This is a genomic window from Paenarthrobacter aurescens, from assembly GCF_041549525.1.
Classification (GTDB): domain Bacteria; phylum Actinomycetota; class Actinomycetes; order Actinomycetales; family Micrococcaceae; genus Arthrobacter; species Arthrobacter aurescens.
Window position 1 is genome coordinate 1483504 of the sequence record NZ_CP157456.1, and the last position, 56159, is coordinate 1539662.

A 56159-nucleotide genomic window follows, 5' to 3' on the forward strand; every position below is an offset into this window, starting at 1 on the left:
TGTGCAGCAGGCAATCGAGGATGCCCGTGGCGCGGTGACAGCTCCCGTTTCCGGGGAACTCCTGGATGCCGAGCAGTTCACGTTCCTCGGCACCGGATGGACCATTGGACTGGCCCACGAGGCAGGGTTGAAGATGCGCGAAGCCGTGCAGGGGTGGACCGAGTCCTACCCGGCCAAGGAATACCGTCACGGCCCCATTTCCATCGCTGCTCCCGGCCGTGTCACCTGGCTGTTCGGCACCCAGCCTGAAGGCTTGGACACTGACATGGCCGTCACTGGTGCCCTCTACATCCACACGGAAAAGCACCCGTTGGCCGAGCTCGCCCGGGTCCACAAAGTCACGCTGGAGCGCGCACGCGTCCGTGGCTTGAATCCGGACCTGCCCCGCAACCTGACGCGCTCCGTTATTCTCGACGCCTCCGCCTAGGCTCCGGTCATGGTTCTTGGAGCCGCCCAATCCGCGGTCCTCTCCTTCGACGTCGGCGGGACAGACATCAAAGCCGGTGTGGTGGATGCCAGCGGTACCGTCCTGGGTATGCGCCGGGTCCCCACGCCTTTGGACCCGGCGCGGCCCGGCGAAGCGGTGCTGGACAGGCTCGCCGAACTCAAAGCCGAATTGGCCTCCGAGTTTCCCCAGGCCCCCGCACAGGCAGCGGGGATCATCGTCCCCGGGATTGTGGACTCCGCGGCCGGCGTGGGCGTCTATTCCGCCAACCTTGGATGGCGTAACTTTCCGTTCACCGCCGAGGCTGAAAAGCGGCTGGGCATCCCGGTGGCTTTCGATCACGATGTCCGCTCCGCCGCAGCTGTGGAGCACCACTTTGGCGCGTCCAAAGAGTTCAGTGACGTTGTGGTGATGGTGGTGGGCACCGGCATTGCCGCGGCTGTATTCTCCGGCGGCAAAGCAGTCACCGCCGGCGGCTTCGCCGGAGAACTGGGCCACGCCCAGGTTCCGGATCCCGACGCCGGCCCAGGCTCAACAGGCTCAACCATTTTGGAAGCAGTGGGCTCAGCCGGAGCCATTGCCAAGCGGTACCACCGTGCCTCAGGAGTGAGCGTGGACGGTGCACGCGGCGTACTCCTGCGGGCCGGTGAAGGCGATGCCATCGCATCCCGGATCTGGGCTGATGCCCTTGATGCTCTTGCGTTCACCATCTGCCAATGCGTGAACATCATCGGAACAGAAGCAGTGGTGTTGGGCGGAGGTCTCGCTGAAGCAGGAGATGATCTCCTCGAACCCTTACGTAAAAGGGTGGACAGGATCCTGGACTTCCAACGCAGGCCCCAACTCATCCGTGCCCAGCTGGGACAGGACGCCGGCCTGCTGGGCGCGGCCCTGAACGCCCGGGCACTCCTGGAAGGCACACCATGAAGCGAGCCAACGTGAACCGCATCATCACCGTCACTGCCAATCCGGCGATCGACATGACGTACACAGTCCATGGCATCACCGAGGGCTCAAGCCACCGCGTGCCCACGCCCCTGAGCCGTGCCGGCGGCAAGGGCATCAACGTAGCCCGCGTCACCCATCAACTGGGCTATCCCGTCCTGGCCATCGCGCCCACAGGCGGCGCGGCAGGGCAAACCCTCGCGGCCGAACTGTGGACCAGCGGCGTGCCGCACACCCTGGTGGGAGTGGCAGCCGAGACCAGGCGCAGCATCGCCCTGGTGGACACTGTTGCCGGTGAGACATCCATCTTCAACGAAGAAGGCCAGGCACTTTTGCCGGACGATTGGCGCTCCCTCCGGATCGCCATAGTTGAGGCCGTGAGCGGAAACCGGAACCTGCCCGCCTCCGTTCTGGTCGGTTCGGGCAGCCTTCCGCCCGGAGCGCCCGCAGACTTCTACCCCGAACTGGTGCGCCTGGCCCACGACGCCGGCATCCCGGCCATCATTGACACCTCCGGTCCCGGGATCATCGCCGCGGCGAAAGCCGGAGCCGACATCCTCAAACCGAACCATCACGAGCTTGCGGAGGCCACGGGGGAGTCCAGCCTTGAAGCTGCCGCCCTGGCTCTCATTGACATGGGTGCCCGGACAGTCCTCGTCAGCGCGGGCGCGGAGGGCATGCTTGCCTTCGACCACGCCGCTCCCGGCGGCTACTGGAGTGCACGCCTGCCCGAAGCCCTTAGCGGCAACCCCACCGGGGCGGGCGACGCCGGTGTGGCAGCTGCCGCCGTCGCCCTCGCCGAAGGCATCACTGAGCCGCGGGAAATTCTTCGCCGGGCCACCGCATGGTCCGCCGCGGCCGTGCTCATGCCCGCCGCAGGGGAAATTTCGCCCCGGTACCAGGAACTTCAGGACCACTTGATCCTGACATGGAAGGAGACCCGGTGACACTGGTCAACACACGCGAACTCATGGAGCGGGCCGCTGCCGCCGGCACGGGCCAGGGCGCATTCAACATCATCCACATAGAGACGGCTGAAGGCCTGGTGGCAGGGGCGGAAGCAGCCGGCGTTCCTCTGATCCTGCAAATTTCCGAGAACTGCGCCAAGTACCATGGCGGACTCGAGCCCATCGCAGCAGCAGCCCTGGGAATCGCCCGCTCCGCCGCTGTTCCCGTTGCCCTTCACCTGGACCACGCAGAATCCGAAGACCTCGCACTGGCTGCTGTGGACCTTGGCTTCGGATCGGTCATGTATGACGGCGCACATCTGCCATATGAGTCCAATGTGGAAGTCACTGAACGGGTTGCCAAATACGCCCATGAACGCGGCGTTTACGTGGAGGCCGAGCTCGGAAAAGTCGGAGGCAAGGACGGAGCCCACGCCCCGGGCGTCAGAACGGACCCCGCTGAGGCCAAGGCCTTCGTTGCGGCAACAGGCGTGGACGCGCTCGCCGTGGCGGTTGGCTCGTCCCATGCCATGACAGAACGCAGTGCGGCCCTGGACCTGCAGCTGATTACCGGGCTGAAGACCGCAGTGGGAAAACCATTGGTCCTTCACGGCTCCTCGGGTGTCTCAGATGACATGCTCATAGCCGCTATCCGGGCGGGTATGACTAAGATCAACGTATCCACACATTTGAACGGGTTCTTTACCCGCGCCGTCCGTGAGTACCTCGATGCCAACCCTGCAGTGGTGGATTCCCGGAAATACATCAAGGCCGGCCGGGATGCCCTTGTGCTGGAGTCCGCACGTATGCTGACGCTGTTCGCCAAAGCGAATTAGCGCCGAAACCCGCGAAAGGCTCGTCATGACCCGCACCGATCGGCTGACCGCCATACTCGACCTCCTGGCCGAGTCCGGCCATGTGGAAGTCGAGGACATCGTGACACGCCTGGGCGTTTCCCCTGCCACGGCCCGCAGGGATCTTGACAGCCTGGCCAAGCAGCGGTTGCTGAGCCGGACCCGCGGTGGTGCCACCACCGGGTCAGTAGCCTATGACCTTCCCGGCCGCTACAACCGTGACGATCACGCCGGGGCCAAGCAGGAGATTGCCTTGGCCGCCTCGGCACTGATCCGGCCCGGGGCAGTCATTGGCCTCAGCGGAGGGACAACCAACACCGCGCTCGCGCAGTTGCTGTCCACCCGCGAGGACCTTAATGCACCCTCAAACCGGCCCACCCTTACCGTGGTGACCAACGCGATCAACATCGCCTCGCAGCTGGCGGTCCGGCCAAACATCAAAATCATGGTCACCGGCGGGATCCTCAACCCGCGCTCGTACGAGCTTGTGGGTCCCTACACGGACGTCATCATGCAAAAAGTTGCCTTGGACATCGCCTTCATTGGGGTCAACGGTGTGGATCCTGATCTTGGCCCCACCATTACCGATGAAGGCGAAGCAATGGTTAACACCGTGATGGCGCGCCGGGCCACGGAATCATACGTTGTGGCTGACTCCTCCAAAGTGGGACGCCGCTCCTTCGCCGCAATGGCGGGCTACGATTTCAGGCACCTCATTACCGACTCCGGCATCAGTGCAGATCATAAAGCCGCCTTCGAAGCCAAGGGAACCGAAGTCATCGTCGCGCCTGCCAGCTGATAGGGCCCGGACAGGGAGAAGCTAGAAACGCATCCTTGGGGCGTGCAGCACGGAGTCGTCCACTTCCCTGGGTACCCACTGGCTGAACGGTATATCCAGGCTGTACTGGTCGTCGTCGTTCTTTATCAGTGTGCGAAGCTCTGCGTTTTCCGGGTTGTTCAGCGACTCGAAGTACTCCACCGTCCAGTGGAACCAACGCATGCAGAACAGGCGCATGGTCAGCCCGTGCGTCACCAGGAGTGTGTTTGGTACATAGCTGGGCTTTTGCCAATGCCGGTAGAGCGTTTCCATGAAGGATGACACCCGGTCATAGACATCCGAGCCGGACTCACCCTCACGGAAGCGATAGAAAAAGTGGCCGTAGAGGTTGCGCAGCTCCTTCTGGTCCTCGATCTCCCCGGCAATTTGGAAGTTTGCCCAGTCCTGTTCGCGAAGCCGGGGCTCCTCTATCACCCTCTCCACCAGGGATCCAAGGTTCATGGCCTCGAGGGTCTGGTAGGCCCGGAGATAGGGGGAGACGTACACGCACACTTGCTCGCCGTCGAGCCTGCGGCGCAGCTTCTCCCCGGCAAGCCTCGCTTCCTCCACACCGCGTTCGGTCAAGGGGATCCGGTAGTCCGGCACGCGGTTGTAGATGGTGGTGTCGGCATTCGCGGCAGACTGTCCATGCCGGATCATGAAGATTCTCTCAGGGGCGCCCATCCCACCAAGCATAGGGCGCTGCCGCTGCTGGTCCGGCAAGGTGTGCGGTTCACGGCAAAGTGGCAGGGAGTAAGGGCAAGATAGGTACATGTTCCTTGCTTCCCGCCGACGGCTGCGAGCCGAAGTACTTATTGTGCTGGGCCTGTCCCTGGGCCAGTCGGCCGTCTACTCCGTGGTGCAGTTGCTGGACAAGATGTCGCGGGCACCGTTGGCTGATGCCACATCAACGCTGAACAGGTCCCAAAGCACGCGCGAGTATTTTGATCTCACTTACCAGCTTCTGGACATTGTGTTCGCCCTGGTGCCCGTGGCGCTGGTGTTCTACTTCCTGTCCACCCATGTGCCCGCGTCCAAGGAGGGAAGCGGCGGCTCGGCATTCGCCCGGCTCGGTTTCAACTTTGCCCGGCCCGGCAAGGACCTTCTCCAAGGCCTCGGTCTGGCAGCGGCCATAGGCATCCCTTCGTTGGGACTGTACGCCGCCGGCCGCGCCTTGGGGATTACCACGGCCATTGTGCCCAGCGGCCTGGACGCCTACTGGTGGACGGTGCCGGTGCTGATCCTCTCGGCCATGCGCCACGCGATCGTCGAGGAAGTGATCGTGGTGGGCTACCTCATGGACCGGTTCGGAAAGTTCGGGTGGAGTGTCCCGGCAGCCATTGTGGTCAGCGCCCTCCTGCGGGGAAGCTACCACCTGTACCAAGGATTCGGCCCGTTCATAGGGAACGTGGTCATGGGTTTGGTGTTCGCATGGATCTACACAAAAACCAAACGCGTGATGCCCCTGGTGATTGCCCACGCACTATTGGACATTGTGGCGTTCGTAGGATTCAGCCTGTTCGGCAAGGCCATAGGCCTTGGATAGGGGCGCTTAAAAGTATTCGGCCGCCATCGGTGGGTGACGTCATTGGCACCCGCTGATGGCGGCCGAAGCTATGCCCGGAGCTCAGTCCGGAGGGAGGGAACTTCTCAGATGGTGACGGCTCCGGAAGCGGTTTCGAACGTTACAGACATGATGCCGGGCGTGCCGTGCGGCGCCATCCACTGGACTGCCACGTCCTCAAGCGGCTTCTCCACGGGCTCACCCAACCACTCGGTGACGCGCTCAGCCGAGCCTGCAATGGTGAGGCTGGACATCTTGACGTCGCTTTCGTAAATCCTGGACGGGTGCAGTGAGGGGTCGCCCTCCCACTTGAGCAGGTAGGGCACCTGGGGATCGGCGATCAGGCCGAGGATGCCAATCTGCTGCCACACCAATTCGCGGCCGTCGGGGAACTTGCGGTTGCCCGGGACAGCGGCGCGGCCGAGGCGGTCTTCGAAGGGGGCGAGGTCGTCAACGGCGACGCACCAGCCCATCCATCCACCGCCGGCAGCCGAGCGTGCACGGACTGCCTGGCCAAAGGGTGCTTTGTCAGAAGCGGGGTGGTCCAGGACTTCCACCACTTCCAGGTACTTGTTATCCGCAAGGGGAATGATCATGTTCCGGGTGCCAAAGCGCGGGTGCACTCCGCCCCGGACAGCGTCCACTCCCAGTGCCGCGGAAATTCGTTCGGTGGTGGCCAAAAGGCCATCTCGTTCACAGGCGTAAGAGACGTGATCCATGCGCATGGCTTCATCTTGGCACTTTGTGATCAGGGTCTCAGCTAAGTCAAGCCTAACCAACATAGGATGTGCGCAACCATCTCCGCTGGACGTCATGGAAGGACGCTGGGAGACCGAAAGATTCCACCGGCGTCATAAAGCTGTCCCGGCGTCCGGACTGTTCTTAGACTGGCCCCAGCTCAGCTGCTCCACAGCAATTCCAAGGTCACGCTCATTGCGTGCCAAACCCATGCGTCACGAACAGGAGAACTCCATGTCCCAAGGATGGTCTTTCGAAACCCGCCAGATCCACGCCGGTCAGGAGCCTGACTCAGCCACCGGGGCCCGCTCGCTCCCGATCTACCAGACCACGTCCTTCGTGTTCCCCAGCGCCGAGAGTGCAGCCAACCGCTTTGCCCTGGCCGAACTCGCTCCCATTTACACGCGGATCGGCAACCCCACCCAGGATGCCGTGGAGCAGCGGGTCGCCAGCCTTGAGGGCGGTCTGGGTGCTCTCCTGCTCAGCTCCGGACAGGCAGCTGAGACGTTCGCCATCCTGAACATCGCCGAAGCCGGTGATCACATCGTGGCCAGCCCCAGCCTCTACGGCGGAACCTACAACCTGCTGGCCCACACCCTGAAGAAGTTCGGCATCTCCGTCACCTTCGTTCAAGATCCGGACAATCTGGAGCAGTGGCGTGACGCCGTACAGCCGAACACTAAATTGTTCTTCGGCGAAGTTGTTTCCAATCCCCGCCAGGACGTGCTGGACATCGAGGGCATCGCCCGCACGGCCCACCAGGCCGGCGTGCCCCTGATCGTGGACAACACGCTTTCAACGCCGTACCTGATCCGCCCCATTGAATGGGGTGCTGACATTGTGGTCCACTCCGCAACCAAGTATCTGGGTGGTCACGGCTCGGCAATCGCAGGAGTGATTGTGGACTCCGGCAACTTCGATTTCGGCAAGGATCCGGAGCGTTTCCCCGGCTTCAACACCCCGGACCCCAGCTACAACGGGCTGGTGTATGCGCGCGACCTGGGCAAGGACGGTGCCCTGGGCGCCAACCTCTCCTATATCCTCAAGGCCCGCGTTCAGTTGCTCCGGGATCTCGGCTCTGCTGTCTCGCCCTTCAATGCCTTCCTCATTGCCCAAGGCCTGGAAACCCTGAGCCTGCGTGTGGAACGTCATGTTGCCAACGCCACCAAGGTGGCTGAATGGCTGGAAAGCCACGACGACGTCGAATCGGTCGCCTACGCCGGCCTGCCCTCGAGCCCCTGGTATGACCGTGGCCGGAAGTACGGACCCAAGGGCACAGGCGCAATCGTTGCCTTCAACATCAAGGGCGGCGTGGAAGCCGGTAAGCGTTTTGTGGACGGCCTCGAGCTGCACTCGCACGTTGCCAACATAGGCGACGTCCGCTCACTGGTGATCCACCCGGCCTCCACCACCCACAGCCAGTTGACGGTGGAACAGCAGCTGGCTGCAGGCGTCAACCCCGGCTTGGTGCGTTTGTCCGTGGGCATTGAGCACGTCGACGACATCATTGCCGACCTCGAAGCCGGATTCCGGGCCGCAAAGGGCGCCTGACGTCCAGAGCTCCCTGCACTGTCCAGGCTGCCGCCCGTGCCGACGATTATTCGCCGGGCGGCAGCCCTGAGAGCCCGTCCATGAATGATGAGGCCCAAAACCGTCACACTGTTGTCACATTCTTCGCCATAACCACCCTGCGTTTCCTAGACTCTTGGTATTAGGTCATGAGTGCCAGCAAAAAGCCCCGGCTTGCTGGCCGGCAACCCTCCTCCGCGGTGGGGTGCCCCGGGTGAAGACCTGGCCTGTTCGCACGCAAGGCGACGGGCAAGCGCGAGGTTAAGGTGTCAAAGGAATGACCATTACTGCTACAGCCCTCCCAAAATCCGGAGAAGAAGACGGAACCGTCAAGTACGTTGGCATAGGACCGCTGGAACTTGAAGCCGGTGGTTTCCTCCCGGACGTGGTGCTTGCTTACGAGACGTGGGGGAAGCTGAACGCTGATGCTTCCAACGCGGTGCTGATCCAGCACGCACTTACCGGCAGCACCCATGTAGCGCGCGGCGCGACGGACGAAGAAGGCTGGTGGGAGCAGCTGGTTGGGCCCGGTGCCACGATCGACACCAACAAGTACTTCGTGATCTCCATCAACATCGTGGGCGGCTGTTACGGCAGCACCGGCCCATCATCAGAAGCGCCGGACGGACGCCCGTGGGGCTCACGTTTCCCGCTGGTCACCCTGCGCGACAGCACTGAGGCTGAGTCGCGCCTCGCTGACGCACTGGGAATCGAGGCCTGGCACGCAGTCCTGGGAGGGTCCATGGGCGGCGCGCGCGCCCTTGAATGGGCTGTGACGTTCCCGGACAGGGTCAAACGCTGCGCAGTGATTTCGGTGGGCGCCTACAGCACGGCCGAACAAATCGCTTTCGCCCAGGCCCAAACCCTGGCCATCAGGCAGGACCCCAACTTCAACAACGGCGATTACTACGGTGGTACTGCGCCGGAGCACGGCTTGGCGTTGGCCCGGCGCATCGCCCACATCACCTACCGCTCGGCGTTGGAGCTGGACTTACGCTTCGGCAGGGAAGCCCAGCATCAGGAAAGCCCTTTGGCTGCTGCCGTTTTGGGGGAGCGGGGCCGATACCAAGTTGAAAGCTACCTGGACCATCAGGGAAACAAACTGGTCCGCCGTTTTGATGCCAACAGTTACATCGCCATCACCGAGGCCCTTATGTCCCACGACGTCGCCAGGAACCGCGGCTCGTTGGAGACAGCCCTGTCCCTCGCCACGGCGGAGTTCTTTGTGGCGGCAGTGGACACGGACAGGCTCTACTTCCCGGCGCAGTCACGGGAACTTGCTGCTGCGCTCCCCGGCGAAGTGCCGGTTCATGTCATTGAGGCGCCCATCGGCCATGACGGCTTCCTCACCGAAATCGGCCAGCTGTCAGCACAGCTTCGCGAAGCGTTTTTCGCCTGAACCGGCAACTCAGCCGTTCATGATCTCGCCGCGCTGCCGCATGTAGTCCTCCATGGCGATCTCGCCGTTGCTGAACTTCGCGTCCAGCTCGGCGAGCTTGCGCGCACGGAAGCCCTGCGGCTCCGAACCGTACGTTGCGGGAAACGTGCTGGGGGATGACGGGCTCGACGGCGGCCCGGACTGCGGTGCGTCATCCGCGGGGCGGATGGTGCTCGGCCCGGACGGATAGCCCGGGTAGTTCTGCGGCGGATACTGCTGTCCTGGGTGCTGCTGCGGCGGGTACTGCTGCTGCGGGTAGCCTGGGCCGGGCAGATTCTGCGGGGGATACCCTGGGGCGCGAAAGTCTCCGTGTTGGATCCGGCGCGCCCGGGAGCGGTTATACATGCGGATTCCGAGTGGAATCAGCCACGAGCAGACGATGATCCAGAAGATCAGATTGTTCACGGTGCAGGCCTCCTAGGTCTCACCCCAGCTTAGTCCTGTGCCCTTGGACCGTTCCCGCCACGTCGCACCAGTGTGGTGTTCATGCCCAGGAACCGGCCGTACCGGTCCACCTCGGCTTCCAAGGCTGCTTGCTCTGCCGCGGTGGCCGGACGGTTCATCCGGACGTCCAGCTGGCAGGCCCCGCCGGAGAATCCGTGACGCCACCATCCGGCCAACCTGCCATCCAGCAGGACCACGTGCATGGGGCCGTTGTCCTCGGGGAAGTACGGTGCTGTCCCACCGAGGAAGTGCCGTGATTGCGAGTAGCCCATCACGTATTCGTCGTAGCACTGGATGAGGTCGATTCGGGGTAGCGCAGCGTCCTCAGCCACTGAAGGGTCTTCGGTAGCGTCCCCGCTGGCCAGCGGTTCTACTTCTTCAGCTGCCAGGTAATAAGGAAGCCCATCAAGCTCAAGGGTGCCCAGGGCTCCGGGAGAGAGGTCCTGTGCCACCTGGATTCCACGCTTCACGTCCTTCATGGTCAGCCCGGACCACACCGCACAGTCCTTCACGGTTGCAGGGCCGCGGCTGCTGAAGTATCGCAGTGCCAGTTGCCCCAGTGCCTGTTCACGATCCTCTCCGGCCAACGGTGTGGGAAGGAAACCGGGAACGCGCTCCTCGAACAGGGCATAGGTCTGTTTCAGGGCGCCGCCGGAGGATCGGACGGGGGAGCCGCTCACCAGGACACGGCTGATTTCGGCATGCATGAGGTGGTAGATGAAGCCCAATCCCTTACTGGGGAAGCCCGCTTCTTCCAGAACCTGGGCCAGTTCCTCGCGTGTCTTGTGGGCCCCGTCCGCCACCGCCGCAGCCAGGATTTGGCCGCTCCTTGCAGCAGCGTCCTCATCAATTCCGGTTTGGCGATACATCCCTTTGTTGCCTTGGTGCAGGCGGTCTGCGGATAATCCCATCAGCCAGCCGAGGTCCTCCCGGTGCACAAAGTGCCAGGTGGGGCGCAGGATGTGTGTCCGCAGAATGGTTCCATCAGCTACGGCCTGCTCAACATCCGAGGCCGTGACCATGGAGGAAGGATGGGGGGAGCTTCTTTGCGAGAGCGTCCACCGCGCATAGGGGAATTCCTGTGATTGGACGGCCAGGAGGTTGCGGACCGCATCCGCGGGGTTGTCGGCGTAGGGGGCGCGCAATTGTTGGCGCCGGAGTCGTGTCCGCCGGATACTCTCCGCGCCTGCTGGGGGGATGGTCACGTCAGCGGCGTGGCAACACGCTGCCGGAGGAGCCAAAGACAGGTCCCGGCGTCGGGCGTTTCGGTGTGATGCCGTCACCGGAGGATTGGTGCCGAAGCCGGCGGATCACCCACGGGACAAAGTACTCACGTGCCCAGACCAGGTCCGAGGACCTCGCCTCACGCCAGGTGCGGGGCGGGAGGGCTTTGGGTACAAGGGGCTCAAGTGTGTGGCGAACGTTCAGCGCCTCCAGCACCATCATGGCGATGGTGTGGTGCCCCAGCGGCGAGAAATGCAGGCGGTCCACGTCCCACATCTGGTAGTCCGCCAGCTGCCGCAGGGACCACATGTCCGCGATGACGGCGTCGTGCCGTGCGGCCACTGTCCGGAGGTTCTCGTTGTAGATAGCCACCTTGCCGCGGATGCGTCCCAACACCGATGATGCCGTGTCAGGACCATTGAAAAGCACCACGGTGGCACCACCTGAGCTCAACTCCGCAACTGCGGCATCAAGCTTTTCGGCCAACAGATCAGGATCGCCGCCGGGGCGGATGAGGTCATTGCCGCCGGCTGAAATGGACACGAGGTCCGGTTGGAGATCCAGGCAGGGTCCCACCTGTTCATCGATGATCTGCTGCAGCAGCCTGCCCCGGATGGCGAGGTTTGCGTAGGCGAAGTCCTCCTGGCCCCGGCCCAGTTCTTCGGCAACGCGATCCGCCCAACCGCGGTTGCCGCCGGGGTTGCGGGGCTCGGGATCGCCGATGCCCTCGGTGAAGGAGTCACCCAAAGCCACATAGCGGGTCCATGGGTGCTTCTGGATGGACTCGAGGGGCTCCGGGGCGGGCTCGCCCGGATTCAGTAAAGGATTGTTCTCACTCACGCTCATATCCTGCACCGTGAGCTCCAACCTACGCCACCGTAGGTTGTTACTTGTGGGTAACTGCAAGAATGGAGCCATGACTGAAGCACCCGTATTTCCAGCCCCCGTTGTCCTGTGGTCCCACGACGAAGCTGAGCGCGCCGGCAAGCCCCTGTTGGTTCTGCTGCACGGCTACGGCTCCAACGAGGACGATCTTTTCAGCCTGGCCGGGTTGCTTCCCGACGCCTTTGTTGTAGCTGCCCTTCGCGCGCCGATGCCCATGGGGCCAGGCTTCACCTGGTTCCCGCTGACAGCGTCAATCGACTATTCGCTTGAAGCTGTAAAGCACGCAGCGGAGTACGCCTTGGAATGGCTGGATACGGTCAAAGCGAACCACTCGTCGGTGACCCTGTTGGGCTTCTCCATGGGCATGGCCATGGCTACCACCATGCTCCGCTACCGGCCCGCGGACTTTGCCGCCGTCGTCGGGCTTTCAGGCTTTGTGATCGACGCCGGTGCTGACGCCGCCTTCCGGGACAACGAGCTGGATGGTTCATTGCCCATGTTCTGGGGCCGGGACCAGCAGGACCCGGTAATCACCCAGGACAAGATCGAATACACCATGGGCTGGGTGCGCAAACATGTGGACCTCACGAAGGTGCTTTACACGGGCATGTGGCACGGTATCAACCAGCAGGAGATCGGCCACGTGGGCGAATTCCTCACCCACAAGGTCCTCACTGACTAGCGGGGGAGATTAGGCGGCGGTGATCCGGACCGTCTGGCCGTTGACGGTTACGGTATCGCCCACATGGAGTTGGCGTCCGCGGCGGTCATCAATTTCGTTGTTGACTTTGACCAGTCCGTTCTTGATGAGCTCCGTGGCTTCAACGCCGTCCTCCACCAGGTTGGCGAGCTTGAGCAGCTGGCCAAGGCGGATCATGTCATCGCGGATGGGGATCTCTTCAATTTCGGGATTGCTCATAGAGCAATGATGCCTGAAGTAGTGTGGGGACGGTGCCGCAGCCTTCTCCCCGCCCCACCCTTCCGCTGGTCATTGGCCTCCCTATTGCCGTAGCAACAGGCTTGGTCATCCCGCTTCAAGCGAGGATCAACGGGGCACTCGGCGCAAAATTGGACGACGGCATCGCCGCCTCGGTGGTGAGCTTCACCACAGGGCTGCTGCTCATCAGCGCTATATCGTTTGCCACGCCGCGGGGGAGGGCCGGCCTGCAGCGCATCATTCCCGCTATCCGGAACCGCAGTTTCCCCCGCTTCTACGTCATGGCAGGCGCAATCGGCGCTTTGTTCGTCTTTGCCCAGTCATTTACTGTGGCGCTTCTGGGTGTCGCGTTGTTCACCGTCGCGGCCGTCACCGGCCAAACGTTGAGTGGCTTGCTCGTGGACCGCATGGGAATCGGCCCGGGCGGCAAACGCGCCATCACCGGGGTGCGGGTCCTTGGCAGTATCCTCACCGTGGCCGCCGTGGCTTGGGCTGTTTCACCCAGGTTCACCGGCGACGCCGACGTGGCCTCCCTCATCCTGCCCGTGCTCCTGCCCCTGGCTGCGGGGTTCTGCATGAGTTTCCAGCAGGCCATGAACGGAACCGCCACCGTTCACTACGGAACGCCCATTGCCGCCACGTTGGTGAACTTCATTGCCGGTTCACTCATTTTGTGGATCGCGTGGATCATCAAGCTGGCCGTTGCCGGCCCGGGAAATCCGCTGCCGGGTGAGTGGTGGTACTACCTTGGTGGACCCATGGGCTGCCTCTTCATTGGACTGGCAGCCCTGCTGGTCCGCAGCCTGGGTGTCCTGATCACAGGTTTGGGCATGATTGCCGGGCAGTTGGTGGGATCCTTGGTGCTCGACGTCGTGATCCCCAGTCCCGGCGCGGTGGTCGCCTTGCCCACGGTGTTGGGTACGGTGCTGACGCTCGCCGCGATCATTGTGGCTACGCTGCCCTGGCCCAAGGGAGCTTTCGCACGAAGTTCAACGGCCAAAGGCCGGTAGGGTTGGTAGGGTGCAGTATTTGGCGTACTGCCCACAGCAGAACGCAGCACTAACAGCAACTTTCCCCAGCACCCCGCCGGACAACCTCGTCCGGATTCCGGGGCAAACCACCGCGGACCGCACCCAGCGGCCCTGTAGAACAAATGGAGTTACCCATGGCAGCAAAATCCGTCCTTGACCAGGTCATTTCCCTCTCCAAGCGGAGGGGCTTTGTCTTCCAGGCCGGTGAAATCTATGGTGGCTCCCGTTCTGCCTGGGACTACGGTCCCCTCGGCGCGGAACTGAAGGAAAACATCAAGCGCCAGTGGTGGCAGAGCATGGTCCGAGGCCGCGAGGACGTTGTAGGCCTGGATTCCTCGGTCATCCTTCCCCGCCAGGTATGGGAAGCATCCGGCCACGTGGAGGTCTTCTCCGATCCCCTGGTTGAGTGCCTCTCCTGCCACAAGCGCTACCGCGCGGACCACCTCGAAGAAGAGTACGAGGAAAAGAAAGGCCGCCCGGCAGAAAACGGCCTTGCGGACATCGTCTGCGCAAACTGCGGCACTCGTGGCCAGTGGACCGAACCCCAGGAATTCTCCGGCTTGCTCAAGACTTTCCTCGGCCCGGTGGCCAGCGAGGAAGGAATGCACTACCTGCGTCCGGAAACCGCCCAGGGCATTTTTGTGAACTTCAACAACGTGCTCACTACTTCCCGGAAGAAGCCACCGTTCGGCATCGGCCAGATCGGTAAGTCCTTCCGTAACGAAATCACGCCCGGCAACTTCATTTTCCGTACCCGCGAATTCGAGCAGATGGAAATGGAATTCTTCGTCGAGCCCGGCACCGATGAAGAGTGGCACCAGTACTGGATGAAGGAACGCATGTCCTGGTACACGGACCTGGGCATCCGCGAGGAGAACCTCCGGTTCTTCGAGCACCCGCTGGAGAAGCTCAGCCACTACTCCAAGGGCACCACGGACATTGAGTACCGCTTCGGTTTCCAGGGCTCCGAGTGGGGCGAGCTTGAGGGCATCGCCAACCGCACGGACTTCGATCTCTCCACGCACGCCAAGGCGTCCGGCACGGACCTGAGCTACTTCAACCAGGCCACCAACGAGCGCTACACCCCGTTCGTGATCGAGCCCGCCGCCGGTTTGACCCGCTCCTTCATGGCTTTCCTGATTGACGCGTACACCGAGGATGAGGCACCCAACGCCAAGGGCGGCGTCGATGTCCGCACCGTGCTGAAGCTGGATCCGCGCCTGGCCCCGGTCAAGGCCGCCGTCCTGCCGTTGAGCCGCAACGAGGACCTGTCCCCGAAGGCCAAGGCGCTGGGCGCCCAACTGCGCAAGAACTGGAACATTGACTTCGACGACGCCGGTGCAATCGGACGCCGCTACCGTCGCCAGGACGAAATCGGTACCCCGTTCTGCATCACCGTGGACTTTGACACCCTCGAAGACCAGGCCGTCACCATTCGTGAGCGCGACACCATGAGCCAGGAACGCGTATCCCTGGACAAGGTTGAGGGCTACCTGGCAGCACGCCTGATCGGCGCCTAGCCGTGGCATTGGATTACCGTGAATGGAAGGAAGGCGACGACCTCGCCCTCCTGGAAATCTGGGGTGGCCCCGAAACCCTGCCAGCGGAGCAGTTCCGTGCGGCGTTGGCACCCTCCAGCAACCAGCCGTGGCGTCGTTGCATCGTGGCTGAGGACGTGGTGGACGGGGTTCGGATTCCTGTTGCTGCCGGCGTCGTCCACGAGGCATCCCTGCATCCCGAACGCCTTTGGGCGTACGTCGAGGTTGCCAAGGACCATCGACGCGAAGGCGTGGGCGCCACCCTCCTGACCATGCTGCGCCGGGAAGCCGGGAACTCGCCGTCGGGCGTTTCCAAACTGCGCAGCAAGGTGGAGCCGGATACTGCGGGTGCGGCTTTCGCCGCGGCCGCTGGACTCGTCCCCATTCAGCGCTCGCAACTGGTGGTAGTGAAGCCGGAACCGTTGTCCTTGCCCCGCTTTGGCGATGGTTCCGAGGAAGCCGCTTCTGAGCGGGTGGAGGATCTGGCCACCGGCTCTGTGGAGCTGAGCGATGTGGTGGGCAAGTACTACTCACACGTCCACCACTGGGACAGCCCGGGGGAACTCAGCATTGCCACAGTGCAGCGGTTGTTCCTCCATGACCTCACCGGCGCCCATGGGGCAATAGTCCTGCGTGCGCCCAAAGCCAGTGCCTTCGGCCAGGGAGTCCCTGCCAGCCGGAAGGGCAAAATCCAGGCTTTCGCCATCAGCTACGCCCAAGGCGACTCCGAGGAACCAACGGAGGTCTTCCTTGGGCACGATCCCATGCTCTCCGCCGAGGAAGCTGCGGCTGCTGTCCGGGACTTGCTGGCACTCATTGCCTACCAGCACCCGGTCCTGCTGGAAGTTGATGAATCCATGACGGCGCTGCGCGCGGTGCTTGATCCGCTGCTGGAGTCCGGAAAGGCCCATGTTCGGGGTGCCGATACCCTGATTGTCAGCGACTGACCGCTCTGTCTGCACTTCAGGATCCCGCGCTGCCCCTCCCACCAGGGGCGGCGCGGGATTCTGCGTTAAGAAGCCTGGGACCCTGCGGGCAGAGGACTTTGTCCGCGGCGAGCACGGTCCCGCGTAGGGTTAAGGGCATGAGGTTTTGCTGCTGATGGGCCACGGTCACTCCCACGGTCATTCTGATAATTCCGAGCCAACCCCGCAGGCTCTCGCTTCGAGGAAGCGGGCCAATTGGATTCTTGCGGCCATTCTCGTCCCGGTGGGCGTCCTGACACTTGTGGCCATGATGGTCATGTGGCCCTCCGGCAGCCGGGAGGGAATCACGTTTTCCAGTCCTTACCAGGCTGCCCCAGGGGTAACGTTCGATACCGGGCGTATTCAGAGCGTGGTGGTGGAAAGCTGCACGCAGACCAACCAGAGCAACACGGGCCAACCCACAACCGGGCAAAACAACACAGGCCAGAGTAACCAGTCCGGCGGATCCCAGTGCACCTTCGCTTTTACGGAGCCGGATAAGGGCGGGGACGTAGTCAAGGTGGTCATCAACCCTGACGTGGCCATGTCCCACGGCGTGGATGTGGGGGACTCCATCAGGTACCTCAACCTCTCTGCCGTCCAGGGAGCCAACGCGGGAAGCGGAGCCCCGGCCTACGTTTTTGTGGATTTTGTCCGCAGCATTCCCATAGCCTTGCTGGCTGTCCTGTACGCAGCGGTGGTCATTGCGGTGGCCCGTTGGCGTGGCTTCCGGGCGCTTCTTGGCCTTGTTGGCGCCTATTTTGTTCTGGTCAGCTTCATTCTGCCGGGTTTGGTGGAGGGTAAGCCGCCGCTCCTGCTGGCGTTGGTGGGCTCAACGGTGATCATGATCGGGGTCCTGTATTTCGCGCATGGATTCTCCGCGCGGACATCCACGGCTTTGCTGGGTACCATCTTTGGGCTCAGCATCACCGCGCTGTTGGCGGCGTGGGCTACGGACGCCGCCAATCTGGCTGGGGTGGGAAATCACGACGCTTCGACGCTGGTGAACATGTCACCCCAGATCTCCATTTCCGGGATCATCCTTTGCGGCCTGATCATCTCGGGTTTGGGCGTACTCAACGACGTGACCATCACGCAGTCTTCCGCCGTCTGGGAACTTTACGAACTCGCGCCTGACACCACTGCCCGCAAGCTGTTCTCCTCGGCCATGCGGATCGGCCGGGACCACATCGCTTCCACCGTTTACACCATTGCTTTTGCCTACGCCGGCGCCGCGCTTCCCATCCTCATCATTGTGATGCTTTACGACCGCCCCCTCGCCGAAGCGCTGACAAGTGCCGAGTTGTCCGAGGAAGTGATCCGCACCCTGGTGGGCTCCATCGGCCTGGTCCTTGCCATCCCTGTCACAACCCTCATCGCTGTCTTGGTGGTGAAGGCCACCGGCATGAAGCGCCCGGCCGCAGCCGGTGCACCGACCGTAACTGCTGATGAGCTCAAGGACACCGGTTCGCTGGCGGCCGCTGCCGCCGTCGTAAGTTCCGGCCCGCAGGAAAATCACGACGCCGGTGCGCGCCTTGACGCTCCCGGCAGGCCTGCACGCCCGGGGAGCCGCCGGGCCCAGCGGGAAGCGGAGCGCCGCGGAGATACAGGCGATGGTGCCTCGTGAGCCAGGCACTGCTCTTGTTCGCCTCGCCCGCCGTTCTGCGCACGCGTGAGCGAACTAGGGAGGGATTTGGGGAGCCTTCCACCCGATTTGCCCGGATTTGCAACAATGGATAGGTGACTGTTGTAGCAACGCCCCCCGCACTAAAGCTTGAGCTGCCGCCCTTGAAGCTCGGCGGGATCACCGTGGACACCCCTGTGATCCTTGCCCCCATGGCCGGCATCACCAACTCGGCCTTCCGCAGGCTCTGCCGTGAATACGGCGGTGGCATGTATGTGGCAGAGATGGTCACTTCCCGTGCCCTGGTGGAGCGTACTCCGGAATCGTTGCGCATCATCTCCCACGATGAGGATGAAAAAGTCCGTTCCGTTCAGCTCTACGGCGTGGATCCGGTAACTGTGGGTGCCGCGGTGCGCATGCTCGTCGAAGAGGACCGGGCCGATCACATCGACCTCAACTTCGGTTGCCCCGTGCCCAAGGTCACCCGGCGCGGCGGCGGTTCAGCCCTCCCGTGGAAAATCGATCTTTTTACCTCAATCGTCAATACAGCGGTCAAGGAAGCCTCCAAGGGTGGCATCCCGCTGACCATCAAGATGCGTAAAGGCATTGACGAGGACCACCTGACGTACCTTGACGCCGGCCGGATCGCCCGCGATGCCGGCGTTGCCGCCGTCGCCCTTCATGGCCGGACTGCGGCGCAGTTCTACTCGGGACAGGCAGATTGGTCCGCCATTGCGCGCCTCCGTGAAGCCCTGCCCGATATCCCGGTGCTGGGCAATGGTGATATCTGGTCGGCTGAGGACGCCGTGCGCATGGTCCGGGAAACCGGTGTGGACGGCGTAGTAGTGGGCCGTGGTTGCCAAGGCCGGCCCTGGCTGTTCGGCGACCTTCAGGCAGCCTTTGAGGGCAGCGATCAGCGGCACCGTCCAGGACTCCGGGAGGTTGCTGAGGGCGTGTACCGCCACGCGGAGCTGATGGTGGAGACCTTCGGCAACGACGAATACAAGGCGCTCCGCGAGATCCGCAAGCACATGGCCTGGTATTTCAAGGGTTATGTGGTGGGCGGCGAACTCCGCGCCAAGCTGGCCACAGTACCCACGCTCGAAGTGCTGCGCGAATACCTTGATGAACTGGACATGGACTCGCCCTACCCGGGCGTGGATTCCGAGGGGCCCCGCGGCCGTGCGGGCTCGCCCAAGAAGCCTGCGCTGCCCAAGGACTGGCTGCAGAGCCGTCAGCTGAACGCTGAACAGAGCGCGGATATCTCAGCCGCGGAGCTGGACGTTTCGGGCGGCTAGCCTCACACGTGTAAGACTGACTCTAGAAGCTCCACACCCCGGCGCTTGAAGGAGGCAGATACCTATGGGAACCGAAGCGATACTTGGCCACGACGAGACGGCACACGATTTTGTGCTGGCCATTCCCGGTTACGCCGAGGCCGATTCCGCGCGGTGGGTTGAAGAGCCGCGCAAGAGCAACTACCGCTCAGACTTTGAACGGGACCGTGCCAGGGTCCTGCACTCTTCGGCGCTGCGCAGGCTCGGTGCCAAAACGCAGGTGGTTGCCCCGGATACGGACGACTTTGTCCGCACCAGGCTGACCCACAGCCTGGAAGTGGCACAGGTAGGCCGCGAGTTGGGCCGCTCCCTGGGGTGTGATCCTGACGTCGTGGATACTGCGTGCCTGAGCCACGATCTCGGTCATCCGCCTTTTGGCCACAACGGCGAGTCCGCGCTGAACGAAGTCGCGCACACCATTGGCGGCTTCGAAGGCAATGCCCAGACCCTGCGGCTGCTGACCAGGCTCGAGCCCAAAGTCCTGGCCGAGGACGGCAGGCCGGCGGGGCTTAACCTGACCCGCGCCAGCCTGGACGCCGCGTCCAAATACCCGTGGTCCGCCGTCGACGCCCCGGTGATTCATGGCCACCGCACCAGCAAATTCGGCGCCTACGAGGACGATCTTCCGGTTTTCGAATGGCTCCGCGAGGGCGCGCCGGGCAACCGCTCGTGCATCGAGGCCCAAGTGATGGACCTCGCCGACGATATTTCGTACTCGGTCCATGACGTCGAGGATGCGATCGTCGCAGGACACTTCCAGCTCAAATGGATGGAAAACCCGGACCACAGGGCACGCGTGGTGGGCTACACCAAACAGTGGTACTTGCCGCACAACGACCCCGCGGAAATTGATGCTGCCCTGGCACGGCTGGAGGCCACCAAGGTGTGGGTCCGCGAAGCTGACGGCAGCCGGAAGTCCATGGCTGCCCTGAAGGATATGACCAGCCAGTTGATTGGCCGGTTCTGCCAGAGCGCCATGGAAACAACCCGTGCCCACTTCGGACCGGCCAATCTGACCCGTTACGACGCCGAGCTCATGGTCCCCGAGGACACCGTCACCGAGATCGCCGTCCTCAAGGGCCTGGCCACCACTTTTGTGATCTCCACAGACCACCGCCAGCCGGTGTATGAGCGGCAACGCGAAGTGCTGCATGCTCTGGTGGGTGTTCTGAACGCCACCGGCGACCGCCACCTGGAGCCGATGTTCGCCGCTGACTGGCGTGACGCCGTCGACGACGGTGCGCGGCTGCGCGTGGTGATCGATCAGGTTGCCTCGCTGACGGACGTCTCCGCACTTGCCATGTACGAGCGACTGGTGGGCAGCCTTCCCTCGCTTTGGTAATGGTCAGGCCGGTGCCGTTAACGGCGGGGACTCCCGGCGCAAACGACTAGGATGGTGACGTGGCTGGCCTGATCAAACGTGAAGATATTGACGAAGTACGCCAGCGCACGGATATCAAGGAAGTTGTTGACGGTTACGTCACCTTGAAGGGCGCCGGGCTGGGCAGTTTCAAGGGCCTGTGCCCCTTCCACGACGAACGTTCGCCCTCCTTCACTGTTCGCCCGCAAGTGGGCAGGTACCACTGCTTCGGCTGCGGCGAGGACGGCGACGCCATTTCCTTCGTCCAGAAAATGGACCACAGCTCCTTTCACGAAGCCGTTGAAAAACTCGCTGCCAGAATCGGCTACGAACTGCGCTATGAGGACGGCGGCACCGGCCCCAGCCGCGAGGAAGTGGGCAAACGCCAACGCCTGCTGGACGCCCACAAGATCGCCGATGAGTTCTTCCGCGCCCAGCTGCTGACTCCCGGAGCGGCCGATGGACGCAACTTCCTCTTCGGCCGCGGATTTGATCGTGCCGCCGCGGAACACTTTGGCGTGGGATACGCGCCCCAGGGCTGGGACGCTCTGCTGAAACACCTGCGCGGCCGGGGGTTCACGGACGCTGAATTGAAACTCACCGGAATGTTCTCGGAAGGAAACCGCGGAATCTATGACCGCTTCCGTGGCAGGCTGATCTGGCCCATCCGGGACATCGCCGGGGACACCATCGGCTTCGGTGCCCGCAAGCTTTTCGAAGATGATCAGGGCCCCAAGTACCTGAACACCCCCGAGACCACGCTCTACAAGAAGTCCCAGGTCCTTTACGGCATTGACATCGCCAAGCGGAACATCGCCAAGGAGCGGCAACTGGTGGTGGTTGAGGGTTACACGGACGTCATGGCCTGCCACCTTGCAGGGGTTACGACGGCGGTGGCCACGTGCGGTACTGCCTTCGGTACCGAACACATCAAGGTTGCCCGCCGGCTGCTTTCGGACGACGGCAGCGGGGGAGAGGTCATCTTCACCTTCGACGGCGACGCCGCCGGTCAGAAGGCAGCCTTGCGCGCCTTCGAGGAAGACCAGCGCTTCACCGCCCAGACCTACGTTGCGGTGGAGCCGTCCGGGGCCGACCCCTGTGATCTTCGTCAACTCAAGGGCGATGCCGCAGTGCGCGAACTCATCAGCACCCGCAAGCCGCTCTTCGAGTTCGCCATCCGGGCAACTCTCCGGCGGCATAATCTGGACACCGTGGAAGGCCGCGTAGCTGCCCTGCGTGAAGCGGCCCCGGTGGTTGCCCAGATCCGGGACTCTGCCACAAGGCCCGGCTACACGCGGAACCTGGCCGGTTGGTTGGGCATGCCCATCGAGGAAGTCAGCGGCTACGTGGGAGCTGCCGCCAAGCGCGCTGCTGCCGGCGGTACGGCCAACACTGGCGGTGCGGCAAACGCTGGCGGCGCGGCCGGTCCAGGCGGTGCGGCCGGTCCAGGCGGTCCGGCGGCGGCAGCACCGGCGTCGGGCGGTCCGGTCTTCCAGCGCCCGGACCCCAGGGACCCCATCGCCGGCATGGAACGCCAGGCGCTTGAAGTTATCCTCCAGGAGCCTGGCGTGCTGGGCGGGGGAGCCTGGGAGCGCTTTGAGGCCTCGCACTTCACCACTCCGGCCTACGCGGCCGTCCACACTGCCGTGCGGGCTGCCGGACTGGCCCACTCCGAAGACCCTGTGGCTTGGGTGGAGCAGGTCCGCCAGGAAGTCCCCGAGCCGCTGAGGGCCCTGGTCTCGGAGTTGGCCGTGACGCCCCTGCCTGCGAGCACCGCCGAGGCAATGCAGCGGTACTGCCGTGACATCCTGGCCCGCCTTTTCGAGCTGCAGATCACCAGAATCAAGGCAGACAAGATGGGACAGTTGCAGCGCCTGGACGCAGGAGCGAATCCGGAGGAGTTCCAACGGCTGAACCGGGAGCTGATGCAGCTCGAAATGGAGCGCAGGGCATTGCGTTCCGACGGCTGAAAACCTCGATTTCGTTTTCCGGCGGGCCCCTGTTAAGCTAGTAACCGCTTCATTCCTCCGTAGCTCAATTGGCAGAGCATTCGACTGTTAATCGAAGGGTTACTGGTTCAAGTCCAGTCGGAGGAGCGCGCAATACCCCCGTTTCGATCACTCGGAACGGGGGTATTTTTATACCCCCGAGGGGTATGCGGCGCCGATTTCGCATTCCGGTAGAACCTTTGCTAAAGTCATAACCGCTTCATTCCTCCGTAGCTCAATTGGCAGAGCATTCGACTGTTAATCGAAGGGTTACTGGTTCAAGTCCAGTCGGAGGAGCATCAGGACCCCGTACCGGCTTTACAGCTGGTGCGGGGTCCGTCTTTTTCCTGGACTTTCCTAGACGAAATCCATTTCCACTTGCAGGAACCGGGCCGCTTCAGCCACGGCTGCCAGGAACGAGTCCTGCTCGGTGGGTGGTGTCCTGGGTTCCCGGGGATGCCATTCGTGCGGCGCGGAATAGACGCGGGTGAAGCCCCCTCCAGGCGGGGCGTAAAAGATGCCGAAGCGCTGGACCGGCCATTCGGGCGAAGTCTCTGGAGCCACCAGGAGGGCTGCGTCCGTTTCGGGGTTGTACCACTGCGCTATGGGCCGGCGACGATCATCGGTGAAAAGCCCTGCGGCGTAGAGGGCGGCCGATTGCGGGCTGGTCACCGAGCACAGACGGTCCCACCACAGCGGCAGGATGCGTTCATCCCTTCGCTGCCAGGGTGCCGGAAGCGGCTGCAGTTCTTGCCCATGTGGCACACCTCAACTTTATCGCCGGGATATGAACTGCAAAAGAGCAGGTGCTACCTGGAGAGACCGAGCCTGGGATAGAGCACTTCGAATCCTTTGCTCAGCCCGGCATTCAGTGCCAGGCCAACGTGGCCGCCGTTGGGAACCTCGTAGTACGTCACTGTCATCCCTGCATCCCGGGCGGCTGCTGAGACTGCCTTGGCGGCGGCCACGTAAGTGGCGTCGTCGGACCCCACCGTGAACACTGCCGTGGTGTTGGGGAACTGCTTGCCCTTCATGATGTTGATGGGCTTTTGGGCGTCGTAGGCACCCTGGTTTCCATTGAAGATCGTTGCAAGGTTGCCGGCGGGGTCTTCGGCCCCAGGAAATTCCTCGCCTGATATGTCCACCACGTTTCCCCACATCTCCGGGTACTTGACCGCAAACGAGATGGCACACTGCCCGCCGTTGGAGTATCCGGCGATGGTCCAGTGCTCACGGTCAGGGAGGATGTTCAAATTGGCTTTGGCCCAGTTAACAACGTCCACGTTGATGTACTTCTCCACGTTGCCGTATTTGGCGGTGTCCAGGCAGAGGGTGTCATCCTGGTCCGGACCGATCTGATCTGCCACGATCGCGATCGGGGCCAAACCATTGTTTTTCGCTGCAAACTCGTCCAAGGCAGCGGAAACGTATTGCGGATCAGGCAGGCCGGGCTGGCCCATCATGAGGACGAACAAGGGCAGTTTGGGCGGGTGCGCTGTCAACGCAGCAGGGGGCAGGTAGATCCCCGCAGGCCTGGCGTTGAACCCGGAGACGGTGGCTGGGATGACCTGTGTGCCCGCCTCGCCCTTTGCCGGCTGGTCCGCCGGGGGCTTCCAGCTCTGCCACAGCGGACCTGCCGGAGTGGAAGCGTCAGGGTCCGGCTTGGCCAGTTGGATGGCGTCCTCCGTGGAGATTCCCAACGCTGAGCCCAACGTCTTGTTCAGTCCGAACTCTGTATTGATGCCCAGGGCGGCCACCAGCACGAAGACGGGAATGGACGCCGCAGCCACCACCTTCCGCCACCGTGGGTTGTTGCGGAAGCTGACCACGGCCAGACCCAGGGCGGCGAAGCAGGCGATGGCCCAGAACCATACCCGCGGCGTCAGGCCCACATGGAAGACGTCCAGGACGTCCTCCACCAGCCAGACGGTGAGCCAACCTATCAGGCCCGCCACCACTATGGCCGTGGCTGCGGTGAGGGCCCAGCGAGCTGACGGCCTGAGGAACAGCAGCAGGAAGAACCCCACGCCGATCACTCCGGCGATGGCCATCACAACAGGGCCGCTGATTTCGAGCTTCAGGAGTTCGTTCATGGCAGGAGTGCCCGGTGCAGCGTCATGCTGCCGGTTCCTTGGCTACCATTTGCCGCAGCAGAGCGGCGCTCTGCGCCGGTGAGAGCCCCGGCAGGTAGGCCGAACCCACTGCAATGCCGATCGAGGGCAAAGCCAGCGGGTCCTGATAGTACATGTACAAGGTCCGGTGCTCGGGCTGGAACCTTGATTTGAAAGCGGCCAAGGACTTGAAACCGTACATGGGTTCCAAGGCATTGCCCAGGAGTGCCAGGACGCGGTCCAGCGTGCTGCGGTCACCTTCGCCGGCGCCGGCTCCGGCATTGGCCAGCGGCGAGCCGGACAAGGATATTTGGGGCACTTGTTCCTTGAAGTGAGTTACAGCAGAAGCGATGAGGAACTCCATCACGCCTTTGAAGCCTGTGGTGCGGCGTCGCATGAAGTCCAGGGTCCACCCTGAGATGGCCCCGTGATGGAAGACGGGGAGCCAGCTGGTAACCCCATGGACCAACCCCTCGTCATCCACAGCCACGCAGCACAGGACCTCGGGATCTTTGAGTTCATTCAGGCCACCGAGGGTGAAGCCCATTTCAGGCAGTGCTTTATCCGCCACCCATTCTTCGGAGATCTCAGCCAGCTGAGCCCTGATCCCCGGCGGCATCTCAGGGTAGGGGTACCAGAGATCTTTGATGGAGAGCTTGTCCGCACGGTTCAAAGCCGTGCGGACGTTCTGCCATTCCTTCCCCTTGAAGGTCATGGCCTGGACGCTCAGGAGAGTTTCTTCGGCAACTTCCAATTTCCTGAAGCCATAGGGGAGAAGCGGTACATCAAGTTCTGCCGTGGCTGAATAGAAGCACGGGATCAGCCCCAGGTTGGCACAGTGCCCCACGAAACCTGTGGCTGCCTCGGCCTGCTGTTCGCGGGCACCAAAGGGGCCCGCAACGGTGAGCGCCACACCGTTGTGGACCTGATAGGCAACACCGGCTTTACGGTCCGGGGTGAACCAGTACTGGTTGTTGTCCCACAGCGCCATCCAGGACAGCGTGCCGCCACCATCGTGCAACAACTCCCGGGCATGCCCCAGATCCGCCGCCGGATCCGTAGCCAGCATCCTGAACCGCCGGAAGTTGTTCAGGACAAGCACCAGGATGCAAAGCCAGATGATGTCCCCGCCCAGCCCGTAGAGAACGGTGCTGAGGAGGCCTTGGGGCAGAGCCACCACGAAAGGAACGGGAAAGGGAACCAGGATGTGCGTCAGTTGCCCGGCAAGGTCCAACAAGGTAGAGCGGCCGGGGTTGCCTTCAACGAACCAGAAGATCACATAGACGATCACGGCGGCCACGGCGAGTATGAGCGAGGTCCGGCCAAGGACCCGGTAGCCGGCATCGCTGGATTCCACCCGGAACTTATGCCGGTTTACCAGCAGGAGTGCGGAGATGATGATCGGGGCGAGGACCGCAGGGACCGCGTACAGCAGAAGATACGCGAAATCGTCATCGCCCAGCGCCACACCGGGATCCGTGACGTACTGGAGGATCGACAGGATGGTGACGGCGGCCAGGTACAACTGGATGACAAGCGTCAGCCGGTAGGCCAGCCGGCGGCCGCGTCGCAGTCCCTCGGCGCAGACCAGCAGCAGCAGCACCGGGATCAGGGTCAGGATGGCCGCGCCGAAGCTTTGGACGCCCACCATGCTCTGCAGGCTGACACAGTTGTTGTCGTTGTTGCACGCTTCCTGAACCTCATCGGCGTCCGGACTGGCTTGGAGCATGACCTCTGAGACCACCGAGAGGGGCCCGATTTCCCACGTTCCAGTCAGCTGGGTGAGCAGTGGACCCACGGCGAAGACGCCCACCACCGTACCCACCAGGAACCGTGTTTCGCGAAGACTTGAGGAATGCAGTGATCCCGCCCGGCGGCGAAGGGCCAACGACTGGATGGCCCATCCTGCAAGGATGCCGATCACGGCCCCGGCCAGAGCCTGCAGCGTCTGGGCAACGCCCACAAAAAGGGCAAACATCAGTGTGGCGGCCAGCAGCCACGTCCTCAGGCGCCGACGCCATAGTGCCTCAAGCGCCGCCGTCGAGCATCCCAACGCCGCGGCAGCGCCGCCGTAGGCACCCACCACGTATTCACCGCCCAGGAAACTGAGCCATTGGTCGCTGGCATCGGTACCAAAAGTCACCAGCACCACAAGAACCAGGGCGCTGAGGGCAGAACCTGCCATGAAGGCGGCCAGGGCAAGCCACGGGCCCATGACGCGTTCGGCGATGCCCACGCCCACCAGGATCGCCGCTGTGCAGGCAACATAGTCGAGCAAGGAAGAGGCGAAGAACGCCGAAGTGAAAATCGACCACCACGGTCCCGGCTCCACGGCCAGGCCGATGCCCACTTGGTCCAGAAGGTCTTGGCCGGGGCCGTTGATGAGGCTGCCGGAGATGGCGCCGAGCACCCACAAAAGCACCACCAGGGCAAGTGTCAGCGGCAACCTCCGCAGGATGGCCAGGCCGCGCGCACTGCCCCGAAATACAACAGCCGTGCTCATGTGATGTCCCCTTCACCGGTTCAAGCACCGGTTACCCCGGCTGGCCACCATTCTGCCCTGCGGCCAGCAGTTAGGGGAGGGTTTGATGATTCCCGACGTCGGCGGGTCGGCTGTGCGGGGCCGCTCAGTCGCGCTTCCAGGGGCCAGGATTTACGCGGTAGAGGATTGCGGCACCGATCACGGCACCCAGGATGGCACCAAACAGTGCGCTGCCCGCGGCGCGGCCAAGGAGGGCACCGGCGACAGCGCCAAGGAGTGCACCCAAAAAGAGGCCCCGGCCATTGCGGTGCGGTCTATTCGTCATGGTCACAGCCTACGGTGCCGGTGCCATTGAGGTGCCGTTGCTAATGAATGGACGGAACGGACCGGGGCCGCACCACCAGCCACAGCGCGGCAATGGCGCCCGTGATGCACGCGGCCATGACGGCGCCCATGGGCACTGCTGAACTGACGCCCAACCAACCCACCACCGGTGGGACAATGCCGGCCATCATGAACTGCGATGCACCCAGGAGCGATGCGGCGGTGCCCGCTTGTGCGCCGTGCTTGGCCAAGGAAAGGACCTGCACGCAAGGGAACATGAAGCCGGTGGCACAAATGTAGAACCACAAAGGAATGAGGATGCCCAGCAAGCCCACCCCGAGCACGTCAAGCAGCACGATCAGGAGGGCGGTGAACAGCATGAAGATTGTTGCCCCGGCCACGATCCATTGCGGGGCCACCCGCCGGATCAACCGCGAGCTGATCTGCACACCGGCCACGATGCCCAGGGAGTTGATGCCGAACAGGATGCCGTATTCCTGGGGAGAGAAGCCGTAAACGTTCTGGAATAGGAAAGTGGATGCTGAGAGGTAAGCGAACAGTCCACCGAAATTCAGGCTTCCCACAAGAACCATGCCCACAAAAATCCTGTCCGTCAGGACGGTCTTGTAGCGCTGACCCACGGTGACGGTGGTTTTGCCGCGCTGTTCAGCCGGAAGTGTTTCCCTGATGAAGAAGATCGAAGCCAGGATGACCAGCAGGCCGTATGCGGCGAGGAAGTAGAAAATACCGGGCCATGGGAAAGCCAGCAGCAGTTGGGATCCGATCACCGGTGCAAGGATGGGGGCAAGGCCGTTGACCAGGGACATCCTTGAGAACATCCGGACCATGGAATAGCCATGAAAGAGATCCCGGACCATTGCCATGGCCACAACGCCGCCTCCGGCAGCACCGATTCCCATGAGTACCCGGAACAAGGACAACATCCCGATGTCCGTCGCCAGAGCCGCACCCAGCGATGAGCCGATGTGCACTGCCGTGGCCAGAATCAATGGCAGCCGACGCCCCACCTTGTCACTGAAAGGTCCCACCAGCAGTTGGCCCAGCCCGAAGCCAACCGTTGTTCCAGTCAGGGTGAGCTGAATAGCCGCCGCTGAGACATCAAAACTCTCCTCCAACGCCGGGAAAGCGGGAAGATAGAGGTCGATCGTGAACGGACCGAGGGCGGTCAGGGCGCCCAACAGGAGAATGTAGACAAGCTTTTCGCGTCGGCTCAGAGAATCGCCCGGAGCAATGGGAGGGGTCACGATCATCTATCCTATGGCCCAGATCATATTTATTGGTGGTATGACGGGCGCGCCGGAGCCTCATCCCGAAAGTTCAGCAGGAACCTGAATGATAGCTTTGAGGACAGGTGCACGCGGGATCGTTTTTAGCCGCGTTCGCTTTACACGATGCCCAGAGGAAGCAGTTAGGCGGAACCCATGAGTGGACGTCACACCGGCCGGCCCAGTCAAGGACCAGCCATTCGTACTTTGCCGAAGACCCTCAAGCTCGTAGCAAGGCTGGCTCCAAGGCAGCTCAATGACGAGATCGCCCTGGCGAAGGTTGAGCTCAAGCGAAAAGCCACGCAGGTAGGTGTAGCGGGCGCATTCTTCGCAGTAGCGCTTGTTTTCCTGGCGCTCCTTGTCATTGCGCTGGTGGTTGCGGCAATCCTCGGTTTGGCAACCATCATGCCCGGCTGGCTGGCGGCCCTTATTGTTGCCGCGTTCTTCCTGGTGATTGTGGCAATTGCCTCCTTGATAGGAATAGCCAAATTCAAGAAGGCCATGCCGTTGGTCCCCGAGGACACCATCCGGGGCATCAAGCACGATCTTGGAATTGCCAAGGAAGGCTCGGACTTTGACGAGTCCATCCTGGATCCCAACTCGCCCGCGGCCAAGGCAGCAAAGGCTGAGAAGGAAGCGGCCGCTGAAAAGGCCAAGGCAGAGAAGGCTGCAAAGGAAGCCGCCAAGGAAGCTGATGCCGTCAAGGCGCCCACCGAAGCTGAGCTTCGCTCGCGACTGAAGCGCCGCCGTGAACATCTCACCGGCGTTCGTGACGAGCTCGGTGAGCAGCTGGACGTCAAGAAGCAGGGCCAGGCTTTGCTGCACAGCGCCAACGAAAAGTTCCAGGAGAGCAAGGAGTTCGCAGCAGCGAAACTTGCTGACCTCGGTGACTCCGTACCTCCGAGCCTCACCGAACGGCTCGCCGCCCGGTGGAAGGACCTCGCGGCCTTCGCCACCGCTGCAGTGGTCTTCGTTGTTGCGCTGCGGAAGTTGCTGAAAAAGTAGCATCCAGGGGGGGCCTTCAATACTGGAGGCGCCATCAACTCTGAAGACGAGGAAGGGGGACGCACATGAGATTAATCGGAGCCGGGTCGCACCCTGACAGGCCGCAGGTTGATCACGACCTCATTTTCACTGTCCCCAACATCCTCACAGTTCTTCGCTTCATGGGCGTGCCGCTGTTTGTCTGGCTGGTCCTGTCCGAACAGGAGTATGGGTTCGCGGTATTGGTGCTCGTCATCATGGGCAGCACCGACTGGGTGGATGGCTACATTGCCAGGCGCTTCGACCAGACCTCCAAGCTTGGCCGGATCCTGGATCCCATGGCAGACCGGGCTGCACTGCTGGCCGTCGCAGTCACCCTGGCGATTGCCGGCGTCGTGCAGTGGTGGTACCTGGCAGCGCTGCTGGTCCCGGACGCCGTCCTGGCCATTGCCTCGTTGATCTACTTCAGGAGCCACCCGGACCTTCCGGTTAGCGTCATTGGCAAGATCCGCACGGCGCTGCTGCTGGTAGGAACGCCACTGCTGGTCTTGTCCAAGCTGCCCATCGCGTTCACCGACGTCTATTTCGTGGCTGCCTGGACCTTCCTGGGCTTAGGCCTGGTGGGCCATTGGGTGGCGGCTTACAACTACTACTGGGCCATCTTGCGTAAAGGAAAAGAATTGAAAACCGACGACGGCGGACGAGGCTGATGGTCTGGCTGGCGGTTTTCCTTGCGGTACTTGGTGCCTTCTTCCTCGCTATTGGCGCTCAGCGGCAAGGCAGTGCAGTCAAAGCCGATACCGGTGGGCTGGCGCTAAGCTCCAATGGTTTCCTGCGGCTCCTGCGAAATCCCCGCTGGATGCTCGGATTGCTCTTCCTTGCCTTGGGGATGGTGATGAATGCCATAGCCCTTGTGTCTGCACCGCTGACGGTGGTGCAGCCCATCGGCGCCATTGCCCTGGTCATCACCACCGTGGTCAACGCCAAGGACCAGGGCTTGAGCATCAACCGTGCAACCGTGGTGGCAATCAGCGCTTGTGTTACCGGCTCGGCGCTATTCGTGCTGCTTGCGGTCAATGTCACCCAGGAGAACCATCACGTCAACAGCGACGACGAACTGACGATCGTTCTCCTCCTGGCTCTTGCCGTGGGCATTTTTGGAACCCTTGCGGTGATGTTCAAACACCGCATGAGCGCCTTCATCTACATACTGGGGGCCGGTGTCCTGTTCGGCTTTGTTGCCGTGTTGACCCGGATCATCGGCAAGCACCTGCTCGATCCCAACGGTTTGTTCCTGCTCAACGTCCAGTGGTACACACTCGTAGCAATTGTGGCGGCCGGGGGACTGGGCTCGTGGTTCGTCCAGAGTGCTTATTCCGGTGGCCCGCCGGACTTGGTTATTGCCGGATTGACCGTGATCGACCCCATGGTGGGCATCGCAATCGGCATTGTGATCCTTGGTGAGCTTCGTCCCGATGTCCACGCCGTGATGGCTATCGCCATGGCCGCGGCCGCTACGCTTGCTATCGTGGGGGTTATTGCCCTGAGCCGGCACCATCCGGAAGTCACCAAACGCAAGAAAGATGCGAAGGCGGCTGCCAGCCGGAAGGCCCAAGGCAAAGCTTGACCTTGCGCCACCGCTATTGCGGGCGGCAACCCGGCGACACCGCAGCATTGCCACAAGCAGTGCTGTCCGCACCGTGACCATCAGGAGTTCTCCACGTGACCATTCCCGACACCACCAAGCCCCTCACCATACTGATTGCGGCGGATACCTACCCGCCGCACGTCAACGGTGCCGCCCAGTTCGGCTACCGCCTGGCCAAGGGGATGACGGCACGCGGGCACAACGTGCACGTATTGGCCTGCCGTCCGGACACGGGCAAGAGCTACACCGAGTTCCGCGATGAAGCCACCGTTCACCGGCTGCGCTCCCATGGCGTCTTCACCCATGAGTACTTCCGCATCTGCTTCCCTTGGGAAATCAAGAAGGAAATCAGCCTTCTTTTCGACAAAGTGCAGCCGGACGTAGTGCACATCCAGAGCCACTACATGATTGGTGAGCACGTTCTTTACGAGGCCGTGAAGCGTGGCATCCGGATTGTGGCCACCAACCACTTCATGCCAGAGAACCTCAATCCGTTCCTTCCGTTCCCGCAGTGGTTCAAAGACATCGTTGGCCGGATTTCCTGGAAGGACATGGGCAAAGTCATGGGCCAGGCGGACGTGGTCACCACGCCCACGCCCCTCGCTGCCAAGGCCATGCATCAGCATGCTTTCCTGCGGAAGGTCCTGCCCCTTTCCAACGGCATCGATTCCTCCGCCTATGAGCTGCAGCCCGGTGAAGCCATAGAGCCGCACGCCAACCCCACGGTTCTGTTTGTGGGCAGGCTTGCCGAGGAAAAGCACATTGACGTGCTGATTGACGCGGTGGCCAAGACGCCCCGTGAACTGAACGTAAACCTGGAAATCGTGGGCGGCGGGGAAGTTCGTCCTGCCCTTGAAGCACAGGTTGCCAAGCTTGGGCTGGGGGACAGGGTGAGGTTCCTCGGACTCGCCAGTGATGAAGACCTGCGGGAGGCCTACATCAAGGCCGATATCTTCTGCATGCCCGGTACGGCCGAGCTTCAGTCGCTGGTGACCCTGGAGGCCATGTCCGCCTCCACGCCCGTGCTGTTGGCCAACGCCATGGCCCTGCCGCATCTGGTACGTGACGGCGAGAACGGCTACCTCTTCACCCCCAACGACAGCACTGAGCTTGCCGGCCGGATCACCCAACTGGTGAAGCTTCCCCAGGACGAACTTGAGGCCATGGGCAAGCTGAGCCGGGAGATGGTGGAACCGCACAGCATCAACACCACCCTCCAGACGTTCGAGGACCTCTACCGGGGCGCATCCTACGAGGACATGGTGGTGTGACACAAGCACTCCCCATTAGCTATTAGTATTGCTAGAGTGCTTTGCCCGGAACCGCTGCTTTGCGGTGGCTCTCCGGGCGTCACGGGGCTATAGCTCAGCTGGTTAGAGCGCGGGACTCATAATCCTAAGGTCCTCGGTTCAAGTCCGAGTAGCCCTACATTCACACGGGAGCCGTGGCCGACGAATCATGTTCGTCGGCCACGGCTCTTTTGCGTTCCCCCACAGGTGCGGTATGTTACTGATCAGTAACTTAGTCTTGGTCGCAGGTGACCACCCTGAAGGAGCGAACATGTCCAACGCTGCATTCGACGCCACAACCCTTCCGTATGCCGATGGCGACTTCTACGCCTTTGAGCAGATGCTGACCGGAAAAGAGCAGGACCGCCTCGCCGAAGTCCGCGAATTCCTGGCCCGTGAAGTCAAGCCCATTGCCGTGGACTGCTGGAACCGTGGCGAGTTCCCGATGGACCTCATCCCGAAGCTTGGCGAACTGGATCTGGTCAGCCCCGTCCGTCGCCAGGGTTACTCCAATCTGTTTGCCGGCATGCTCCACGCTGAAGTGACCCGCGCCGACGCCTCGATTGCCACCTTCATGGGTGTCCATGACGGCCTTTTCACCGGCTCCATCGAGGCGCTGGCGTCGCAGGAGCAGAAGGATGCTTGGCTGCCGGACATCTACTCCCTTAAGAAGATCGGCGCCTTCGGCCTGACCGAGCCCTTGGGCGGCTCGGATGTGGCCGGTGGAACGCGCACTACTGCCAAGCGTGACGGCGATAACTGGATCCTCAATGGCGCCAAGCGCTGGATCGGCAACGCGACCTTCTCCGACTGGGTGGTCATCTACGCCAAGGATGTGGCCGACAATCAGGTCAAGGCATTCCTGGTGGACACCACTGTGCCGGGCTACTCCGCCAGCAAGATCGAGAACAAGATCTCCCTGCGCACGGTGCAGAACGCGGACATCATCCTGGACAACGTTGTGGTGCCCGACTTCTTCAAGCTCGCCAACGGTAACAGCTTCCGTGACACCAACAAGGTTCTGAAAGTGACCCGCCTGGCTGTCGCCTGGCAGGCGGTGGGGCTACAGATGGCAGCCTTTGACGTCGCCCGCAGCTACGCCGTTGAGCGCCAGCAGTTCGGGCGTCCGCTGGCCGCTTTCCAGTTGGTGCAAAATCAGTTGGTCCAGATCCTCGGAAACACCGTAGCTTCCATGGGAATGATGGTTCGTCTGGCCCAACTCGAAGACGCGGGTGTGGCCAAGGATGAGCAGTCGGCTCTGGCGAAGGCCTTCACGACGGCACGCATGCGCGAAAGCGTTGCGCTGGGGCGCAGCATCCTGGGTGGCAACGGAATCGTCACGGACTACGGAATGGCCAAGATCTTCTCCGATGCCGAGGCCATCTACTCCTACGAGGGCACTCACGAGATCAACACCTTGGTGACCGGCCGGGCTATCACAGGCGTCTCGGCAATCGTCTAGAACGTTTGCTGGCCTGGCGGGACCCAAACACGTGGACCTGGCTAGAGGGGACTCGCAGGAGCGGCAGCAGGGGACTCACAGGAGCGGCAGCAGGATGGACGGCCGCATGTCCTCCACGAAGCCCAGTGGATTGACGTAATCCTCTCCATGCCGCACGCCCCAATGCAGGCAGGCGACGTGGCCGCAGTGGCCGGCGGACAGGCTTCCGATCGCCTGCCCTTTGCGGACGGCGTCACCGGCTTTCAGCTCGCTGGTCACTGGTTCGAAACTGCTCTTGAGGCCGTTGCCTTGATCGATAGTCAGTACCGGGCGGTCAACAACGGTGCCTGCAAACGTCACCACACCGTCGGACGGCGCGGTGACCGGTGCGGCGTCGGACGTTGGTCCTAAATCCACGCCCCGATGCCCGCTGAGCCACGGCTTGTCCGGAGGGTCGAACGTCCGCAGGACGGACGGCTTGGGGGAGAGTGGCCAGCTCCAGCGGGTCTCGGGCGGGGATGGCTCTGGCGTGGGCGCAGTGGTGATCGCCCCTCCCATGACAACGAGGGCCAGAATGGTGGAGGTAAAGAGCTTCAAATGGGCCATGGATCCAGCCTTCCGTGATGGCGAAGGAGAAGCGATCCCCGGGTTGGCTTATGTGGACAACTGAGGGTCGCGTGCGGTCAAAGCGGTGGGCCCGTTGTAGTACACTAAGTGGAGCAGTTTGCTGTGCCCTCAAGCTAGTTCAGGAGCATGTCTCATTCAGATATGTGAGGGTCCCAGGCTGACTACGCGTATCCAGCCCTCCACCAGCGAAGCCTCATGGTTTTGTGCTGCGGGGGATTGTGCCTCTTGCGGTCCGGCTGAGCTTAGGTTCCACGCCGGATGAGAAGTGCAATGGATGCCAGGAGCCACGCCCGTCCGGGCAAAGGCTAAACAACCGTCAACTATTGGCAGGGTAAGAGCAGCCCCATGGGCTCTCTCATGAATGACCTGCCGGAAGGAGCGTCGGCATGCCCGTCGTAACTATGCGCCAGCTGCTTGACAGCGGCGTCCACTTTGGACACCAGACCCGTCGTTGGAACCCGAAGATGAAGCGCTTCATCTTCACGGAACGCAACGGCATCTACATCATTGACCTTCAGCAGTCGCTGTCCTACATCGACCGCGCTTACGAGTTCGTCAAGGCTACTGTCGCCCACGGCGGCACCGTCCTGTTCGTTGGCACCAAGAAGCAGGCTCAGGAAGCAATTGCCGAGCAGGCTACCCGCGTTGGCCAGCCGTACGTCAACCAGCGTTGGCTGGGCGGTATGCTCACCAACTTCCAGACCGTTGCCAAGCGTATCCAGCGCATGAAGGAACTCGAAGAGATCAACTTCGACGACGTCGCCGGCTCCGCTTACACCAAGAAGGAGCTCCTGCTCCTCAAGCGTGAACTCACCAAGCTTGAGTCCAACCTCGGCGGTATCCGCAACCTGACCAAGGCTCCCTCGGTTCTCTGGGTTGTTGACACCAAGAAGGAACACCTTGCTGTTGACGAAGCCAAGAAGCTGAACATCCCCGTTGTTGCCATCCTGGACACCAACTGCGATCCCGACGAAGTTGACTTCCCGATCCCGGGTAACGACGACGCCATCCGCTCCGTCAACCTGCTCACCCGCGTTGTTGCCGACGCCGTAGCTGAGGGCCTCATCGCCCGTAACCAGCGCGCAACCGGCACCACCGAAGCTCCGGAAGAGCCCCTGGCTGAGTGGGAGCGCGAGCTCCTCGAAGGCAGCAAGGCCGAAGAAGCAGCGGCAACCGAGGCCCCGGCAGCAGAAGCTCCCGCAGCTGAGGCTCCCGAGGCAACTGAAGCTGCAGCCGGCGAAGCCGAAGCAGCCAAGTAAATCTGGACCTTCCCTGATGCCCTGAACGGCGTTGGGGGCAACTGACAGGATGGCGGCTCACAGGGTGGGCTGCCGTCCTGTCAGTTATGTAAACACACAAATTTCTAGACAGAGGGGTTCACATGGCGAACTACACTGCTGCTGACATCAAGGCCCTGCGCGAGCGCACCGGCGCCGGCATGATGGACGTCAAGAAGGCTCTTGACGAAGCCAACGGTGACGCCGAGAAGGCCATCGAGATTATCCGCATCAAGGGCCTCAAGGGTGCTACCAAGCGCGAAGGCCGTTCCACTGCTGAAGGCCTGGTTGCTGCCAAGGTCAACGGTGGCGTTGGCGTAATGATCGAGGTCAACTGCGAAACCGACTTCGTGGCCAAGGCTGACAAGTTCATCCAGCTGGCTGACAAGGTCCTCAACGTTGCAGTCGAGTCCGGCGCAGCCGACCTCGAGACCCTGCTGGCCACTGAGGTTGACGGCAAGCCGTTGTCCGAGGTTGTTGTTGAAGAGGGCGCAGTCCTCGGCGAAAAGGTTGTTGTCCGCCGCATCTCCCGCGTTGAGGGCACCACCGTTGACGCTTACCTGCACAAGACGTCCAAGGACCTTCCCGCCCAGGTGGGCGTACTGTTCGCTGTTGACGGTGAAGGCGAAGCCGCTGCCACCGCCGCTCACGACGTCGCTGTACACGTTGCTGCCATGGCTCCGAACTACCTGACCCGCGAAGACGTCCCGGCCGAACTGGTCGAGTCCGAGCGCCGCATCGCCGAAGAGACCGCAAAGGCTGAAGGCAAGCCCGAAGCTGCTCTCTCGAAGATCGTGGAAGGCCGCGTGACCGGCTTCTACAAGGGTGAAGTTCTGGTTGACCAGGCATTCGCCAAGGATTCCAAGAAGACTGTTGCACAGGTCCTCGAAGAAGCCGGCGTCAAGGCAACCGCAGTATCCCGTTTCCGCGTAGGAAACTAGTACTACATGAAAAGGGGTGGTCACTTCGGTGGCCGCCCCTTTTTCATGCACCCGTCCGGGTAGTACCTGCGCGGACCCACAGCACGATAATCTAGCCAGAGTCCACCAACGGGAAGGCACCATGGAAACCGTCAACACTGCTATCCAGCCCGAGAAGACCCGTCGACGTGTACTTCTGAAACTTTCCGGCGAGGTGATCGGCGGAGGCAAGCTCGGCGTCGATCCTGAGACAGTACGCGCCATCGCCAAGCAGATCGCGGCCGCTGTCACTGAAGTCGAAGTAGCGATCGTCGTAGGCGGTGGTAACTTCTTCCGCGGCGCTGAACTGTCGCAAAGCGGGATGGACCGCTCCCGCGCAGACTACATGGGCATGCTGGGCACCGTGATGAACTGCCTGGCGCTGCAGGACTTCCTGGAGCAGGCCGGGGTTGAAACCCGCGTCCAAAGCGCCATCACCATGGGCCAGGTTGCAGAGGCCTACATTCCGCGCCGGGCCATCCGCCACATGGAAAAGGGCCGGGTGGTCATTTTCGGCGCAGGCGCCGGTCTGCCGTACTTCTCCACGGATACTGTCGCAGCGCAGCGTGCCCTTGAAGTGCACGCCGACGTGGTCCTCATGGCCAAGAGCGGCGTGGACGGCGTGTACACCGCAGATCCCAAGAAAGACCCCACGGCCGAGAAATTGGATGTCCTCAGCTACGACGACGCCCTGCGCCGTGACATCCGGGTCATGGACCAGACCGCTATGACCATGTGCAAGGACAACAGCCTGTCCATGGTGGTCTTTGGCATGGAGGGCGAGGGCAACGTAACCCGTGCCATCCTCGGCGAAACGCTGGGAACCCTGGTTACTCCCTAGCAAGGGCTAGGATATTTCTAGGACCGTCCGCCCATAGTGGCGGATCTTTACTGTGCATTGCTTTACTGTGCATTGCCGCCTGAAGTTGGGCAGCAACTATTTCTGAGGAGAAACCCGTGATCGAAGAGACCTTGCTCGAAGCCGGCGAGAAGATGGACAAAGCGGTGGAGGTAGCCAAGGACGATTTCGCCTCGATCCGTACTGGCCGGGCCAACCCCGCCCTCTACAACAAGGTGATCGTGGAGTACTACGGCACTCCTACTCCGCTGCAGCAGCTGGCCTCCTTCGGTGTGCCGGATGCCCGGACCATCCTGATCACCCCCTATGACAAAACCGCATTGCGTGACATCGAGAAAGCCCTGAGCGACTCCGAGGTTGGCGCCAATCCTTCCAATGACGGCAACGTCATCCGCGTGACCATCCCGGAGCTCACCAAGGAGCGCCGCAAAGAGTACGTGAAGATCGTCAAGGGCAAGGGTGAGGACGCCAAGGTATCCATCCGCAGCATCCGTCGCAAAGCCAAGGATTCCCTGGACAAGCTCGTCAAGGATGGCGAAGCCGGTGAAGACGAGGGTGCACGCGCTGAAAAGGAACTCGACGCCCTGACCAAGCAGCACGTGGACAGCATCGACGAACTGCTCAAGCGCAAGGAAGCCGAGCTGCTCGAGGTCTGATGAACCAGGCTGAGCCGGCGCCCGCTGAGCGGGTCCCGACACGCGATACCCCCAAACGCGTCAGGCGCGTGCGGAAGAACCCAACACCAAAGGCGGGCCGGAACCTTCCAGCTGCGATCGGCGTCGGGCTTGCCATGCTTTTGGCCGTTTTGGGTGGATTGCTGTTCCTTCCGCTGGGATTTGTCCTGCTCACCACTGCTTTCGCGGTGTTGGGTGTGTGGGAGGTTTTCCGGGCGCTTGAGGCGCAGGGAACCAGGATGCCGATTGTTCCCGTAATGGTCGGCAGCCTGGTGATGCCGGTATCGGCCTACTTCGGCGGGCTTGAAGGTTTGCTTTTCACCATGACGGCGAGCTCCGTGGCCGTTCTGCTGTGGCGTTCCATTGAAAGTGCTGCCGGGGCGCCGCGGAGTGTGTTTGCCGGTGTGTTCACCCTGGCGTGGATTCCGTTCCTCATCAGCTTTGCATCGCTGTCCCTGCACACCGCCAGTGGACCAACTCCGGTGGGTTTTTGGCCGGACGGCATCCCTGAAGGAGCCTGGCAGATTGCGTCCATGCTGCTGCTGGTGGTCTCCAATGACACGTTCGGGTACATCGTGGGGGCATCATTCGGCAAGCACCCCATGGCGCCGAAGATCAGCCCCAAGAAGTCCTGGGAAGGGTTCGCGGGGTCCGTCGGCGGAGCCATGGTCATTGGCGTCCTGGCCTGTATCTTCCTGCTTGACCGGCCTTGGTGGGTTGGTCTTGTGCTGGCCGTGGGCATGGTGGCCGCAGCAACCGCCGGAGACCTCGCCGAGTCCATGGTCAAGCGCGAACTTGGCGTCAAGGATATGAGCAGCATCCTGCCCGGCCACGGCGGTGTCATGGACCGGCTGGACTCCATCGTGTTCGCAGCCCCTGTAGCCTATGTTCTGTTCGCGCTGCTGAGCGGCGTCTGACAACCCAATGAAGGAAAACTAGTGGCCTTGGATATTCGACGCCAGATTCCCGCAACGTTTGATCGCGTGGAGCGCAGCAAGTACGGCTATAACGCCAAGCAAGTGGACGAGTTCCTCCAGCGCGCCCGGACATCGTTTGAGAACCCGGTTGGCACTGCGGACCAGGTTGCCAGCGCAGACGTCAGGGCGGTGGCTTTTGACCCCGTCAAGGGCGGCTACGACGCCAACAGCGTAGATGCCGCACTGGACCGGCTGGAAGATGCGTTTGCCCGCCGCGAGAGGGATGACCTCATCAGCCAGCAGGGCGAGGAAGCCTGGTTGAGGCAGATCGGCAAGCTTTCCGGCATTCTGCGCGGCAGGCTTCACAGGCCCGACGGCGAGCGGTTCCGTCGCCCGTCCGGGAAAAGGACCCGTAGCTACAATGTGGAGGACGTCGACGCCCTGTGCGAGGAACTCATCGGTTACCTTGAGCACGATCAGGCATTGAGCGTGGACACAGTCCGCCGGGCTGTTTTCCGCGCTGCCAAGGGTGCTGAGGGTTACGAAGAAGCCCAGGTGGATGCCTTCCTGGCCCGTGTTGTTGAGCTCATGGCGGCTATTGACTAATCCGGGCTAGACGGGGGTCGGCGAGATCGGCGGATTGTTCTTGAATGCCTGATCAAAGGCCCGCTTGCCCACCAGCATGGAAACCATGGAGAACGCCAAGGCCACCACAACGGCAGCGGACACAAAGGCAACCATGGGTAGCCCCAGTGCCAAAAGTACAGATCCGGTCCATAACGCCAGGAGCGCAGAGTTGGCCGTGACCATGAAGATCATGCTGCTGCCCGCGAGTTGGATGAGGGAACTCCGGGGGCCCAGGAAGTAGTAGGTGCGGCTGACGCCCGCCATATCGTCGTAGTAGCTGGCCATGAAGTACTTGGCTATGCCCGGATCGAGGTCCACGTAAGCGGCACGCAGCCTGTTCATGGCCACCACATACATCAGGTCCTCCATGCCGACGTTGAGTACGCGGATCTGTGTCAACAGGCCAACCACAACGTCGATGCTGAAAATCGTCAGCGCGAAGGCCCTGAACGCATCCGAGAACTGGGTGGCGTTACCTACCAGCGCCACGCTGAGCAGGCTTGCCGAGGTAAACGTCAGGAACATGCTGATGCGGGTGAGGACTTCGCCTTGGGTGGTGCTCCTTGATGCCAGCAGGCTCCAGTGCTCCGTGGCCAGCAATTGCGCACGGATGCTGGGCGATAACTCCGGAGGGGGCGGTGGTTCCGTACTGGCCGCACCCGGTTCCTCGGACATGGCGCCATTGTCCACCCTGCGGGGGAAACGGACAACGGCTTTGCTGCCGCTATCTCTCCGTCACTACCGGCCGCTCCGGCACGTGCAGGCGCGACATCACCCGGTTCACCGTTTTCGGAACGCGGTTTTTGGTCATGATGGACACCGTGACGGTTACCGCGAACGCAGCCGGAACGCTCCACGCCGCAGGCTGTGCCAGCCACGCGGGGGCATTCCCGGGGCCCATGAGGGTACCGGCCACCATAGCTCCGCCGCAGAGCAGCGCCCCGGTCAGCATGCCTGCAATAGCGCCGGCATCGGTGAGTCCGCGCCACCAGATCCCCAGCAGCAGCAGCGGGCAAATGGTGGATGCCGTGAACGCAAATACCAAGCCCACGCTTCCGGCCAGGGCAAGAGTGTCGGTCATCAAGGCAAAACCCAAAGGCACGACGGCGGCAAGCACCGCGGCGAGGCGGAAGCCCTTGACGCTTCCTCCAAAAAGGTCCTGGCTGATGACGCCGGACAGTGACACCACCAGCCCGCATGTGGTGGACAGGAAGGCGGCGAAGGCACCGGCCACGACCAGGGCAGAGAGGAGGTCACCGGCCATGCCTCCCACAAGCCTTCCGGGCAGCAGCAGGACCAGGGCATCGGCCTGGCCGGACTGTGCCAGTTCCGGGGTGAACATTCTCCCGAGCGCCCCGGAGAGCGTAGGAAAGAGATAGAACACCGAGAGCAGCCCCAACACAATCAACGTTGTCCGCCGGGCTGATTGGCCGTCCGGGTTGGTGTAGAACCTCACCAGCACGTGGGGGAGGCCAAGGGTCCCGAAGAGCAGGGCTACCAGCAGCGAGATGTGCTGGTACGCTCCGGCAGCACCTTGGCCGGTGGGGTTCACTGGCAGGGGCGCCAGGGGCTGGGCATCGTTGCCGGCAAGCACCAGCAGAACGAAGATCACCGGTACTGCCAAAGCGGTCAGCTTCAGCCAGTACTGGAAGGCCTGAACAAAAGTGATCGAGCGCATGCCCCCTGCGGTCACGGTCAGGCACACAACCACTACTACCGCCGTCGAGCCTACCCACGATGGCAGGCCGGTGGTGATCCGGATGGCGAGCGCTGCGCCGTGCAGTTGCGGCACGATGTACAGCCAGCCTATGGCCACCACCATGAGGCTGGTCACCCGCCGGACCAGCTTGGAGTCCAGGCGTGCTTCGGTGAAATCCGGAATGGTGTAGGCGCCCGAGCGGCGCAGGGGAGCGGCCACGAAGAGCAGCAGCATGAGGTAGCCGGCGGTGTACCCCACGGGGAACCACAGGGCATCGGTTCCCGAGAGCAGAATCAGTCCGGCGACGCCCAGGAAGCTGGCGGCGGAGAGGTACTCGCCACCGATCGCCGATGCGTTCCACCAGGGCGGGACCGTCCGTGAGGCTACGTAGAAGTCGCCGGTGGTCCGTGAAATGCGCAGGCCGTAGAAGCCAATGACGGCAGTTGCCAGGGACACTGCCAGGAAAGCGAAGAGGCCAACGGCAGGGTTCACTTGTCCTCCACAAGGTCCCGGTAGCGGGCCTCATTGCGGGCTGCTGCCCGGTTGTAGAGCCAGGCACTCAGTCCGATCACGGGGTAGATGCCTGCGCCAAGCACCAGCCAGTCCAGGGGAATGCCGGCGATCCGGGTTTCGGCGACCCCGGGACCGTAGACCAGGAAGAGTGCCAGAACGGCGAGAATTATCAGGAACCCACAGGCCACCACCAGGGCCAAGCGCAATTGGGACCGGATCAGGGAGCGGACAAAGATCCGTCCGGCGTCTGAGTCCTCGGTAATTTCCCTTGGATATGCCGACTTTCCGGGGGCCGTTGTGGCCGATTGGCGTGGGGCCGTTACGCGGACGCGTGTCATCCTTGCGGCCGGATGCGGGTGGAGTGCAGTTTGTCCCTGACCGAGGGCAGGTGCCTGCGGCTGATGGGTAGTTCAGCCCCCGACACCGCAACGCTGGGCCCCGTAGCGGAAAGCTTGAGGTGCTGTACGTGGTTCAGTGCGATGAGGTAGGAACGATGGATCCGGATGAATCCGGCGTCCGCCCACTTTTGTTCCAGATCACTGAGCGGTACCCGGATGAGATAGCTGGCTTCGGCGGTGTGCAGCCTCGCATAATCGCCTTGGGCCTGCACATAGGTGACGTCGTCCCGGCGGATCATGCGGGTGGTGCTGCCCAGGTCCACCGTGATCATCTCCGGCGCGGGTGTGCCGTCCTTGATGAGCTCACTGATCCGGTCCACGGAACGCGCAAGCCGCTCGGCGCGGAGGGGCTTCAGAAGGTAATCCACGGCGGCGAGGTCAAAGGCTTCGAGTGCACAGTCTTCATCCGCGGTGACGAACACGACGGCGGGCGGACGGCTGCTGCGGGAAATGGCCCTTGCGATGTCCAGGCCTGAGAGGGCGGGCATGTGGATATCGAGGAAGACAGCGTCCACGGCCTCTGTTTCCAGGGTCCGCAGCGCTTGGGCACCGGAGGATGCACGGTGGATTGCGCCTATGCGCTCATCCCGGCCCAGGAGGAAGGCAAGTTCCTCTACGGCGGGCAGTTCGTCATCAGCGACGAGCACGTTGATCATGATTAATAGACTAGCCGCAGCCTCAAGCGTCGTGATCGGGCTGGGATTTGGGCACCCGCATGGTGATCATGGTGCCTTCACCCGGAGCCGTGTCAATGACCAGCCCGTGCTCATCCCCGTAAACCTGCCTGAGGCGGGCGTCCACATTCCGGAGCCCCACGTGGTCACCGTCCGTATGTCCGGCGAGCACTGAGCGCAGATGCTCCGGGTCCATTCCCACGCCGTCGTCTTCTATGGTCACTTCGGCGAACGCACCTGAATCATTTGCGCAAATGGTGATGTGTCCGGGGCCTTCTTTGGCTTCCAAACCGTGCCGGACGGCATTTTCCACCAACGGTTGGAGGCTGAGGAAAGGGATGACGGTGCTGAGGACTTCGGGGGCGATCCGCAGGCTGACTTGGACCCGCTCGCCAAATCTGGCCCGTTCCAGCAGGAGATAGCGATCTATGCAGCGAAGTTCTTCGGCCACCGTGGTGAAGTCCCCGTGCCGCCGGAACGAGTACCGGGTGAAATCGGCGAATTCCACCACGAGCTCCCTGGCCCGGGCTGGATCGGTGTTGATGAAGGAGGCTATGGCGTTCAGGGAGTTGTAGATGAAATGAGGGCTGATCTGCGCCCGGAGTGCCCTGACTTCGGCTTCCATGAGGAGGGTGCGGGAAGATTCCAGCTCTGCGAGCTCCAACTGCGCGGCAATCCAGTCAGCCACTTCGCTGGTTGCCCTGACCAGCCCGGCTCCTGCCGCAGGAGCCAGCGCAGCCACCGAACCCACCACCTTGGACCCTGCGCGGATCGGAGCGATCACAGCGCTGAAATCGTGGTGATGATCGGAGGTTGCCGGATGACCGGCACGGGGAACCACTACGGTGCGGCCGGTACTGAGAACTTCTGCCGCGAGCCGCATCAGCGTTGGCCGGAGGTCCTCTGCCGCACCGTCCCAGGCCAGCACGGAGTCGGTGTCCGTGATGGCCAGCGCATCGCATCGCAGCAGGATGCGCAGTTGCTTGCTGGCCTTGGCCGCGCCGGCGGGGTGGAGGCCCCCGCGGAGGTGCTGGCCGGCCTTGGACGCTGCGTGAAGGGTGGTGTACGTTGCGCGCTCAGCGTCTGTGCCCAGATCGCGGAACGAGCGGATCACTTTGAGGCCAACACCCACCACCACGGCCACTGCCAGCACAATCACGGCGATCGCGGCTGCGGTGAAGAGCGGGGAATCAGGCATGAGCCCAGCGTAGCCGGACGTTCTCCAGGAGTCCGCCTGCGGTTCAGCCGGGACTTCGCAGCGAACCGTTTGGCGCATCATCACAACCGCTGACCGACGGCAGTCCGCGATTCACTGGAACAGGTGCCGCAATGCATTCGATAGTGATTGCAGTCACATTGGCAAAGCATGTGGAGCTGATGTGGACACATCACAATCAGGAGGAACCATGGGTAATGACGCCCAGCCCCAGGACGCAACCGCGTCCGTGGACTTCCAGGAAGTCCAACAAACGGAAAGGTTCAAGACACTGCGCAAGCGGCATCGCAGCTTTGTCTTCCCCATGGCAGTGGTATTCCTGCTCTGGTATTTCGCCTACGTTCTTTTGGCCGACTACGCAGTGGGCTTCATGTCCATCAAAGTGTGGGGCAACATCAACGTCGGCCTGATACTGGGCCTGCTGCAGTTCGTCACCACCTTTGGCATTACGGCATGGTACGTGAGCTACTCCAACAGGAAGCTGGACCCGATCGCTGCTGAAATCCGCAACGAGATTGAGGGCCACGAATTCGATAAGGACGGCAATGTGAACAGCGGGGCAGCCAAATGAACACCATGGTCCCCACAGCGGTCAATGTTGAAGCCCTCAAAGACACAACCCTGCTCAACATGGGCATCTTCGCCCTCTTCGTAGCGGTCACCATGGTGATCGTGTTCCGTGCGAGCAGGAACAACAAAACGGCGGCTGATTACTATGCAGCAGGGCGGTCATTCACAGGTTCCCAGAACGGCACGGCCATTGCCGGAGACTACCTTTCGGCAGCGTCCTTCCTGGGCATTACCGGTGCCATTGCCATCAACGGCTACGACGGGTTCCTGTACTCCATAGGCTTCCTTGTTGCCTGGCTTGTGGCCCTGCTCCTGGTGGCTGAACTGCTCCGCAACACCGGCAAGTTCACCATGGCGGACGTTCTGTCCTTCCGCCTTCGCCAGCGGCCCGTCCGGATTGCGGCGGCGCTGTCCACCTTGGCGGTCTGCTTCTTCTACCTGCTGGCCCAAATGGCGGGTGCAGGCAGCCTGATTTCGCTCCTGTTGGGCATCAGCGACTGGGGCGGTCAGGCACTGGTGATCATCGTCGTCGGCGCCCTGATGATCATGTACGTCCTGATCGGCGGCATGAAGGGCACCACCTGGGTTCAGATCATCAAAGCCATTTTGCTGATCGCCGGCGCGGGAGTCATGACAGCCATGGTGCTGGCCATCTACGGCTTCAATCTCTCAAGCCTGCTGGGCTCGGCAGCCGAAGCGGCCAACAACCCGGCAATCCTCAACCCGGGCCTGCAATACGGCAAGACTGAAACATCCAAGCTCGACTTCATGTCCCTCGGCCTTGCTTTGGTCCTGGGAACCGCTGCGCTGCCTCACGTCCTCATGCGCTTCTACACTGTCCCCACAGCCAAGGAAGCCCGCAAGTCCGTTGTGTGGGCCATCTGGTTGATTGGCCTGTTCTACCTCTTCACCCTGGTGCTTGGCTACGGTGCAGCAGCACTGGTGGGCGCCGAAACCATCAAATCCGCGCCGGGCGGCGTCAACTCCGCTGCGCCTCTGCTGGCCTTCCACTTGGGAGGTCCGCTCCTCCTGGGCTTTATCTCGGCAGTCGCCTTTGCCACCATCCTGGCCGTGGTGGCCGGCCTGACCATCACTGCGGCAGCCTCCTTCGCCCACGACATCTATGCCAATGTCATCGCCAAGGGAAAAGCCGATGCAGTCACCGAAGTGAAGGTAGCTCGGCGTACGGTACTGGTGATCGGAGTCCTGGCCATCCTTGGCGGCATCTTCGCCAACGGCCAGAACGTAGCGTTCCTGGTGGCGCTGGCTTTCGCAGTAGCAGCATCAGCAAACCTGCCCACCATCGTCTACTCCTTGTTCTGGAAGAAGTTCACCACCCAGGGCGCAGTATGGAGCATGTACGGCGGCCTTGCTGCGGCCATCTTGCTCATCACGTTCTCACCGGTAGTTTCAGGGGCCAAGACTTCCATGATCCCGGGGGTGAACTTCGCCTTCTTCCCGCTGAGCAACCCGGGCATTGTATCCATCCCGCTGGCCTTCTTCCTCGGCTGGCTCGGAACAGTGCTGGACAAGCGGCGCGAAGACCCGGCCAAGCAAGCCGAAATGGAAGTGCGCTCGCTGACTGGAGTTGGTGCTGAGAAGGCAGTAGACCACTAACTGCGCTACCACCATGCCATCCACAATGGGCTCCTCCTGCGAATAGTCGCAGGAGGAGCCCTTTGTGGTGGACGCCCTGCCTTCACTTCTTCAGGCTCAACCATTCCTTTAGCTGTTCCAACGGCCAGGTGGTGACAATGCGCTCCTTGGGTACACCGAGGGCTTCGGCGCGCTCTGCACCGTACTGGAGGAAATCGAGTTGCCCGGGAGCGTGGGCGTCGCTGTCGATGCTGAACAGGCATCCGGCGTCGAGGGCCATCTTGATGAGGTTATCCGGCGGGTCCTGACGCTCGGGCCTGGAGTTTATTTCCACCGCGACACCCCACTCCGCGCACTCCTTGAATACTTTGGCGGCATCGAACTCGGACTCGGGCCGGGTACCACGGGAACCCTGCACCAGGCGCCCCGTGCAATGTCCCAGGACGTTGGTATGCGGGTCGCGGATGCCACCAAGCATCCGTGTGGTCATGGTTTTCTTGTCAGATCGAAGCTTTGAGTGAACGCTGGCCACCACAACGTCCAGGCGATCCAGCATGGCCGGTGTCTGGTCAAGGGTTCCGTCTTCGAGGATGTCCACTTCGATTCCCTTGAGCAAACGGAACCCGTCCTGTGCGGCATTGATACCGTCCACCACATCAAGTTGCTGCTCAAGCCGTTCGACGCTGAGGCCATTGGCGATGGTGAGGTTGGGAGAGTGGTCTGTCAGGGCAACATACTCCCGGCCGAGGGTGCGGGCGGCGGCAACCATGGCTTCAATGGGGGAGCCGCCGTCGGACCAATTGCTGTGGCTGTGCAGATCCCCGCGCAACGCTGCCCGCAGGGCGTCGCCTCCAGAGGCCAGTGATTTGGTGCCCCGCTCGCGAAGGTCAGCCAAATACTCGGGAACGCGGCCTTCCAAAGCCTGGGTGATGACCTCGGCACTGCGGTTGCCCACACCCTTGAGGCTGGTGATCCGACCTGAAGCCACCAGTTTCTTCAAGTCCTCAGCGGGAAGTTTCCGCGCGGCGTCGGCTGCTTTCCGGAACGCCTGGACTTTGAAAGTGGGGGATTGGCTTCTTTCGAGCCAAAAAGAAATTTCGTCGAGCGCCTCAAGAGGATCCATGGCTCCATGATCCACGAACAAGGCGCACCATCAACAGTGGGCATTGTTGATGGTGCGCCGGTCCGGACCCCGCCAGCTAGTGGTGGCGACCCGGGTCCAGGGCGGGATTGGAGCCCTGGCCGGTTTCTCCGTGCGGTGCCTGGCCGTGTTCACCGTGCGGGAGGGCATGCTGTCCTGCCATGGAGGCCGCCAGGCCGGGGGTTGCAACTGTTGCAACAACGACGGCGGCTCCGAACGCGGCTGCCAGAAGCCGCCCGGTCCTTGGCTGGCCGTGGGCGCCGCCGTCGTTGGTCTTGTAGTGCCGCCTTAGCCATCCGGCCCCGGCAACTGCCATGAGCGTCAGGCCAAGAGCGGCAAAGTGGCTCACATTCAAGGAGCGCTGGGTGCTGACCCCGGCCACCGTCACCGCAAGGTGTGCAGCGGCAGTCAGGGCCAGGACAGGAAGTGCGTATCTGGTGAAGACCAGGGTGTTGCGGTGCAGCCCCCACAGCGACCAGGCCAAGAACGCCAGGCCGCCTGCGAGGGTTGCCACGCCGGCCAACACCAGGAGGGGAGTCACCGCTGCAGTTCCAGTGAGATATCCGGCGGCAAGGGAAAGCTCCACCATCCCGGCGGCCATTGCCGCGAAGTACACGAACATAAGGGTCGCTGCGCTGAGTGTGGGGTGATTTTTGCTTTCCATGGCTCTTGCCGTCCTCTCGCTATGGGTCAGGTCAAGCGCTGATCAGGCGTGAGCGGAAGCGACGGTTGCTTTGTCCTGGGACAGTGCGACACCAAGAAGAACCACGGCGCTGGCAAGGTGCAGGACGTTATCCGCGCCGTTGAGCGCAATGATGTTCAGCGAGGAACCCACCAGGAAGAGACCAAGGATACCCACCAGGAGGTAGACGCCACCCACAGCAGTGTTCACGGACTTGGACAACCGGACGCTGTTCATGCCGGAGTAGAGCAGAGCGGCGCCGATGGCCAAGTGGATGATGTTGTGAAGCGGGTTCACGGCAAAGATGATCAGGTTGGCGCCCTCGGTGGCAAAGAAGCCAATACCCGAGGTGACAAAGAATCCGAGCACGCCTACCAAGAGGTATACGGCTCCGAAGATGGTGGCGATCAGGCGATTGGGCGATGTACGCATGGTCCGAACCTTCCGGTGATGGCCGGAAATCCGGCCGTCCTGCTGAGCCCCGGCTGGGGCTCTCAAGCAGTGATTCGGACCATTCGTGCAGGTGGATGGGTTTTGGATCGGATTATTTTCCGCGCTCCTACGGGCGGAGGCGGATACTGCTCATCTTGAGGTCGTCAGTTCCTTCAAAGATGTACTGGAGGTCAATGGTCTTGCCTTCGCATTGCAACGTGCCTGCGAGGCTGGCCTTGTTGTTTCCGTTGTCCGAGTTCACGTTCACTGAGTTGTAGTTGGGTTTGCAGGAGCTGTCCAGGTTCAGGCTGGCGATGCCCTCCAGAAACGACTCCTTGTCCAGCTCATCCTTTAGCGGCTGGCTCAAATAGTTGTCGTAGGCCTGCTCGGTTTGGCCGGAGACCACAAGGTTGGTGAATTCGTCCGCCAGGGACCGTGCTTTGGACGTCGCGTTCCCCACCAGGTTCACCAGCAGCAGCACGCCCACTACGGCCAGCACAATCACACCTGCCACTACGCCCAGGATGATCCACAGCAGTTTCCGGCTCTTCTTGCGTGGCTGCTGGCCGTACGGTCCGGATTGGTACTGCCCGGGCTGCTGGTAGGGGCCGGGCTGATTTTGGCCCTGCGCGTATGCATTAGATCCCTGGGGGTAGGGGTTTTGGGTGTAAGGCTCCGTGCCGGGTGCCGCATACTGCGGGCTGCCTTGGGAAGAAGCGGACGACGGCGGCTGTTGCCACTGCGGTGAGGCTCCGGTCTGCGGGGGGTACCCGGGCCCGGGTGGGATCGGCGGCGGGTTCTGGCCCGGGTGGTTCGACTGAGCCGGGTAGTTCGGATCGGGCTGGTTGGGTTGTTGCGGGTTGCTCACGGTAGTGCCCCTTTCGGTACCCTCATGCAGCTTCGGCAGCGCCACCACATGGCCGGGGATCCTCTGGCCGGCCCCCGATGCGTCCACTTGCATCAAATCCTATGCGGGTGCGCCGGGCAAGTACTGCAACCCCCCGTTCCTGCAGGTGAAGTGCCACTTTCACCGGCTGGAGGTCACTGGCTGAACGTCATTGGCTGGAGCGTCAGTCGCTGAACGTCACTGGCTCGAGCGTCTTCCCAGCAACGGTTGCACCCTGTACGGGATCATTTCCCGCATGGCCAGCGCCGTATCAGTGCGTTCCACTCCGTCGCAGCCGAGGATCTTTCCGTTGATGCGGTAAAGGTCCTCAGCGTCCAAGGCAACCACGCGCAGGAGCAGGTCGGCCGAGCCCGTGAGCCCGAACCCTTCAAGGATTTCCGGGATACCAGCGAGGTCCTCGGACAGGGAGGCCAGTTTTTGCTGCTGCACGTGGACTGTAATGAAGGCCGTTAACGGGTACCCCAACGCCACGGGATTGATGCGCCGTTCAAAGGAGAGAAATGCGTTTTTCTTCTCCAGTTGGGCCATTCGGGCTTGGACGGTATTTCTGGACAAGCCCAGTGTCTGGGCCAAGGCAACCACGGTCCCTCGCGGATCGTTGGCCATGGCAGACAAGAGCCGGGTATCGGTGCCATCCAAGGGTTGCATAATGCGCAAGATTAGCACGGTCCAACGTGCCGAAACAGGGCAAAATGATCAACGTGCCAACGGGTAGTTGTACCCCATGCCACTTGTGAGTAGGGTCACAGTTAAGTCCGGCGAAGGTGCCGGATGGCCGGTCTGCGGCAGGACCACAAGTTCAGCCAGCGCCGACGAAAACGAGCCGGAAGGTTGCGATCACCTGTGTTGACGGATCAGGCGGGCAAGGGAGTGCATAGAGACACTCCGGGCCCTGGACATAGTGCACAAATTCCCCTGAGGACTGGCGGTGATCTGCTCCAGTTGGTCTCGCCGGAAGGTGAGCGGATCAGCCATCCCGAGTTTGATATCTGGGTCAAAGACATCGGCGATGAGCACCTGTGCTCCTTGTATGAGGACATGACAGTCATTCGCCGTATAGATGCGGAAGCTACGGCTCTCCAGCGTCAGGGAGAGCTTGCATTGTGGCCCCCGCTGCTGGGTCAGGAGGCGGCGCAGATTGGCTCAAGTCGCTCACTCAGGGATGACGACTTCGTCTTTCCCAGCTACCGCGAAAGCGGCGTGGCCTATGTTCGCGGCGCGCACCTCTCCGAAATTGCCCGGGTATGGCGGGGTAATGCCTCCTACGGATGGGATCCCCTGCGCATCAACCTCGCAACACCACAGATCATCATTGGATCCCAAAGCCTGCACGCCACTGGCTACGCCATGGGTGTCCAGTTGGATGGAGCCAACACGGCGGTCCTCGCCTACTTTGGCGATGGCGCCACAAGTGAAGGTGACGTCAACGAGGCCATGGTCTTCGCGGCGAGCTACCAGGCTCCGGTGGTGTTCTTCTGCCAGAACAACCATTGGGCAATATCCGAGCCCGTCCGGGTACAGTCGCACGTCCAGCTCGCGGACCGGCCCACAGGCTTTGGCATCCCGAGCATGCGCGTGGATGGAAATGATGTCCTGGCCGTCATGGCTGCTACGCGTGTGGCCTTGGACCGGGCCCGCAAGGGCGGGGGACCAACCTTCATTGAGGCTGTCACCTACCGCATGGGTCCGCACACCACGGCCGATGACCCCACGCGCTACCGCGACCCCATTGAGCTGGAGGACTGGGCGGCCAAGGACCCCATTCTGAGACTGCGCAAATTGCTCCAAGCCAAGGGCCTGCTGACTGACGACGTGGAAGCCCGGGTGAAGTCCAAGGCAGATGCTGTGGCCGCCGAACTTCGCTCCAGCTGCATCGATATGCCGGACCCGCAGCCGCTTGATGTTTTCAACCATGTGTACAGCACGCCCAACTCCTGGATTGAGCGCCAGAAGGACCACTACTCGCGCTATTTGAACAGCTTCGGCCAGCCTGTAGAGGAAGGTGCACTCTGATGTCCAAGCTCACTTTTGCCAGGGCCATCAATGCCGGGCTCCGGAAGTCCCTCGAAAACGATCCCAAAGTGGTCCTCATGGGAGAAGACATCGGCTCGCTCGGTGGCGTCTTTCGCGTCACGGATGGGCTTCAGAAAGACTTCGGCAAGCACAGAGTGATCGATTCTCCGCTGGCTGAGTCCGGGATCATCGGCACCGCTGTGGGCTTGGCCTACCGCGGCTACCGGCCGGTTTGCGAGATCCAGTTCGATGGCTTCATCTACCCGGCGTTCGATCAGATCGTCAGCCAAGTGGCCAAGATGCACTACCGCACCCAGGGGCGGGTCAAAATGCCCATCACCATTCGTGTGCCTTTTGGCGGCGGGATCGGATCTCCGGAGCATCACTCCGAATCACCGGAGGCATATTTCACGCACACTTCCGGCCTCCGGGTGGTGGCCGTTTCCAATCCGCAGGACGCCTACACCATGATCCAGCAGGCCATCGCCTCGGACGATCCCGTCCTTTACTTTGAGCCCAAGCGTCGTTATCACGACAAGGGAGATGTGGACGAAACCTTCAGCCTGTCCGAGGCCCTTCCTTTGGATAAAGCTGCCGTAGTGAGCGCCGGATCTGATGTCACGTTGATTGCTTACGGTCCTCTGGTCAAAACGGCCAGGGATGCTGCGATGGCCGCGGCAGATGAAGGTATTTCAGTTGAAGTGATCGACCTTCGCTCGCTGGCACCTGTGGACTACCCCGTAGTGGAGGCCTCTGTCCGTAAAACCGGTCGCCTGGTGATCACTCACGAAGCCGCTCAGTCAGGCGGTCTTGGCGCTGAGATTGCCGCCAGCATCACCGAACGGTGCTTCCACTACCTGGAATCCGCCCCGGTCCGCATCACTGGTTTTGACGTTCCCTATCCGTACTCGAAGCTCGAAATGCACCACCTGCCGGACCTGGACAGGATCCTCGACGGTGTGGATCGCGCCTTGGGCCGCCCCAATTCGTTGAGTGGACTGGAAGGATGACCGCCACCATGATCAAGGAATTCCGGCTGCCGGACCTTGGCGAAGGCCTGACCGAATCGGAAATTCTGAGTTGGAAGGTAGCGGTGGGGGACACCGTCACGCTCAACCAGGTCATCGCCGAGGTGGAGACTGCTAAAGCTGTTGTGGAGCTACCCTCTCCGTTCGCCGGAGTTGTGGCCGAACTTCACGAGCAACCCGGAACGGTAGTGGAAGTCGGCAAGCCAATTGTCTCGTTCGAGGTTGACGACGCCGGATCCTCCAATGGGGGCGGCACGCCGAATGGAGGTGGTGGGTCCGCCGTGGCAGCTTCCGCTGGCGCAGTCACCGCTGGCGCCGCCACCGCTGGTGACCGGTCCGCCGTCGAAACATCCGCCACGGTTTCTCCTTCGACGGCCGGCGCTGAAGCAGTGGGAGCCCCGGCCAAACGTGAGCCGAATCTGGTGGGGTACGGCGCCGTCGTCGAACACTCCGGACGCCCAACCCGGCGTGCCCGCGGGCAGGTTCAGGACGTGAAGTCCACATCCCCGGCGGCTCCGGCGGCCAGTGAGGCCGTGGTGACCACTCAGGCAGCGGCTGAGGCGTCCGAGCGGCCACGTTCCACCCCGCCGGTGCGCAAACTCGCCCGCGATCTTGGCGTCAATCTTGAACTGGTTCCGGGCACGGGACCGGGCGGGCTCATCACCCGCGAGGATGTTCAGAACTTCTCCGCGGAACCCGAAGCTCCAACGGAAGCTGGGGCTACTGCGGCACACGGTGATCGGGAAACGCGGACTCCCATCAAAGGTGTTCGAAAGTTCACGGCCGCCGCCATGGTCCAGAGCGCGTTCACGGCGCCGCACGTGACCGAATTCCTCACGGTGGACGTCACCGCAACCATGGAATTGCTGGCCAGGCTCAAGGGCAACAAGGCGTTCGAAGGCTATAAGCTGACGCCGCTGACCATTGCGGCCAAAGCGGTCCTGGTGGCGCTCCGGAACAACCCGTCGCTGAATTCGCGGTGGGAGGAATCCAGCCAGGAGATTGTCCAGTTCAACTACGTGAACCTGGGAATCGCCGCCGCCACGCCCCGCGGCCTGACAGTCCCGAATATCAAGGACGCGGACCGGCTGACATTGCGTGAGCTGTCCACCGCCCTGACTGAGCTCACGGAAACCGCCCGCGCAGGCAAAACATCGCCGTCGGAATTGTCCGGTGGCACCATCTCCATCACCAACATCGGCGTGTTTGGCATCGACGCCGGGACTCCCATCCTGAATCCGGGCGAAGCCGCCATTGTGGCCTTGGGCGCTGTGCGGAAGGCACCGTGGGTGGTCAACGATGAGTTGTCAGTGCGGCAGGTCATGTCGCTCAGCCTGTCCTTCGACCACCGCTTGGTGGATGGGGAACAAGGGTCCCGATTCCTCGCCGACCTCGGCGCCATCCTGGCCGACCCTGCCATGGTGATGACCATGATTTAGCGGCAGCTCGAGCTGCGCCGGCCCATCCCTTTACGAGTGCTTGCAGGAAACTGCAGCTAAGGGGTGGGCCGTCGCGCGTCAGCCCGGGGGAGCGTCAGCCAGTCTTAGTCCTCGGTTGGAGTGGTGCGATTGGAATGGACGTTTCGCCAGCTGTGTTCCGGTTCAAAACCCAGCAGCCGACGCGCTTTGTCGATGGACAGCATTGTTTCGTGTTCGCCCAGTTCTTTAAGAACCTCGACGCCGGGAAAGACTTCCGCGGCCAACCCGGCACTGCTGCGGCTCATCACGGTATCGGCGGCAGCGATGATGAAGGCCTCGAAACCAGGCTCACCATGTTCCAAGGCCCGCACTACAGCGAGAGCACCATCGCGCGCATCAATGTAGCCCCACAGATTCCATTTTCGGAGTGTCGCGTCGGAGTCGAAGGCCGGGAAGGAATCGTAGTCCTCCGGGTCCATGACGTTGGAGAACCGAAGCGCCGTGATACTCAGGTCCGGATCCCATCGGGTGAGCTGGATGGCCATCTGCTCCTCAAGATGCTTGACCAGCGAGTATGTGCTTTCAGGACGGGCCGGGTACTCCTCATCTACTGGAATGTAGGGAGGGTCGATCTCAAAAGGCAGGCCCAGGACGGTCTCGCTGGAGGCATAAACAACCTTCTTGATGCCAGCCCTTCGTGCTGCCTGAAACACGTTGTAGGTGGACACCATGTTGTTCTCGAAGATCGCGGCGTCGGGGGCCAGGCCCGGAGCAGGAATGGCGGCCAGATGAACAATCGCGTCCAAGCCGTGGTGCTGGTCGTCCAAGCCCAGAATGACATCCAGTACCTGCCCGTAATTGCGGAGGTCAACGCTGACGTAGCCTTTCCCGCGGGTGCCTGCGCGGTCAATGTTGAGCACCTGGTGGCCATCCTGCGTGAGCCGACGGACCACGCTCCGACCCAATTTCCCGCTTCCGCCAGTAACGGCAATCCTCATACTGTGCTCCTCCATAGTGGCTGGTCCCTGACCGTGCTGCTGGAGTTTCAGCCTAGGCGCCACAGCGGAAGAAAACAGCCTCTCAAGCTGGCCCTATGAGTCCTAGGAAGACAGGAACGTCCCAAGGCCTGGCGTGCCGTTAAGGAACCTTTGGTGAGCCTTGCTGTGCGGAATCGGTACTGGATTCGTTGGACAACTCAGGCCCGTGGTTTTATGACAGGCATGGTGAAGCGCTGGAGCGGGAATGTATGGCTGGGCTGGGCTCTTCTCCTGCTGTGCCTGACCCTGGTGTCAACCTTCCTCGCAGTGGTATCCGGGTTCGTCCATGACCCCAATGACAACCCAGGCTCGTACTACCACGACAAAATCCCGGAGCGGCAATGGGCGATGGCCCTGTCGATGCTCCTTCCAACAATGTCTGCGGCAGCGGCCGGTGTCTCCATCTTTGCCCGGCCGCGGGCTCTGACCAGGATCGCGGCCGGGGTGACCGTGCTGCTGCTCGCCATTGCAGCCTCCTGGTTTTGCTGGGCTGTGGGAATTGACACCATTGAGCACTTCGAGAGACTCGCTCGCTATGAGTAGCGTGGCTCGGCTCAATGCAAAAAACTGTGGCCTCTCGAATCGTTGGCACGCTGGTTCTTCACCGCGACAGTAGGCCTTTGACCTGAGGCTCTACACTGCGGTGGTTTCACACTGCTGTGGTTTCACACTGCTGTGGT

At 62.1% G+C, this 56159-nt stretch carries 56 protein-coding genes, 3 tRNA genes and 1 riboswitch (1 of these 60 running past the window's edge); of the genes, 36 read left to right on the forward strand and 23 right to left on the reverse strand.

Features of this window, described 5'->3' with window-relative positions; translation table 11 throughout:
- The 5 genes in view from ABI796_RS06855 to ABI796_RS06875 are tightly spaced (at most 25 nt apart) and all read left to right on the forward strand, a layout consistent with a single transcriptional unit that may run on beyond the window.
- Positions 1-427: the final stretch of an SIS domain-containing protein gene (locus ABI796_RS06855; protein WP_141283636.1), read on the forward strand. 491 nt of this gene lie to the left of the window's left edge; the window shows 427 of its 918 coding nt (coding positions 492-918); the start codon falls outside the window, past its left edge; it ends in the stop codon at positions 425-427.
- Between the two features lie 9 nt (positions 428-436).
- Entirely contained in the window at positions 437-1372 is a 936-nt protein-coding gene (locus ABI796_RS06860; protein WP_141283635.1) for an ROK family protein, read from the forward strand.
- Entirely contained in the window at positions 1369-2337 is a 969-nt protein-coding gene (locus ABI796_RS06865) for a 1-phosphofructokinase family hexose kinase (protein WP_141283634.1), read from the forward strand. Before ABI796_RS06860 ends, ABI796_RS06865 begins: the two co-directional genes overlap by 4 nt.
- Positions 2319-3173 (forward strand): class II fructose-bisphosphate aldolase, encoded by an 855-nt coding sequence (locus ABI796_RS06870; protein ID WP_141283633.1) that lies wholly within the window; start codon positions 2319-2321, stop codon positions 3171-3173. The genes ABI796_RS06865 and ABI796_RS06870 overlap by 19 nt, the downstream gene beginning before the upstream one ends.
- Positions 3174-3198: 25 nt before the next feature.
- Positions 3199-3990: a DeoR/GlpR family DNA-binding transcription regulator gene (locus ABI796_RS06875; RefSeq protein WP_141283632.1), complete on the forward strand. Its 792-nt coding sequence runs from the start codon at positions 3199-3201 to the stop codon at positions 3988-3990.
- 21 nt (positions 3991-4011) lie between these two features.
- Here ABI796_RS06875 and ABI796_RS06880 read toward each other — a convergent pair whose 3' ends face one another.
- The gene (locus ABI796_RS06880) at positions 4012-4692 is read right to left on the reverse strand and encodes a histidine phosphatase family protein (protein ID WP_246095785.1); all 681 of its coding nucleotides are present in this window, start codon (positions 4690-4692) and stop codon (positions 4012-4014) included.
- Between the two features lie 88 nt (positions 4693-4780).
- Here ABI796_RS06880 and ABI796_RS06885 point away from each other — a divergent pair, with 88 nt between their 5' ends.
- Complete coding sequence (locus tag ABI796_RS06885; RefSeq protein ID WP_141283630.1) at positions 4781-5554, forward strand: CPBP family intramembrane glutamic endopeptidase; 774 nt, start codon at positions 4781-4783, stop codon at positions 5552-5554.
- A 104-nt stretch (positions 5555-5658) separates the two neighbouring features.
- On the opposite strand, the gene ABI796_RS06890 is transcribed toward ABI796_RS06885, so the two are convergent.
- Complete coding sequence (locus ABI796_RS06890) at positions 5659-6297, reverse strand: VOC family protein (protein ID WP_141283629.1); 639 nt, start codon at positions 6295-6297, stop codon at positions 5659-5661.
- 223 nt (positions 6298-6520) lie between these two features.
- On the opposite strand from ABI796_RS06890, the gene ABI796_RS06895 reads away from it, so the two are divergent.
- Together ABI796_RS06895 and ABI796_RS06900 are read left to right on the forward strand one after the other, a co-directional pair.
- Complete coding sequence (locus tag ABI796_RS06895; protein ID WP_281283983.1) at positions 6521-7861, forward strand: bifunctional o-acetylhomoserine/o-acetylserine sulfhydrylase; 1341 nt, start codon at positions 6521-6523, stop codon at positions 7859-7861.
- 163 nt (positions 7862-8024) lie between these two features.
- A riboswitch (SAM riboswitch) is annotated at positions 8025-8141 on the forward strand.
- 15 nt (positions 8142-8156) lie between these two features.
- Positions 8157-9278, forward strand: a complete 1122-nt coding sequence (locus tag ABI796_RS06900) for a homoserine O-acetyltransferase (protein WP_141283628.1) — start codon at positions 8157-8159, stop codon at positions 9276-9278.
- Positions 9279-9287: 9 nt separating this feature from the next.
- Here ABI796_RS06900 and ABI796_RS06905 read toward each other — a convergent pair whose 3' ends face one another.
- The 3 genes from ABI796_RS06905 to ABI796_RS06915 are packed head-to-tail and all read right to left on the reverse strand — an operon-like array spanning position 9288 to position 11831.
- A complete protein-coding gene (locus ABI796_RS06905) occupies positions 9288-9722 on the reverse strand; it encodes a hypothetical protein (RefSeq protein ID WP_141283627.1) in 435 nt (144 codons plus the stop codon).
- A 29-nt stretch (positions 9723-9751) separates the two neighbouring features.
- Positions 9752-10966 carry a winged helix DNA-binding domain-containing protein gene (locus ABI796_RS06910; RefSeq protein WP_141283626.1) on the reverse strand — a complete coding sequence of 405 codons (1215 nt, stop codon included), beginning with the start codon at positions 10964-10966 and terminating at the stop codon, positions 9752-9754.
- Position 10967: 1 nt separating this feature from the next.
- A complete protein-coding gene (locus ABI796_RS06915) occupies positions 10968-11831 on the reverse strand; it encodes an SGNH/GDSL hydrolase family protein (protein ID WP_373092578.1) in 864 nt (287 codons plus the stop codon).
- Between the two features lie 70 nt (positions 11832-11901).
- On the opposite strand from ABI796_RS06915, the gene ABI796_RS06920 reads away from it, so the two are divergent.
- Entirely contained in the window at positions 11902-12552 is a 651-nt protein-coding gene (locus tag ABI796_RS06920) for an alpha/beta hydrolase (RefSeq protein ID WP_141283625.1), read from the forward strand.
- A 9-nt stretch (positions 12553-12561) separates the two neighbouring features.
- Here ABI796_RS06920 and ABI796_RS06925 read toward each other — a convergent pair whose 3' ends face one another.
- Positions 12562-12789, reverse strand: coding sequence for an RNA-binding S4 domain-containing protein (locus ABI796_RS06925; protein WP_062067368.1), 228 nt, complete (start codon positions 12787-12789; stop codon positions 12562-12564).
- Between the two features lie 23 nt (positions 12790-12812).
- Here ABI796_RS06925 and ABI796_RS06930 point away from each other — a divergent pair, with 23 nt between their 5' ends.
- From ABI796_RS06930 to ABI796_RS06970, 9 genes are all read left to right on the forward strand, one after another.
- Entirely contained in the window at positions 12813-13817 is a 1005-nt protein-coding gene (locus ABI796_RS06930; protein ID WP_141283624.1) for a DMT family transporter, read from the forward strand.
- Between the two features lie 155 nt (positions 13818-13972).
- A complete protein-coding gene (locus ABI796_RS06935) occupies positions 13973-15358 on the forward strand; it encodes a glycine--tRNA ligase (protein ID WP_141283623.1) in 1386 nt (461 codons plus the stop codon).
- Between the two features lie 2 nt (positions 15359-15360).
- Positions 15361-16323, forward strand: a complete 963-nt coding sequence (locus ABI796_RS06940) for a GNAT family N-acetyltransferase (RefSeq protein WP_141283622.1) — start codon at positions 15361-15363, stop codon at positions 16321-16323.
- 154 nt (positions 16324-16477) lie between these two features.
- Positions 16478-17968, forward strand: coding sequence for a YibE/F family protein (locus ABI796_RS06945; protein ID WP_141283621.1), 1491 nt, complete (start codon positions 16478-16480; stop codon positions 17966-17968).
- Between the two features lie 113 nt (positions 17969-18081).
- Positions 18082-19263, forward strand: coding sequence for a tRNA dihydrouridine synthase DusB (dusB, locus tag ABI796_RS06950; protein ID WP_141283620.1), 1182 nt, complete (start codon positions 18082-18084; stop codon positions 19261-19263).
- 64 nt (positions 19264-19327) lie between these two features.
- The gene (locus ABI796_RS06955; protein WP_141283619.1) at positions 19328-20644 is read left to right on the forward strand and encodes a deoxyguanosinetriphosphate triphosphohydrolase; all 1317 of its coding nucleotides are present in this window, start codon (positions 19328-19330) and stop codon (positions 20642-20644) included.
- Positions 20645-20703: 59 nt separating this feature from the next.
- Complete coding sequence (gene dnaG / locus ABI796_RS06960; protein WP_141283618.1) at positions 20704-22632, forward strand: DNA primase; 1929 nt, start codon at positions 20704-20706, stop codon at positions 22630-22632.
- Between the two features lie 53 nt (positions 22633-22685).
- A tRNA-Asn gene (locus ABI796_RS06965) sits at positions 22686-22758 on the forward strand.
- Between the two features lie 116 nt (positions 22759-22874).
- A tRNA-Asn gene (locus tag ABI796_RS06970) sits at positions 22875-22947 on the forward strand.
- Between the two features lie 60 nt (positions 22948-23007).
- On the opposite strand, the gene ABI796_RS06975 is transcribed toward ABI796_RS06970, so the two are convergent.
- From ABI796_RS06975 to ABI796_RS06995, 5 genes are all read right to left on the reverse strand, one after another.
- Positions 23008-23415, reverse strand: a complete 408-nt coding sequence (locus tag ABI796_RS06975) for a hypothetical protein (RefSeq protein ID WP_141286149.1) — start codon at positions 23413-23415, stop codon at positions 23008-23010.
- 44 nt (positions 23416-23459) lie between these two features.
- Positions 23460-24743 (reverse strand): alpha/beta hydrolase, encoded by a 1284-nt coding sequence (locus ABI796_RS06980; RefSeq protein WP_141286151.1) that lies wholly within the window; start codon positions 24741-24743, stop codon positions 23460-23462.
- A 22-nt stretch (positions 24744-24765) separates the two neighbouring features.
- Positions 24766-27264 (reverse strand): bifunctional lysylphosphatidylglycerol flippase/synthetase MprF, encoded by a 2499-nt coding sequence (locus ABI796_RS06985; RefSeq protein WP_141286154.1) that lies wholly within the window; start codon positions 27262-27264, stop codon positions 24766-24768.
- 124 nt (positions 27265-27388) lie between these two features.
- Entirely contained in the window at positions 27389-27568 is a 180-nt protein-coding gene (locus ABI796_RS06990) for a glycine zipper domain-containing protein (protein WP_141286156.1), read from the reverse strand.
- Positions 27569-27608: 40 nt separating this feature from the next.
- Entirely contained in the window at positions 27609-28838 is a 1230-nt protein-coding gene (locus tag ABI796_RS06995) for a multidrug effflux MFS transporter (protein ID WP_141286158.1), read from the reverse strand.
- A 171-nt stretch (positions 28839-29009) separates the two neighbouring features.
- Between ABI796_RS06995 and ABI796_RS07000 the strand changes: the two genes are divergently transcribed.
- The 6 genes from ABI796_RS07000 (at position 29010) to ABI796_RS07025 (ending at position 34236) form a co-directional block, all read left to right on the forward strand.
- On the forward strand, positions 29010-29858 hold the full coding sequence (locus ABI796_RS07000; RefSeq protein ID WP_141286160.1) for a phage holin family protein: 849 nt from the start codon (positions 29010-29012) through the stop codon (positions 29856-29858).
- 65 nt (positions 29859-29923) lie between these two features.
- Positions 29924-30547: a CDP-alcohol phosphatidyltransferase family protein gene (locus ABI796_RS07005; RefSeq protein WP_141286162.1), complete on the forward strand. Its 624-nt coding sequence runs from the start codon at positions 29924-29926 to the stop codon at positions 30545-30547.
- Positions 30547-31464, forward strand: coding sequence for a DMT family transporter (locus tag ABI796_RS07010; RefSeq protein WP_024820270.1), 918 nt, complete (start codon positions 30547-30549; stop codon positions 31462-31464). The genes ABI796_RS07005 and ABI796_RS07010 overlap by 1 nt, the downstream gene beginning before the upstream one ends.
- A gap of 95 nt (positions 31465-31559) precedes the next feature.
- A complete protein-coding gene (locus ABI796_RS07015; RefSeq protein ID WP_141286164.1) occupies positions 31560-32756 on the forward strand; it encodes a glycosyltransferase in 1197 nt (398 codons plus the stop codon).
- A gap of 83 nt (positions 32757-32839) precedes the next feature.
- Positions 32840-32913, forward strand: a tRNA-Ile gene (locus ABI796_RS07020).
- A gap of 132 nt (positions 32914-33045) precedes the next feature.
- Entirely contained in the window at positions 33046-34236 is a 1191-nt protein-coding gene (locus tag ABI796_RS07025) for an acyl-CoA dehydrogenase family protein (protein ID WP_141286166.1), read from the forward strand.
- A 75-nt stretch (positions 34237-34311) separates the two neighbouring features.
- Here the strand turns inward: ABI796_RS07025 and ABI796_RS07030 are convergent, their stop codons facing one another.
- Entirely contained in the window at positions 34312-34821 is a 510-nt protein-coding gene (locus tag ABI796_RS07030) for a M23 family metallopeptidase (protein ID WP_141286168.1), read from the reverse strand.
- A gap of 407 nt (positions 34822-35228) precedes the next feature.
- On the opposite strand from ABI796_RS07030, the gene rpsB reads away from it, so the two are divergent.
- The 6 genes from rpsB (at position 35229) to ABI796_RS07060 (ending at position 40134) form a co-directional block, all read left to right on the forward strand.
- A complete protein-coding gene (gene rpsB, locus ABI796_RS07035; protein WP_017199410.1) occupies positions 35229-36101 on the forward strand; it encodes a 30S ribosomal protein S2 in 873 nt (290 codons plus the stop codon).
- A gap of 122 nt (positions 36102-36223) precedes the next feature.
- Positions 36224-37060, forward strand: a complete 837-nt coding sequence (tsf, locus tag ABI796_RS07040; RefSeq protein WP_141286170.1) for a translation elongation factor Ts — start codon at positions 36224-36226, stop codon at positions 37058-37060.
- 121 nt (positions 37061-37181) lie between these two features.
- Complete coding sequence (gene pyrH / locus ABI796_RS07045; RefSeq protein WP_014921238.1) at positions 37182-37919, forward strand: UMP kinase; 738 nt, start codon at positions 37182-37184, stop codon at positions 37917-37919.
- 116 nt (positions 37920-38035) lie between these two features.
- The gene (frr, locus tag ABI796_RS07050) at positions 38036-38593 is read left to right on the forward strand and encodes a ribosome recycling factor (RefSeq protein ID WP_011774219.1); all 558 of its coding nucleotides are present in this window, start codon (positions 38036-38038) and stop codon (positions 38591-38593) included.
- A complete protein-coding gene (locus ABI796_RS07055) occupies positions 38593-39528 on the forward strand; it encodes a phosphatidate cytidylyltransferase (RefSeq protein ID WP_141286172.1) in 936 nt (311 codons plus the stop codon). Before frr ends, ABI796_RS07055 begins: the two co-directional genes overlap by 1 nt.
- Positions 39529-39549: 21 nt before the next feature.
- Positions 39550-40134, forward strand: a complete 585-nt coding sequence (locus ABI796_RS07060) for a DivIVA domain-containing protein (protein WP_141286174.1) — start codon at positions 39550-39552, stop codon at positions 40132-40134.
- Positions 40135-40140: 6 nt separating this feature from the next.
- Here the strand turns inward: ABI796_RS07060 and ABI796_RS07065 are convergent, their stop codons facing one another.
- The 5 genes from ABI796_RS07065 to ABI796_RS07085 are packed head-to-tail and all read right to left on the reverse strand — an operon-like array spanning position 40141 to position 44637.
- Positions 40141-40830: a hypothetical protein gene (locus tag ABI796_RS07065; RefSeq protein ID WP_141286176.1), complete on the reverse strand. Its 690-nt coding sequence runs from the start codon at positions 40828-40830 to the stop codon at positions 40141-40143.
- Between the two features lie 49 nt (positions 40831-40879).
- Positions 40880-42346, reverse strand: a complete 1467-nt coding sequence (locus ABI796_RS07070; RefSeq protein ID WP_141286178.1) for a cation acetate symporter — start codon at positions 42344-42346, stop codon at positions 40880-40882.
- Entirely contained in the window at positions 42343-42705 is a 363-nt protein-coding gene (locus ABI796_RS07075; RefSeq protein ID WP_141286180.1) for a hypothetical protein, read from the reverse strand. Before ABI796_RS07075 ends, ABI796_RS07070 begins: the two co-directional genes overlap by 4 nt.
- Positions 42702-43421 carry a LytTR family DNA-binding domain-containing protein gene (locus ABI796_RS07080; protein WP_141286182.1) on the reverse strand — a complete coding sequence of 240 codons (720 nt, stop codon included), beginning with the start codon at positions 43419-43421 and terminating at the stop codon, positions 42702-42704. Before ABI796_RS07080 ends, ABI796_RS07075 begins: the two co-directional genes overlap by 4 nt.
- Positions 43422-43443: 22 nt before the next feature.
- A complete protein-coding gene (locus ABI796_RS07085) occupies positions 43444-44637 on the reverse strand; it encodes a sensor histidine kinase (RefSeq protein ID WP_141286184.1) in 1194 nt (397 codons plus the stop codon).
- Between the two features lie 208 nt (positions 44638-44845).
- Between ABI796_RS07085 and ABI796_RS07090 the strand changes: the two genes are divergently transcribed.
- Both ABI796_RS07090 and ABI796_RS07095 read left to right on the forward strand, forming a co-directional pair.
- Positions 44846-45226 (forward strand): DUF485 domain-containing protein, encoded by a 381-nt coding sequence (locus ABI796_RS07090; RefSeq protein ID WP_141286186.1) that lies wholly within the window; start codon positions 44846-44848, stop codon positions 45224-45226.
- Positions 45223-46842 carry a cation acetate symporter gene (locus ABI796_RS07095; protein ID WP_141286189.1) on the forward strand — a complete coding sequence of 540 codons (1620 nt, stop codon included), beginning with the start codon at positions 45223-45225 and terminating at the stop codon, positions 46840-46842. Before ABI796_RS07090 ends, ABI796_RS07095 begins: the two co-directional genes overlap by 4 nt.
- 82 nt (positions 46843-46924) lie before the next feature.
- Here the strand turns inward: ABI796_RS07095 and ABI796_RS07100 are convergent, their stop codons facing one another.
- From ABI796_RS07100 to ABI796_RS07120, 5 genes are all read right to left on the reverse strand, one after another.
- Complete coding sequence (locus tag ABI796_RS07100; protein ID WP_141286191.1) at positions 46925-47944, reverse strand: PHP domain-containing protein; 1020 nt, start codon at positions 47942-47944, stop codon at positions 46925-46927.
- Between the two features lie 76 nt (positions 47945-48020).
- Complete coding sequence (locus ABI796_RS07105) at positions 48021-48626, reverse strand: hypothetical protein (RefSeq protein WP_141286193.1); 606 nt, start codon at positions 48624-48626, stop codon at positions 48021-48023.
- 42 nt (positions 48627-48668) lie between these two features.
- Positions 48669-49076 (reverse strand): DUF4383 domain-containing protein, encoded by a 408-nt coding sequence (locus tag ABI796_RS07110; RefSeq protein WP_141286195.1) that lies wholly within the window; start codon positions 49074-49076, stop codon positions 48669-48671.
- Positions 49077-49203: 127 nt separating this feature from the next.
- Entirely contained in the window at positions 49204-49944 is a 741-nt protein-coding gene (locus ABI796_RS07115; RefSeq protein WP_246095893.1) for a hypothetical protein, read from the reverse strand.
- Between the two features lie 216 nt (positions 49945-50160).
- Positions 50161-50631, reverse strand: coding sequence for an Lrp/AsnC family transcriptional regulator (locus tag ABI796_RS07120; RefSeq protein WP_141286208.1), 471 nt, complete (start codon positions 50629-50631; stop codon positions 50161-50163).
- Positions 50632-50826: 195 nt separating this feature from the next.
- On the opposite strand from ABI796_RS07120, the gene pdhA reads away from it, so the two are divergent.
- From pdhA to ABI796_RS07135, 3 genes are read left to right on the forward strand one after another with little or no spacing between them, the layout of a single operon-like run.
- Positions 50827-51996, forward strand: a complete 1170-nt coding sequence (gene pdhA, locus ABI796_RS07125) for a pyruvate dehydrogenase (acetyl-transferring) E1 component subunit alpha (protein WP_141286197.1) — start codon at positions 50827-50829, stop codon at positions 51994-51996.
- Positions 51996-53006 (forward strand): alpha-ketoacid dehydrogenase subunit beta, encoded by a 1011-nt coding sequence (locus ABI796_RS07130; RefSeq protein ID WP_141286199.1) that lies wholly within the window; start codon positions 51996-51998, stop codon positions 53004-53006. The genes pdhA and ABI796_RS07130 overlap by 1 nt, the downstream gene beginning before the upstream one ends.
- Positions 53003-54463, forward strand: a complete 1461-nt coding sequence (locus ABI796_RS07135; RefSeq protein ID WP_141286201.1) for a dihydrolipoamide acetyltransferase family protein — start codon at positions 53003-53005, stop codon at positions 54461-54463. Before ABI796_RS07130 ends, ABI796_RS07135 begins: the two co-directional genes overlap by 4 nt.
- Positions 54464-54567: 104 nt before the next feature.
- On the opposite strand, the gene ABI796_RS07140 is transcribed toward ABI796_RS07135, so the two are convergent.
- A complete protein-coding gene (locus ABI796_RS07140; protein WP_141286202.1) occupies positions 54568-55440 on the reverse strand; it encodes an NAD(P)-dependent oxidoreductase in 873 nt (290 codons plus the stop codon).
- Between the two features lie 222 nt (positions 55441-55662).
- On the opposite strand from ABI796_RS07140, the gene ABI796_RS07145 reads away from it, so the two are divergent.
- Complete coding sequence (locus tag ABI796_RS07145) at positions 55663-56022, forward strand: hypothetical protein (RefSeq protein WP_141286204.1); 360 nt, start codon at positions 55663-55665, stop codon at positions 56020-56022.
- Positions 56023-56159 lie beyond the last annotated feature (137 nt).

Excerpts from the sequence above, each read along its gene's own strand:
- ABI796_RS06860 (WP_141283635.1), top strand. The coding sequence starts at position 437 with ATGGTTCTTGGAGCCGCCCAATCCGCGGTCCTCTCCTTCGACGTCGGC.
- ABI796_RS07130 (WP_141286199.1), top strand. The coding sequence starts at position 51,996 with ATGTCCAAGCTCACTTTTGCCAGGGCCATCAATGCCGGGCTCCGGAAG.
- ABI796_RS07005 (WP_141286162.1), top strand. The coding sequence starts at position 29,924 with ATGAGATTAATCGGAGCCGGGTCGCACCCTGACAGGCCGCAGGTTGAT.
- ABI796_RS07120 (WP_141286208.1), bottom strand. The coding sequence starts at position 50,631 with ATGCAACCCTTGGATGGCACCGATACCCGGCTCTTGTCTGCCATGGCC.
- ABI796_RS06935 (WP_141283623.1), top strand. The coding sequence starts at position 13,973 with ATGGCAGCAAAATCCGTCCTTGACCAGGTCATTTCCCTCTCCAAGCGG.
- ABI796_RS06865 (WP_141283634.1), top strand. The coding sequence starts at position 1,369 with ATGAAGCGAGCCAACGTGAACCGCATCATCACCGTCACTGCCAATCCG.
- ABI796_RS07080 (WP_141286182.1), bottom strand. The coding sequence starts at position 43,421 with ATGATCAACGTGCTCGTCGCTGATGACGAACTGCCCGCCGTAGAGGAA.
- ABI796_RS07030 (WP_141286168.1), bottom strand. The coding sequence starts at position 34,821 with ATGGCCCATTTGAAGCTCTTTACCTCCACCATTCTGGCCCTCGTTGTC.
- ABI796_RS07105 (WP_141286193.1), bottom strand. The coding sequence starts at position 48,626 with ATGGAAAGCAAAAATCACCCCACACTCAGCGCAGCGACCCTTATGTTC.
- ABI796_RS06990 (WP_141286156.1), bottom strand. The coding sequence starts at position 27,568 with ATGACGAATAGACCGCACCGCAATGGCCGGGGCCTCTTTTTGGGTGCA.
- ABI796_RS07145 (WP_141286204.1), top strand. The coding sequence starts at position 55,663 with ATGGTGAAGCGCTGGAGCGGGAATGTATGGCTGGGCTGGGCTCTTCTC.
- ABI796_RS06920 (WP_141283625.1), top strand. The coding sequence starts at position 11,902 with ATGACTGAAGCACCCGTATTTCCAGCCCCCGTTGTCCTGTGGTCCCAC.
- ABI796_RS07085 (WP_141286184.1), bottom strand. The coding sequence starts at position 44,637 with ATGCCTGATTCCCCGCTCTTCACCGCAGCCGCGATCGCCGTGATTGTG.
- ABI796_RS06955 (WP_141283619.1), top strand. The coding sequence starts at position 19,328 with ATGGGAACCGAAGCGATACTTGGCCACGACGAGACGGCACACGATTTT.
- ABI796_RS06880 (WP_246095785.1), bottom strand. The coding sequence starts at position 4,692 with ATGGGCGCCCCTGAGAGAATCTTCATGATCCGGCATGGACAGTCTGCC.
- ABI796_RS06875 (WP_141283632.1), top strand. The coding sequence starts at position 3,199 with ATGACCCGCACCGATCGGCTGACCGCCATACTCGACCTCCTGGCCGAG.
- ABI796_RS07010 (WP_024820270.1), top strand. The coding sequence starts at position 30,547 with ATGGTCTGGCTGGCGGTTTTCCTTGCGGTACTTGGTGCCTTCTTCCTC.
- ABI796_RS07110 (WP_141286195.1), bottom strand. The coding sequence starts at position 49,076 with ATGCGTACATCGCCCAATCGCCTGATCGCCACCATCTTCGGAGCCGTA.
- ABI796_RS07000 (WP_141286160.1), top strand. The coding sequence starts at position 29,010 with ATGAGTGGACGTCACACCGGCCGGCCCAGTCAAGGACCAGCCATTCGT.
- ABI796_RS06985 (WP_141286154.1), bottom strand. The coding sequence starts at position 27,264 with ATGAGCACGGCTGTTGTATTTCGGGGCAGTGCGCGCGGCCTGGCCATC.
- ABI796_RS07025 (WP_141286166.1), top strand. The coding sequence starts at position 33,046 with ATGTCCAACGCTGCATTCGACGCCACAACCCTTCCGTATGCCGATGGC.
- ABI796_RS07135 (WP_141286201.1), top strand. The coding sequence starts at position 53,003 with ATGACCGCCACCATGATCAAGGAATTCCGGCTGCCGGACCTTGGCGAA.
- ABI796_RS06900 (WP_141283628.1), top strand. The coding sequence starts at position 8,157 with ATGACCATTACTGCTACAGCCCTCCCAAAATCCGGAGAAGAAGACGGA.
- ABI796_RS06925 (WP_062067368.1), bottom strand. The coding sequence starts at position 12,789 with ATGAGCAATCCCGAAATTGAAGAGATCCCCATCCGCGATGACATGATC.
- ABI796_RS07095 (WP_141286189.1), top strand. The coding sequence starts at position 45,223 with ATGAACACCATGGTCCCCACAGCGGTCAATGTTGAAGCCCTCAAAGAC.
- ABI796_RS07100 (WP_141286191.1), bottom strand. The coding sequence starts at position 47,944 with ATGGATCCTCTTGAGGCGCTCGACGAAATTTCTTTTTGGCTCGAAAGA.
- ABI796_RS07090 (WP_141286186.1), top strand. The coding sequence starts at position 44,846 with ATGGGTAATGACGCCCAGCCCCAGGACGCAACCGCGTCCGTGGACTTC.
- ABI796_RS06890 (WP_141283629.1), bottom strand. The coding sequence starts at position 6,297 with ATGCGCATGGATCACGTCTCTTACGCCTGTGAACGAGATGGCCTTTTG.
- ABI796_RS07055 (WP_141286172.1), top strand. The coding sequence starts at position 38,593 with ATGAACCAGGCTGAGCCGGCGCCCGCTGAGCGGGTCCCGACACGCGAT.
- ABI796_RS07075 (WP_141286180.1), bottom strand. The coding sequence starts at position 42,705 with ATGACACGCGTCCGCGTAACGGCCCCACGCCAATCGGCCACAACGGCC.
- ABI796_RS06870 (WP_141283633.1), top strand. The coding sequence starts at position 2,319 with ATGGAAGGAGACCCGGTGACACTGGTCAACACACGCGAACTCATGGAG.
- ABI796_RS06980 (WP_141286151.1), bottom strand. The coding sequence starts at position 24,743 with ATGAACGAACTCCTGAAGCTCGAAATCAGCGGCCCTGTTGTGATGGCC.
- tsf (WP_141286170.1), top strand. The coding sequence starts at position 36,224 with ATGGCGAACTACACTGCTGCTGACATCAAGGCCCTGCGCGAGCGCACC.
- ABI796_RS06995 (WP_141286158.1), bottom strand. The coding sequence starts at position 28,838 with ATGATCGTGACCCCTCCCATTGCTCCGGGCGATTCTCTGAGCCGACGC.
- rpsB (WP_017199410.1), top strand. The coding sequence starts at position 35,229 with ATGCCCGTCGTAACTATGCGCCAGCTGCTTGACAGCGGCGTCCACTTT.
- ABI796_RS07065 (WP_141286176.1), bottom strand. The coding sequence starts at position 40,830 with ATGTCCGAGGAACCGGGTGCGGCCAGTACGGAACCACCGCCCCCTCCG.
- ABI796_RS06885 (WP_141283630.1), top strand. The coding sequence starts at position 4,781 with ATGTTCCTTGCTTCCCGCCGACGGCTGCGAGCCGAAGTACTTATTGTG.
- pyrH (WP_014921238.1), top strand. The coding sequence starts at position 37,182 with ATGGAAACCGTCAACACTGCTATCCAGCCCGAGAAGACCCGTCGACGT.
- ABI796_RS06895 (WP_281283983.1), top strand. The coding sequence starts at position 6,521 with ATGCGTCACGAACAGGAGAACTCCATGTCCCAAGGATGGTCTTTCGAA.
- ABI796_RS06915 (WP_373092578.1), bottom strand. The coding sequence starts at position 11,831 with ATGAGCGTGAGTGAGAACAATCCTTTACTGAATCCGGGCGAGCCCGCC.
- ABI796_RS06945 (WP_141283621.1), top strand. The coding sequence starts at position 16,478 with ATGGGCCACGGTCACTCCCACGGTCATTCTGATAATTCCGAGCCAACC.
- ABI796_RS07140 (WP_141286202.1), bottom strand. The coding sequence starts at position 55,440 with ATGAGGATTGCCGTTACTGGCGGAAGCGGGAAATTGGGTCGGAGCGTG.